Raw genomic sequence first — 43,874 nt, forward strand, 5'->3', positions numbered from 1 at the left:
CCGGTGACCTCGATATCCTCGAGCCGTACCGGTCCGTCAGCGGTTCCGGACTGGGCCACTGGTGCGGACTGGGGTGTGGCGGTCTGGACCGGAGCGATGGTCATGAGCGCGGCGAGAGCGAAGGCAAACATGGGTCATGTCCTGATCGTGGAGACGAAGCCGGGACTCCGGCGCGCCGTTGACGGGGTTGGGGGCTCGGTCGGTGTCTTCTGTTTCGCAGCCGCGCCGGGTCAGGGACGCGTGGTCGGCGGGTCGAGCGGCGCGTCCGTCTGGTCTTCTGTCGTGTCGGCCGGTGCGTTCGCCGTCAGGCGCTGATGTTCACGCAGGATCGAGCTGGCGATTTCCGATCGGCCTGCACGCACACTGGCCCGGGTGCGCTGGGCGTCATAGAGACCGATCAGATAGGCCCGATCCCAGTCGGTCAGGGTCGATGCGGATTCCGGGTCCCCGAACACATTGAGGATCGAGGCATAGCGGCTGGTATCCGCCTCGGGGTCGATCTGGGCGAAGGTGATCATCGCCACATAGTCGGCCAGCTGCTGGGCCGAGACCTGGTCCACCTGATTGACGTCCAGAATGACGACGGTGCGGAACAGGTTGTTGACGATCTGGGTGGACAGGCGTGAAGCCGCACGAAGGTTGATGACCGGTGCGTAGTCCATGCTCGTCTCACAGGGATCCCGGCATTCGCCGGGGAGTCGCGTGGCCCGCTGCCCGGTGTCCGCGTCAACGGGCATGGCAACCTGCCACCAGCGCACGGGCTGATCTGACGCCTGGAACGCCCGCAGCGCCGCCCCGCCCCGGTCCATGCCCGAACCGCCCGCGCGGAACGCCCGTGGTCGTTCCCGGACGAGAGTCTCGGCAAGGTTGTCGGGATCGTCCGAGGCGACGATCATGACGTCAGGCCGGCAGCCCGGCGCACCGGGCCTCAATCCCAGATCTTCCGCCACGGTAGAGACCCGGTCCACCAGATACTGGGCGGTTTCCGCGCGCAGGTTCGCGACGCCGATGCAGACCTCACCCTGCCAGCGCGCCAGTCCGCGGTCCGGGTTGGGGGCCGCGACCTCATTGACGAAGTCCCGGATCAGGGTGTCCAGCGGCCGGCCGGTGACCTCGATGTCCTCGAGCCGCACGGCGGGCGCGTTCGCGGCCGTCTGTTGCGGTGGTTCGGTCCAGCGATCAGTGGGGGGAAGCGATTGCGGGTCCGATGACCCGAGCAGTGCGGCAACAACGAATGCGAGCATTTCGGAGACCCCAGGGTTGTCCGCGACGCTAGCCACCTCTCGAGCGGGCGGTCAATCGATATTTCAGCGGTCGGAGGAGCCGAAAGCGTGAAGCGCGGCCGTCCGCCGATGGCCGTTCATGGCGAGGTTCAATCCGGCCATCATCGGTGGCGACGGCGCGGTGGAGACCCTAAGTTCCTGATCCGGACCCCGCAGGAGACACCATGGCCAAGACCTACGACTACGACCTCTTCGTCATCGGTGCCGGTTCCGGGGGCGTCCGGGCGGCGCGGCTGACGGCGCTGGGCGGCAAGAAGGTGGCCGTCGCCGAGGAGCACCGGGTCGGCGGCACCTGCGTCATTCGCGGCTGCGTGCCCAAGAAATTCATGGTCATGGCCTCCGAGGTCAGCCACGCGCTGGAAATCGCCGAGGGCTATGGCTGGACCGTCGACAAGGCGACCTTCGACTGGCCCAAATTCCTCGAGACCAAGGACGTCGAGATCGCCCGACTGTCGGGCATCTATGTCGCCAACCTCGGCAAGGCCGGCGTCGACCTGATCCACGGTCGCGCCGTATTGAAGGACGCCCACACGGTGGCCATTCTCGGCAAGGGCGAGGGGGGCGAGGATCTGATCGTCACCGCCGAACGCATTCTGGTCGCCACCGGCGGGCGGCCGTGGAAGCCCGCCGACCTGCCGGGCATCGACCATGCCATCACCTCGGAAGAGGCCTTCCACCTGCCCGAGCTGCCCAAACGCATCCTGATCGCCGGCGGCGGCTATATCGCTGTCGAGTTCGCCGGCATCTTCGCCGGGCTCGGGGTCGAGACGACCCTGATCTATCGCGGGCCCAACATCCTGCGCGGCTTCGACAACGACGTCCGCTCGCATCTGGCCGGCGAGCTCGAGAAGCGCGGCATCACGGTCATTCTCGGCTGCCAGCACACGGCGATCGAGAAGACCGCGACCGGCCTGCTCAACAAATTCGAGAACGGCCACGAGATCGAGACCGATGTGGTGATGTTCGCCACCGGTCGGGTGCCGCATGTCACCGATCTGGGGCTGGCGACCGCCGGGGTCGAGCTCAATGAAAAGGGCGCGATCAAGGTCGATGAATTTTCGCAGACCACGGCCGACAACATCTGGGCCGTCGGCGACGTCACCGACCGCATCAATCTGACCCCGGTCGCCATCCGCGAGGCCGTGGCCTTCCACGAGACCGTCTTCCGCGACAATCCGCAGAGCTATGACCACGACAATATCGCCAGCGCCGTGTTCAGCCAGCCCCCGGTCGGCGTGGTCGGCCTGTCCGAACACGACGCGCGCCAGACGCTGGGCGAGATCGACGTCTATGTGTCGCGCTTCCGCCCGATGAAATACGCCTTCACCGGCTCCGACGAACGGGTGCTGATGAAACTGGTGGTCGAGGCGAAGAGCCAGAAGGTCGTCGGCGTTCACATCGTCGGCCCCGAGTCCCCCGAGATGATCCAGCTGGCCGCTATCGCCGTGAAGGCCGGCCTGACCAAGGCCCAGTGGGACGCCACCTGCGCCGTCCACCCGACCATGGCCGAGGAACTGGTGATGATGAAGGACAAACAGACCCCCGGTGCCATGGCCGTGGGGTAGGGGAAGCCCCTCTCCCATGGGGAGAGGGGTTGGGGAGAGGGTGTACGGTGCCACCCCTTTCGCACAGTAAGCCCTCACCCTTTGACGCTTCGCGCCGTCCTTCGGGTCGCGCCCTCACATCCTTCTCCCCTCGTGGGAGAAGGTGGGCGGCGGAGCCGCTCGGATGAGGGGGTTGTCAGGGTCAAATCGATTGCCAGAGCGCGGCGGATGCCGTCCTGACCCCTCTCCCGGGGGAGAGGGGTTGGGGAGAGGGCGTACGGTATCGCCCGGTCGCACCGAAACCCCTCACCCTTTCGCGCATCCATTCGCTTCGCTCGCGGGCGCTCAAGCCCTCTCCCGCCGGGAGAGGGAAGCAATGCGAGAAGAATTCAAATTTCCATCCGGATTCACGTGAAAAACCTGCGCCCCTTCAACCCTCTACCCTTTTCCACCCGCAAAACTCCCGCCCCACCTCCATCCAGCCCCATACTCCCTGCGTCCCGTCGCAAGGAAGGGCCGCCTGGCCTGCGACCTGGTGTGCGGCGGGAGTGGAGAAGCGGGGTCAGGGGTGCGGGGGATACGCATCCGGTCCGGGGACCGGGTCACAGGCCCGGCCCGCCCGTCAGGGGCGCTGCGGTAAGGCGTCAACAGCGCCACCCGACGCAAGCTGCTGAAAACTCGCCACGCGGAGCGTCGGTCTTCGTCGAAACGGTATTTATTCAGTTCAACCGGGCGAAGGCCCGGCGCTCCGCCCGCCCTTCCATCACCGCCACCGGACCGGCGCGGGCGCGCTTTCACGCCTGAATTCGTGCCGGGACCAAGCCCTTGTTGTTCCGGAACCCGGCCGCGCCTATCTTGATCCCATGACCCTGCGCTGGACCCCCGAAAGCTGGAGAAGCAAGCCCGTCGTGCAGATGCCGACGGACTATCCCGACGCCAACGCGCTGGCGGCGGTTGAGGACGAATTGCGCGCCATGCCGCCGCTGGTGTTCGCCGGTGAGGCCCGGCGTCTGCAGGACCGTCTGGCCGAGGTCGAGGCGGGCAAGGCCTTCCTGCTGCAGGGCGGGGACTGTGCCGAAAGCTTCAAGGAATTCTCGACCGACAACATCCGCGACACCTTCCGCCTGATCCTGCAGATGGCCGTGGTCCTGACCTTCGCCGGGCGCAAGCCGGTGGTGAAGGTCGGCCGCATCGCCGGCCAGTTCGCCAAGCCACGCTCGTCGTCGCTGGAGACGATCGGTGACCAGACCCTGCCCAGCTACCGCGGCGACATCATCAACGGCATGGGCTTCACCGAGGCCGAGCGGGTGCCGGATCCGCAACGGTTGATTCGGGCCTACAACCAGTCGGCCTCGACGCTGAACCTGCTGCGGGCCTTCGCCGGCGGTGGCTATGCCGACCTGTACAACATCCATCGCTGGATGCTGGGCTTCGCCGGGGACAATGCCGCCGGGGCCCAGTACCGCGAACTGGCCGACAAGATCACCGAGGCCCTGGCCTTCATGGAGGCGGTCGGCGTCACCCCCCAGAACCACCCGGACCTGAGCCGGGTCGATGTCTTCACCAGCCACGAGGCCCTGCTGCTGAACGTCGAGAGCGCCCTGACGCGGCTGGATGGAGCCTCGGGCGAATGGTTCGACACCTCGGCCCATATGTTGTGGATCGGCGAACGCACCCGCCAGCTGGACGGGGCCCACGTCGAATTCATGCGCGGGATCCGCAACCCGATCGGCCTGAAATGCGGGCCGACGCTGGAGGTCGACGATCTGTTGGCGCTGATCGACGTGCTCAATCCGGACAACACGCCCGGGCGTCTGACCCTGATCGGTCGCTTCGGCGCGGACAGGATCGGCGAGCGACTGCCGGGCCTGATGCGGGCGGTGAAGGCCGAGGGGCGGCGCGTGGTCTGGTCGATCGATCCGATGCACGGCAATACGCTGAAGGCCGGCAACGGCTTCAAGACCCGCCCCTTCGAACGTATCCTCGACGAGGTGCGGACATTTATCGACGTGGCCGAGGCCGAAGGCGTTCACCCCGGCGGCGTCCATCTGGAAATGACCGGCCAGAACGTCACCGAATGTCTGGGCGGGGCCCAGGCGGTGACCGAGGACGACCTGTCCAGCCGCTACCATACCCACTGCGATCCACGACTGAATGCGGATCAGGCGCTGGAGCTGGCCTTCCTCGTGGCCGAGCGGCTGAGGTCCGGGCGTCAGGCCCGCTCGGCGGCGGCCTGATCATGGACGAGGACACCGACACCGGCAGCGTGGTTCCGGGTCGGGTCGCCTATCAGGGCGCGCCCGGGGCCTTCAGTCACGAGGCCTGTCTCGATCTGCGGCCGTGGGACGAAGCTGTGGCCTTCGACACCTTCACCGAAGCGCTCGACGCGGTGCGCTCGGGCGATTGCGGCTGTGCCCTGATCCCGGTCGAGAACTCGATCATCGGGCTGGTGCAGCCGGCGGCGAGGCTGGTGGCCGAGGCCGATATGGAACTGGTGGCCGAGGTCTGGCGGCCGATCCGGCTGGCGTTGATGGCCATGCCCGGGACGCGGTTGTCCGACATCCGCACCGTCGAGAGCCACCCGATCGCCCTGCGCCAGTGCGCCGGGACCCTGACGCAGATGGGGCTGACGCCGGTCGAGGGCTTTGACACGGCCGGGGCCGCCCGCAGCATTGCCGAGGCCGGCGACCCGTCCCGCGCCGCCGCCGCGCCGATCCGGGCGGCCGAGGTCTATGGATTGTCGATTTTGCGCAACGACCTGCAGGATACCGAACATAATCGCACGCGTTTTGTCCTGTTGAGCGCCCAGCCCGGTTGACCGCGCAAGTTTATTGCGTCTCTGGTCGGATCATGGCCCTTTCGCGCGACATCGCCGCGACCTCTCCCGACCGCGTTCGCGCGGCCGACGGCCTCTATTACGGCTTTCGATACGCCGGCTGAGGCGTCGGGCTCACCGCAGTCCTGACCCCCTCACCGGTGACCGTCCCTGAAGGGGCGGCGGTTCTCCTCACAACCTGTCGAATTCCCTGTCCGAAAGCCTCCGATGCCCCAATCCGCCCTGCACAAGATCCGTTCTGAAACCGGCCTGATCGCGCCGCTCGCCACCATCTCGCCCGAACAGATGGCCCTGTCGGCCCTGCGCCACGAGATCGATCACCTCGATGACGAAATCCTGGCCCTGTTCGAGCGACGGCTGGCCCTGGCCTCGCGGGTCGGGGCCGCCAAGGACGCGCCGACCGGACCGCACACCAAATTGCGTCCCGATCGCGAGCAGACGGTCCAGACGCGAATGCTGGCCGCGGCTGCGCCCGCGAACCGCGAGGCGGTGGCCGGTCTGTGGCGTGAAGTCGTGGGCTGGGGTCTGGCCCGTCAGGGACGGTTGCAGGTCCAGGTCTGGTCGCCCAGCGAACCGGCCCGCGCCTTCGACGGGGCCCGGCTGCGTTTCGGCCGCGCGGCGGACCTGCGAATGGTCCGCGATCCGGAAGCGGCCCTGGCCTTCGCGGCCGAGGGGGCCGGTGTAGCCGTGCTGGCCATCAATAACGACAATCCCTGGTGGGTGGGGCTGCGGCGCGAATGGGCCGGGCTGAGCGTGTTTGACGGGTTCGGCGGAGTCACCCCCACGGCGCTGGCCGTCGGCAAGGTCGACCCGGTTGCCCTGCCGGCCGGACGGCGGGTGGTGGTCACGGGTGGCGGCGACGCCGGCGACGGCTGCAGTGCGCGTCGCTGGGGCCTGCATACCCATCACGGCTGGACCCTGGCCCTGACCGATGCCGTCCTGCAGCCCGGTGACGCCCAGGGCTGTGTCGGTGCAATCGGCTGACCGGGAAGCGTCCGCGGCGCGATCGTTTCCCGATCTGGTTAGCGGATTAACCTTGGTGCTTAAGCGTCTTCGTCAACCAGACCTCAAGTCCCGCGTGCGACTTTCGCGCCATGCAACCCAAGACCCTGATCCGCCCTTTGCTGGCCAGTCTCATCGTCGCGAGCCTCAGTGCCTGCGGTGCCGTCGAAAGTGATCCACACCGGTTCGAGAACCTGGCCGAACGGATCGCCGCCATCTCGCTGGACGGCTCCGCGCGCGCCGAACCGGCCCGGATCCGGACGGCGGCGGAGATCGGCCTGCGTCCGGCCCAGCCCGGTGCGCTGCGGGTCGAGATCATGGACCCGCACGAACTGTGGGATGCCCGCGAGGGTAATCTGTCCGCTGCCATCGACCAGGCCGTGCCTCGTCTGGTGCAGGCGGCAGCCCCCGCGGTCGCGACCGCAGTCGTGCATCAGGTCTCGACACGGACGCTGGCGTCGGCCTCCGAGGCCGGACTTCGCCCGGCGCTGAAGGTCGCTCCGGCGACCCGGGCCTCAACCCTGATTCAGCTGGGAGCCTACTCCAGCGACGCCGCGGCGCGCTCGGCCTGGTCCCGGCTCAGCACCGGGGAGGGGGCTGTGGCCCTGGCCGGGCTCAGTCCGGTATTTGAAGGCGTCGAAGTCAACGGCCGGACCCTGATCCGGCTGAAGGTGGCGGCCCCGGCGGGAGCGGCCGCGGCGGTCTGTGCCGCAGCGCGGATCAACGATCCCTGGTGCCGCCGCAACGCCTGACGGCGTCCATCCACAAGACACGCTTAACCTTTCGTTGACGGACGCCGCGGACCCCGCGACTCTGACCGCCGGATCGCCTCATGTTGAGTCGGCGACCACAGTCAGGATCGGGAACGCAATGGCTGACCCCCAGGTCATCGTCGTCGGCAATGAAAAGGGCGGGGCGGGCAAATCCACCCTGGCCATCCATATCGCCACGGCCCTGCTGCACGCCGGACGGCGCGTGGCGATCATCGATCTCGACCTGCGCCAGCGGTCCCTGGCCAAATTCTTCGCCAACCGTGCCGCCTGGATGGCCGCGAATGCCCAGGCCCTGCCGATGCCCAGCGAGCCGGACATGGGCGACGGCAAGCTGCTGGCCCGGGCCGGTGAGGACGAGCAGGTAGCGCGTTTCGATGAGGCCTTTGCCGAGGCCCGACTGACGGCGGACGTCGTCCTGATCGACACACCGGGTGGTGACACCGCCCTGTCGCGTCTGGCCCACGCTCGCGCCGATCTGATCGTGACGCCGATGAATGACAGTTTCGTCGACTTCGACCTGCTGGGTCAGGTCGATCCGGTGACGCTGGAGCTGCAGCGGCCGTCGATCTATTCCGAGAGCGTCTGGGAAGCCCGCAAACAGCGGGCGGTGGAGCGGGGCGGGTCTATTGACTGGCTCGTGGTGACCAACCGTCTGGCCGTGGCCGAGGCCCGGAACCGTCGCCGACTGGACAGCCGTCTGGCCAAATTGGCCAAGCGCGTGGGGTTCCGGATCGGAGTCGGATTGCGCGACCGGGTCATCTATCGCGAACTGTTTCCGTTCGGTCTGACGGTGGCGGACCTGTCCAACGACATCCGGCCGGTGTCCGTGTCCCTGGCCCATGTCGCCGCGCGGCAGGAGCTGCGTAATCTGATGCAGGCGATGGGTCTGGACGACGTCATGATCGCCCTGGACGTCGCCGCGTGACCCCTTGGGGCTGATCTGGCTGGCGCTGGCGGGGATCGCCGTCTGGGCGCTGGTGCGGCTGGGCCGGCAGGCCGAAGGTCCCCGACGCGGCCACTGGCGGGTGACGGCGACCTTGCTGAGCGCGGTTCTGCTGGCCGGCGGCGTGCTGGCGGCGGCCCGCGGAGCCTGGATTGCCGCGCTTGCGCTCGAAGGTGCCGGACTGTGGCTGGTGCTGGGTTCGCGAATCCGCGCGGCGGTCAACCGTCCCCAAGCGATGACCGCGGCCGAGGCCCGGTCGCTGCTGGGCGTTCCGGCCGATGCCACGCCGGAACAGGTGCAGGCGGCCTGGCGACGCCTGATGGCGCGCGCCCATCCTGACCAGGGCGGCAGCGAGGGGCTAGCAGCGCAGCTGAATGCGGCGCGAGACCGCCTCAAACGCGGCTGACGATCTATTCCGGACGAACGACCATACAGGTGACGTGACGCTCGTCGAGGGCCGCGCAGGCGGCCCGGGCGGCATCCTCGGTCAGGCCGATGAAGCGCGAGCGGTACCAGCCCGCGGCGTTCTGGACCGAACGTTCAGCTCCCGAAAACTGGGAGCGGAAGCGGCGGTTGACCTCGGTGAGCCAGTTTCCGGCCACGGTCTCGTCGCGGAAGGCCCCGACCTGTACGGCCCAGTAGCCGGCCGGGGTGCGGGGGGGCACGGTCCGGGCCGGGGGCGGGGCGGCCGGTCGGCGGCGGTCCGTGGTGGCCCCGTTCAGGGCCGCGGTCAGATCCCCGTCGCCGGCAGCTTCCGCCATCATGGTCTGGATGGTCGGTGTCGGACGGGATGCAGGCGGTGGCGCGGCGGTATAGGCGACGGCCGTGGCGGTGACGGGACCATCCTCATCGTCACTGTCGTTGGCGGCATAGGCGACCGTTTCGGAATTATCGACACTGACGCCGAAGCCGCGTTGTTCGAAGAAGGTCTGGGCCATCTGGATCGACTGGCCGCGATCGCGCAGACGTTCCAGCTCGAAGCCAGTGTCCATCAGTTCGGCGACATGGGCATTACGCGATGCGGTGGAGCGACCGCCGAGGACGATGGTGATCAGGCGACGCCCGTCCCGCACCGCCGAGGCCGCCAGATTGTATCCAGAGGCGTTGGTATAGCCGGTCTTCATGCCGTCATAGCCCTGGCCGGTCGCCAGCAGGCCATTGGTGTTGCGGTAGAGTCGGCCTTGATAGGCCCAGTCGTGAAAGCCCAGATAGCGATAGTACTGCGGATAGTCGCGCATCACGGCACGGGCCAGGATGGACAGATCCCGGGCCGTGGTCAGCTGGCGACTGTCCGGCAGACCGTTGGGATTCACATAGCGGGTCCGGGTCATGCCCAGTTCCTCGGCCTTCAGCGTCATCATGGCCGCGAACCGGGCCTCGTTGCCGCCGATATGTTCAGCGATGGCCACGGCCATGTCGTTGGCTGAGCGCACGGCCGTCGCGTGCATGGCGTCGTCCAGGGTGATGGTCTGCCCGGCCGCCAGCCCCAGTTTGGAGGGCGGCTGGGAGGCTGCACGGGGCGAAACGGTGATCACGTCATCCAGCTTGGCCCGTCCTTCGGATAGGGCTTCGAACGCTAGATACAGCGTCATCATCTTGGTGATCGAGGCTGGGTAACGACGACTGTCGGCGTGACGCGCGAACAGGACCTCGCCGGTCGCGGCATCAACCACGATCGCCGCATAGCGGGTGTTTTCAGCAGACTGGGCGACCGGGGCCTGAACGCCCGGTGCTGGCAATATGGACAGAACCACGAGCGCCAGCGCTGCGACCAGTCCACGACGGAGAAATGCGATCTTCGGCAAGCAACCGCCTCTTTGAACAATATGCGCGGCAACGACCCCCGTTCGCGCCGCCTGTGACTAGCTAACATGGAGCGGCAGGGTTTCATGGCGGTTAACAAGCCGTCAACGCAGTTGTGAAGTTCGCGGCGGCCGTTGTGACGGTTATGTTGCGTCGCACAATAAAACTTGACGATTCTTCGCATACGCACCATATTGAGGCTGTCACGAGGGAAAAGTCCCGCGTGAAAGACATTCATGGCGGCCCTGCCGCGATCAGCTTCCGGAGACTTCCTATGGCCGACAGCGCCGAAACCGTAAAGAAAACCGTCGAAACCGCCACCGCAACCGTCAAGGCCCAGGCCGAGAAGGTTCAGGCCAGCGCCAAGCAGGCCCAGGCCGATGGTGCCAAGGCCTTCCGTGAAGGCGTCGACAAGTCGGTCGCCTCGCTGACCGAGCTCAACGCCCAGGGCAAGAAGAACCTGGAAGCCGTCGTCGAGTCGGCCACGGCCGCCCAGCGTGGTGCCGAGGCCCTGTCCTCGCAGTCGCTGGCCTATGGCAAGAAGTCCTGGGAAGACGGTGTCGCCGCCGCCCAGTCGCTGTCGAAGGCGCGCTCGGTTCAGGAACTGGTCGAGCTGCAGACCACCTTCGCCAAGTCGGCGATGGAAACCTATATGGCCGAGCTGACCAAGATGACGGACGTTGTGACCGCCTCGGTCAAGGATAGCTTCAAGCCGATCAACGAGCGCGTCAGCGCCTCGGTCGAAAAATTTCAGGCCGCTCGCTAAACGCCTTTCGATACCACCAGCGATCGAAGGCCCCCGGGGGTGATCCCGGGGGCCTTTTCGTTATTCCACCGCAGCGTGATCGATGCTGAAGGCCCGGGCCACGCGCCAGTGTCCATCTTCCAGCCGCCACAGGATCGAGAACCGCGCCCGTCCTACCAGATGTTCCGGCCCGTCGCCCTGGCGCTCGTAGAAGAGGTGACTGCCTTCCTCAACGGCACCGACCCCGGGAATAGGGTGGACCTGCAGGGTGCCGGGCACGAGTTCCCGACGCGAGCGGACGGCACCCAGGGCCTGTTTGCCGGCGCAATCCTTCGCATAGTCATCGACGAAGGCCGCGCGCGTTGCTGTCAGCCCGCCGCGGTCATGATAGAATTCAATATCTTCGGTGACGAGGTCGGCTAGGGCGGCAGGATCGCAGCGGTCGAACATCACGCTGAAAATGTCGGCGTCACTGGCCTTGATGACCTCCGTCAGCACCGGCTGCTCCGGGATCAGGACGGGCTGGGACTGGCCGAGAGCCAGCGTGGCGAACAGGACGGTAAAGAGCATGGAAACCTCCGCCAGCGATAATGCGGCTCACCCATCGATACCGGGTCGGGGATGCCGGAACCCGTGAAACTTCTGTCATTAACTCCTGTCACGTAAGCTGTGACTGGACGCATCTTCAATTCAGGCCATCATCACCTATCTGATCTCCAGACTCCCGATACGGAATACGAATGCCTTCCAAGCGGCCAGGTGAACGACAGGATGAGGGGCTCGGCTCGGCAACTGTCACCGAGACAAAGCCCAAGCTGCAGAAGCCGTCCCTGTATCGGGTGCTGATCCTGAACGACGACTACACGCCGATGGAATTCGTCGTCTATGTGTTGGAGCGGTTCTTTCAAAAGGACCGCGAGGCCGCGACTCGCATCATGCTGCATGTGCATCAGCATGGTGTCGGGGTGTGCGGCGTCTTTACCTACGAGGTGGCCGAAACCAAGGTCGCCCAGGTGGTCGAGACGGCGCGACGCCACCAGCATCCGCTGCAATGCACGATGGAAAAAGACTGAGAGGAATACCCCATGCCCTCCTTTTCACGTCCTCTCGAAGAAACGCTGCATCGCGCCGTCGGCTATGCCAACGAGCGTCGGCATGAGTACGCCACGCTCGAACACCTGCTGCTGGCCCTGATCGACGATCCCGACGCCACCGGTGTGATGACCGCCTGCAACGTCGAGCTGGTCGCATTGAAGGCGGCGCTGACGCTTTATGTCGACACGGACCTGGCGGCGCTGGCGACCTCGGACGGCGAGGAGGCCAAGCCGACGGCCGGCTTCCAGCGGGTGATCCAGCGGGCGGTGATCCATGTTCAGAGCTCGGGTCGCGAGGAGGTGACCGGAGCCAATGTGCTGGTCGCGATCTTCTCCGAGCGTGAAAGCCACGCTGCCTATTTCCTGCAGGAGCAGGACATGACCCGCTATGACGCGGTGAATTTCATCGCCCATGGCATCGCGAAGAAGGCGGGGGCCTCGGAAGTCCGACCCACCAAGGGCGACAGTCCCGAGGACTCTGAAGACGCGGCTGCAGTCAAGTCGGGCGGCGAGGCGCTGGAAGCCTATTGCATCGACCTCAACGAGAAGTCGCGCCAGGGCAAGGTCGACCCGCTGATCGGGCGCCAAGCCGAGGTGGATCGCTCGATCCAGATCCTGTGTCGCCGAACCAAGAACAATCCGCTGCTGGTTGGCGAGCCCGGGGTCGGCAAGACCGCCATCGCCGAGGGGCTGGCGCGCAAGATCGTCAATCATGAGGTCCCGGACGTGCTGGAAGGCGCGACCATCTATTCGCTCGACATGGGGGCGCTGCTGGCCGGCACCCGCTATCGCGGTGATTTCGAGGAGCGGCTGAAGCAGGTCGTCAAGGAACTCGAGAACCACGAGAATGCCATCCTGTTCATCGACGAGATCCATACGGTGATCGGCGCGGGTGCGACGTCGGGCGGGGCCATGGACGCGTCGAACCTGCTGAAGCCGGCGTTGGCGTCGGGGACGCTGCGGTGCATGGGGTCGACGACCTACAAGGAGTACCGCCAGCATTTCGAGAAGGATCGGGCCCTGGTCCGGCGCTTCCAGAAGATCGACGTCAATGAGCCGACCGTGGCGGACACGATCAAGATCCTGCGCGGCCTGAAGAGCTATTACGAAGCCCACCACAAGCTGCGCTATACTGAGGCTGCGGTGCGCTCGGCGGTCGAATTGTCGGCACGCTACATGACCGACCGAAAACTGCCGGACAAGGCCATCGACGTTATCGACGAGGCCGGGGCCAGCCAGATGCTGTTGCCGGAATCGAAGCGCAGAAAGGTTATCGGTCAGAAGGAGGTCGAGGCCGTCATCGCCAAGATGGCGCGCATTCCGGCCAAGTCGGTCTCCAAGACCGACACCGAGGGCCTGAAGGCGTTGGAGACCGATCTGAACCGCGCCGTATTCGGTCAGGAAGGCGCGATCGAACAGGTCTCGGCGGCGATGAAACTGGCCCGGGCCGGTCTGCGCGATCCGCAGAAGCCGATCGGCTCCTTCCTCTTTGCCGGTCCGACCGGGGTGGGTAAGACCGAAGTAGCCAAGCAGCTGGCCTCAACCCTCGGCATCGAGATGCTGCGTTTCGACATGTCGGAATATATGGAGCGGCATACCGTCAGCCGACTGATCGGCGCGCCCCCGGGCTATGTCGGGCATGATCAGGGCGGCCTGCTGACCGACGCCGTCGATCAGCATCCGCACGCCGTGGTGCTGCTGGATGAGATCGAGAAGGCCCACCCGGATGTCTACAACATCCTGCTGCAGGTGATGGACAATGGCATGCTGACCGACGCGGTCGGCAAGAAGGTCGACTTCAGAAACGTCGTGCTGATCATGACCACCAACGCCGGGGCCGCAGACAATGCCCGGGCCTCGATCGGCTTCGGCCGAGGCAAGGTTGAGGGTGAGGACGAGAAGGCCATCCAGCGTCTGTTCGCACCCGAGTTCCGCAACCGTCTGGACGCCATCGTTTCGTTCAAGCCGCTGGCCCAGGAGACGATCCGGCTGGTGGTGACCAAGTTTGTGCTGGAACTCGAGGCTCAGCTGGCCGACCGCAACATCACCATCGAACTGACCGACGACGCCACCGACTGGCTGGCCAAGAATGGCTTCGACGAACTGTATGGCGCACGACCGCTGGCACGGGTCATCCAGGAGCATATCAAGAAGCCGCTGGCCGACGATATCCTGTTCGGACGGTTGACGCGTGGCGGCCACGTGAAGGTGAAGCTGACAGACGGCAAGATCGTCTTCGACGTCACCGGCCCCTCGGGCGCGCCGGTCAAGGAGCCGGCGGACGAAACCGCGGGCTGATCAACCGGCAGGGAACGGCGAAGGCCCGGGCGGTGACGCCCGGGCCTTTTGTCGAGCGGGGTGTGGTGCCCCGGTGCGAAATCCGGGTCCGCTCTAGCGGCGGCGGCCGGCCCCGGCCCCGGCCAGCAGCAAACCCAGACCTGCGACAATGGCGGTGGTCAGCAGCGGCTTGCGGCGAGCGAAGTCCAGGCCGGTTCTGGCCGGATCACGAAGATCCGTTGGGGCCCGCTCGACCAGACGGTCCAGACGATCAAGGCCCTGTCCGTACAGGTCACGTGTCTTGCCCCTGGCCTGGTTGAAGCGGCCCTTGATCTGCAATTTGGGCTCGTCGAGCAGCTTGCCGAGGCCGGTCTGGACCTTGCCGCCGACTTCGGTGGCGGTGCCTTCGATACGTTGTTCGATCATGAGTATATCCTTGAATGGGGGGAAACCGGTGCGGCTACAGGATCAGCGTTTCACGCCCACGCGGGTTCCGCTTTTCGATCTCGACGGGGCCTTTTGTCGCGGTCGGAAACGCGCGAGGATCAGAGCGAAACGGAGAAACCCATGACCGCCCCAGCCATGACCGAACGGCAGAAAAAATGGTTCGCCACGGTGCAGGCCAATCTCGAGGCGAAGACAGGTCGGCCGCTGGCGGTCTGGGTCGATATCCTCAAGGGTTGCCCGGAGACTCGGCCCCGGGCCCAGGCCGCCTGGCTGAAGGCGACCCACGGGATCGGGGCCAATCATGCGGCCATGATCCTTGATGCCGCTCGCCCGGCGGATACGCTTGGCTGGAGCGATGCCGAGGGTCTGCGGACGGCCCTGTGGGCCGAGCCACGCTCGCTGGCCGCGCTGGAGGCCGTCGAACGGATCGCCGCAGACCTGGATGCGATCATCGTTTCCCAGCGCAAGGGCTATACGGCCTTCTCGCGGGAGGTGCAGTTTGCTGCGATGCGACCGTTGAAGGGCGGCGCGGCCCGGCTGGCGATGAAACTGGACCCCGAGGAGTCCGAACGGCTCTCGGCACCGTCCCGCAACGAAAGCTGGTCCGAGCGACTGACGGCGGTGGTCGAACTGGACGGTCCCGGGGCCGTCAATACCGAGCTGGCGGATCTGTTCGCCCGCGCCGCGGGCAATGGTTGATTCCGACGGGATCAGACTGCCAGGGGGCGGAACACGAAATTGAACACATAGCGGGGGGTTTCGACCGCCCTGGTGTGAAAGGTGTCGAGGTCGATCTCCTGCCATGGCGTCAGGCGACCGTTGAACCAGGCGCTGCCGGCATAGCCATAGCTCTCGACCTCGCGGATGAGGTCGGCGATCGGGCGGCCAGTGTGACGTTCCTCCAGCTCGACGACCAGCACCGGGCGCTCGCGCTTCAGCGTTTCCACCGCGCCGGCCAGGACCGCGCATTCGAACCCTTCGACGTCGACCTTGATGAAGCCGACATCGCGGATGTCCAGATCGTCGAGGCGGCAGGTCTGTACCTTGACGATACCATGCGCGCCATCGGCTCCCATGCGGCTCAGTGAGCCGTGCTGGTTAGAATAACCGCGCTTCGTGAGAGGCACGATGAATTCGGCTTCTCCGGCCGTGTCCGAAAGCGCCACCGTGTGCAGATGGACCTGGTTACCCAGCGCCGCCTTGAGACGACTGAACATCTTGGGATTGGGCTCGAACGCATGGACCTCGCGGGCGACCCGCAGCAACGACCATGACCAGACCCCGGAATTGGCCCCGACATCGATCGCTACCCGGTGCGGGTCGACCAGTTCCGGCAACAGCGCCAGTTCCGGTTCACCGCGTCGCAGGGCCCGTCGAACCCGCCATCGCAGTTGAAGGCTCGCCGGTATGAGGCTGTGCCTCAGTTTTTCCTTCAGCGAGAAGGGTGGGGACCATCCGTCCGTCGTCATTCGGGAACCTGCAGCAGATCAGAGTCGGGAAGGTCGGCGTGTGCGGGTCGGGCCGCAGCCTGACCCCGACCCGGTCGTGCGAAGCCCTACGTCCTATAGGGTGAGAGCGTGTTCGCCAATGCGCTGATCTCGGCCTCAACCGCCGGCCGCTCGCCTTCCAGATAGTGGGCGACGGCCCGGCGCAAACCGGGATCGGCGATGAAGTGAGCCGAATAGACCGGTTCCGGCAGATAGCCACGGGCGATCTTGTGCTCGCCCTGGGCCCCGGCCTCAACGCGCGACAGGCGGCGGGCGATGGCGAATTCGATGGCCTGATAATAGCAGAGCTCGAAATGCAGGAAGGGCACGTCTTCCAGCGCCCCCCACTGGCGGCCGTACAGAGCGTTGCGACCGATCAGATTCAGGGCCCCGGCGATCGGTTCCCCGTCGCGGAAGGCCATGACCAGGGCGATCCGGTCGGCCATGGTCGCCCCGATACGACTGAAGAAGTCGCGGGTCAGATAGGGTTGGCCCCATTTGCGCGAGCCGGTGTCCATATAGAAGTTGAAGAAGGCATCCCAATGGGTCTCGGTCAGATCGGAACCGGTCAGCACGCGGATATCCAGACCCGCCTGTGCCTCGCGCCGTTCGCGGCGGATGGTCTTGCGACGGTTCGACGACAGGGCGGCGAGGAAGTCGTCAAAGGTCGCATAGCCAGCGTTGCGCCAGACGAACTGCATGTCCTGTCGCTGCAACAGGCCCGCGTCGCCCATGGCCCGCCATTCGCCTTCGGTCGGGAAATTGACGTGCAGGGATGAGATGCCCAATCGCTCGACCAGGGTCATGGCCCCTTGCAGCAGGGCCGCCCGTACCGGGGCGACGTCGGCGTCGGGGTGCGGCAGAAATCGGGGGCCGGTGGCCGGGGTGAAGGGCACGGCCCCAAGCAGTTTGGGGTAGTAGCGACCACCGGCTCGCTCATAGGCGTCGGCCCAGCTGTGGTCGAAGACGTATTCGCCCTGGCTGTGGCCCTTCAGATAGAGGGGCATGACCCCCAGAACCACGCCCGTCCCGTCCCGCAAGGCCAGATGGCGCGGGGCCCAGCCCTGATGCGGCGCAGCACTGCCGGAGGCTTCGCAAGCGTGCAGAAAATCGAACGAGACGAAGGGATCACCGGTCGGAGCTGCGCAGGCGTCCCAGGCGGCCGCCCCGATGTCGGCGATCTCTTCGTGAACCGTAAGCGTGAAGCTCACTTCACCTCGACGATGGCGTCCACCTCGACGGCGAAACCGAGCGGCAGGCGATAGACGCCGACGGCTGAGCGAGCGTGGCGGCCCTTGTCAGCGAACACCTCGACCATCAGGTCGCTGCAACCGTTGATGACGGCGGGGATGGCAGTGAAATCGCCGGCGGCCTGAACGAAGCCGCCCAGTTTGACGATACGCACGACGCGCTCGAGATCGCCGTCCAGTGCGGCCGAGATCTGGGCCAGTAGATTGACGCCGCACATCCGGGCCGCAGCCTGGGCCTGTTCCGGAGAAACGTCGTCACCGACCGTGCCCTTGATGCCGCCTGCAGCATCGTTCGATAGCTGGCCCGAGATGTGGACCAGGTTTCCGGACCGGACGTAGGGAACGTAGTTGGCGACCGCCTTGGCGGGTTCCGGCAGGTTGATTCCGAGATCGGCGAGGCGGGCGGCGATGGTCATGGCGGGCTCCGTGTTTGTGCGGCGGGACTTAACCCTTCGAATGACAACTGGAAAGCCACCTTCTTTGGCAATGTGTTGCTATGATGGTATGGTGAGCTCTTGCAATCAGGAGGTGAGAGATGCACCGTTTTTGGATGATCGGCGGATTGGCCGCGATCTTACTTTGCTGGACCTGGAGTGCTCAGGCCGCCCAGACAGTCCCTGAACTGACGCAAGACCACGGGCCCGTGGTCACGACGGCTGTGGAAATTCCGGTGACCGAGGTCGCCGAGACGCCGGAGGAAACGGCCTATCTGGATCAGGTAGTCTGTCAGCGTTTGCCACGCGCCGCCAGCCGACTGCCAAGCCGGGCCAGGGTCTGTGATACGCGACGAGCCTGGCGGACAATGGCAATGGACGCGGAAGCTGAAGTGAGCCGCCTTCAGAATATGTCACGCTATAACAATCACGACCCACTCGCACGGCCGCAGTAAGGCCTCGCCCGGCCGAAGAGTGGCGGCTTCCCTGATCTGCGCATCGAGTGCCTGCGCCGCCCCCGCAACCGGCGGAGGGCTCCAAGACCCCGGTCTACCTGTGCGCAGGTGAGACATGTTGGGCATGTCGAGCATGGCGATGGAATCTGCGCGGTTGTGAGCCCGAAAATCATTGCTAAGGTCTCTGAAATTAACCGGAGACGATGAATGCGTGAAATCCGTTTGGCGCTTGCGATCCTGGCTCTACCCTTGTTCTGGGTTGGCGCAGCCCAGGCCCAGGAACAGCCCCAAGCCCCTGGTGGCGGCGCTGTCGCTACGGTAACGGTCGAGGCTGAGGCGGCTCAGGATGAGGTCGTATGCCGAGCCGAGCCACGGGCGGCCAGTCGGCTGCAAACCCGCGCCCGGGTGTGCAAGACGCGACGTGAATGGCGGGAATTCGATGAACGAGCCGCGGTCGCGGCGGCCAGCACACAAAACCGGGACCGTTACGCACCCCGAAGTGATCCCGCCAGACCGCAGTGATCTGGCCCTGATTGACGGTGTCAGTCAGGGCCGGTCTTGCTGCGCTGTTTCAGGCTGCGTCCGGCCACGACCGCGTCCTTGCCGAACTTCATGCGCAGGGCGTCGATCGTGGTCTCGGTCTTGAGGGTGCGGACCTCGGGGCTTTCGAACAGGGCTGCGGGCGCATCCACGGCATCGGTCACATCGGTCATGCCGATGCCGATCAGCCGGTAGGGGCGTCCCAGTTCGGGGGTCAGCAGGGCGCGGCCTGAGGCAAACAGGGCCCGGGCGGTCTGGACAGGTTCGGGCAGGCTGACGCGGCGGGTCACGATCCGGAAGTCAGTACCGCGCAGTTTCAGCACCAGCACGCGGCTGGCGACGCCGTCGCGGCGGGCCTTTGAGGCCAGTTTCTCGCACAGGGGCCAGAGTTCGGCCTCCAGCTCGGCGACGCTCGTCAGATCGTGGTTGAAGGTGGTCTCGGCGCTCATGCCGCGGCGATCGTGATCAGGGCTGACCGACCGGGCGTCGCGGCCGTGGGCCAGTTCATACAGGCGCAGGCCGGACTCGCCATAGCGTCGCACCAGATCGCGCAGGTCGGCGGCAGCCAGGTCACCAATGGTGTTGAAGCCGTCGCTGCGAAGCCGGGCCGAGAACACCGGGCCGACGCCGGGCAGGATCGAAACGGGACGCGGTGCCAGCAGGGCCTGGGCCTCGCTGCCGATGACGGAAAAACCACGTGGCTTGTCCAGTTCGGACGCGATCTTGGCGAGAAAACGATTGGGGGCCAGGCCGATCGAGACTGACAGGCCGATCTCGTCCTCGATCCATTTCTGCAGACGGATCAGTTGCAGCGCCGGTGGTCCGCCGTTCAACCGTTCAGTGCCCGACAGGTCGATCCAGGCCTCGTCCAGTGACAGGGTCTGGACCAGGGGGGTCAGCTTGCCGATCGCGGCGAAGATCCGCGCGCTCTCCGTCTTGTATTTGCTGAAGTCCGGCTTGATCACCACCGCATCCGGACAGGCCTTCAGCGCCTTGAACATCGGCATGGCCGAGCCGACCCCGTACTGGCGCGCGACATAGCAGGCGGTGGAAACCACGCCGCGCTTACCGCCGCCGATGATCACGGGCCGGTCCCGCAGTTCCGGCCGGTCGCGCTTTTCCACCGAGGCATAGAAGGCGTCACAGTCGAGGTGGGCGACCGAAAGCCTGTCCAGTTGATCGTGAACGATGACGCGTCGGGAATCGCAGACGGGGCAGCGCGTCAGTCGCTGGTCCGCGCTCCACAGGCAGTCACGGCAGATGGCCCGTATCGGCACGGTGACGGATCTCCCGGTGCAGCTTCACCCCAACTTAAGACTGGATAGGTCAGAGTGCACGTGAAGAAGGCGCAAAGCCTCCGCGTTGCCGCGCATTCTGGATGAGGCAAACAGGGCCGGGTGAACATGTCCAAGACAGTCCTCATCGTTGAGGATAACGAGCTGAACATGAAGCTGTTTCATGATCTGCTTGATTCCCAGGGCTACCAGACGCTGCAGACCCGCGAAGGGCTGTCGGCCCTGGCGCTCGCGCGCGAACACCGGCCTGATCTGATCCTGATGGATATCCAGTTGCCCGAGATATCGGGGCTGGAGGTCACGAAATGGCTGAAGGATGACGTGGATCTGGCCCATATTCCGGTGATTGCCGTGACCGCCTTCGCGATGAAGGGGGATGAGGAACGGATCCGCCAGGGCGGCTGCGAGGCCTATATTTCCAAACCGATTTCCGTGATGCATTTCCTTGAGGTCGTGCGCAAACATCTCGGCGTGTCCGAGGTCGCGGAACACACATGACTGCGCGAATTCTTGTTGTAGATGACGTTGACGTCAACGTCCGGCTGCTCGAAGCCAAGCTGACCCTGGAATATTATGACGTCCTGGGCTGCCATGACGGGGTTACCGCCCTGGCAATCGCGGCCGAGGAACAGCCGGACATCATCCTGCTGGACGTCATGATGCCGGGCATGGATGGTTTCGAGACCTGCCGCCGGCTCAAGGCCGATGAATCCACCCGCCACATTCCGGTTGTTCTGGTGACGGCACTGGACGGGCGCGGAGACAAGCTGCGGGGCCTTGAGGCCGGGGCCGACGATTTCATCACCAAGCCGATCGATGACCTCATTCTGATGGCCCGGGTTCGTTCGCTGCTGCGTCTGAAGTCGGTGATGGACGAACTGCGCGAACGTGAGGAAAGCGGCCGTCGGATCGGCGTCGATACCGACAATGGGGGACGGCTGCGCGGTGCCGGGGGGCGCATTCTGGTCGCCGATGACAATGAGCTCCAGGCCACTCGTATCGTTGAACATCTGGCAACTGACCACCGACCGGTGGTCGAGGGCGATCCGGCGGAAGCCCTGATCGCGGCGCGCAGCCCGATCGATCTGATGATCATCAATGTGTCGAGCTCAGGTTTTGATGGGCTGCGGTTGATCGCCCAGGTCCGGTCCAGCGACGTCTCGCGCCGGGTCCCCATTCTGGCGGTGGTCGATCCGGCCGACCGGCCGCGCCTGGTCAAGGCGCTGGAGTTGGGGGCCAATGACATTCTGGCCAAGCCGGTCGATACGGAAGAGCTCGCGGCCCGGGCCCGACTGCAGGTTCGCCGCAAGCGCTACACCGACTATCTGAAACAGAAGCTCGATTACAGCCTCGAGATGGCGGTGACTGATGCCCTGACCGGACTGCATAACCGTCGCTATATGGCCAGCCAGCTGGACGCCATGGTCAAGCGGGCCGGGCAGGGGGGCAGTGAAGTCGCGGTGCTGGTGATGGATATCGATCACTTTAAGGCAGTCAATGACGGGTTCGGTCACGACGCCGGTGATGAGGTGCTGCGCGAATTCGGGGTGCGACTGGCCACAAATGTGCGTGCGATCGACCTGCCGTGCCGGGTCGGTGGCGAGGAATTCGTCGTGATCATGCCGGGAACGAACCTGGAAGACGCTGTGCGGATTGCGGACCGGATTCGTCGGGATGTGGCCGCGACGCCGTTCCCGATCATGAGTGGGGCCGAACACCTGACCATCACCATCTCCATCGGTGTTGCCGTCACCGAGGGTGGGTCAGATTCGCCCGAGGCCCTGCTGAAGCGGGCCGACGAGGGGGTCTATGAGGCCAAGGCGCACGGTCGCAACAAGGTCATTTCCCGCGTCGCCTGACGCATAGCAAAACGCCCGGCCTTGCGACCGGACGCTGCCAACGCCGTTCAGACAGGTCCGGGCGACGCGTCAGTGCGACCGCCCGGCAACCGTCCTACTTGATCTTGCCTTCCTTGAACTCGACGTGCTTGCGCACGACCGGGTCGTATTTCTTGACGAGCATTTTCTCGGTCATGGTCCGTGCGTTCTTCTTGGTGACGTAGAAGAAGCCGGTGTCAGCCGTGGAATTCAGGCGGATCTTGATGGAAGCCGGTTTGGCCATCGGAATTACCTCTGCGACGGCGAAAGCCGCTGAAATTAGGAGCGCGGAACATACTCGGGAAGCCGCCGAAGTCAACGGCCCGTCGCGGATGGTCCGGTCCGCCCGCGACGGAGTTGCCCACCGGATACCCGAGAGCCGGCCTGACCCTGGATGAGGCCCTTGTCAGAAACAGGGTGCAGCCTTCGGCAAGGCGGGTCTAGTCTGCAGGTATGAAACACATCGCCTCCAGCCTTCTGGCCTTCGCTATCCTCGCCCTGTCGGCCTGTACCTCCATACCGGGCCCCGGTTCGCCGCAGGACGCCTTTTTCGCCCGCCTGACCGATCTTTGCGGACAGACGTTCGAGGGGCAGCTGGTGACAACCGACCCGACCGACGCGGGCATGGCCAGTCAGCGGCTGCTGATGCAGGTCAGGGATTGTTCGGCCGATGAAATCCGCATTCCCTTTCAGGTCGGCGAGGACCGGTCGCGGACCTGGGTCGTGACCCGTACGTCGGACGGACTCCGACTGAAGCACGATCATCGCGATCCCCAGGGGCGACCGGACGGGCTGCACTGGTACGGGGGCGACACGGTTAGCCCCGGCACGGTCGAGCGTCAGGAGTTTCCTGTCGACCAGTTCTCGATCGATCTGTTCAACGCCGGCAACGCCGCTGTTTCGACCACCAATGTCTGGGCCATGGAGGTCCACCCCGGCCGGGTGTTTGCCTATGAATTGCGCCGGGAGAACCGGCATTTCAGGGTCGAGTTCGATCTGAGCCGGCCATTGACTGACTAGACAGCTCGCCCGGCGTCACCGGTGCTCGACAACGTGCCGCCCGCGCACCATCCGCACAAAGGGCAGGGGCCGGTTCGGTACCTGCAGGCGTTCGGCGATCTCCCCCAGCACGAATCGGGTGATGGCCGGCAGGTCCAGGGTCCGGGCCTCGGCCATCGGTAGCCAGGCGATCTCGTCCAGCTCGCCGGAGCCGGCGGTCGGCTCTGGGTGAAGCAGGGCCTCGGCCGAGGCCAGGAAGAAGCGAGCGTCGAACCGGCGAGTCCGCCCCGGCGGGGTAATGGCCCTAGCGACATAGGTCAGGGCCGACAGGTCCGGCAGGGCCCCCGCAGCCCGATAGTCGCGCCAGCAGCCGGTGACAGGGGCCGCAGGGGCCGATCGCCCCAGAATTAGACCGGTCTCCTCAAAGGTCTCGCGCACGGCGGCCAGAGCCAGGGCCCGGGCTCGGCGGGCGTCGGTCTCACGGGTCAGCCGTCGCAGGGCCTCGGGCGTCAAACTGCCGCCATCAGCAGCAGTGAAGTCTGCCCGTTCGATACGGCCACCGGGAAAGACCCATTTGGAGGCCATGAAGACATGACCGGGCGCGCGGCGGCCCATCAGAACCTCGGCACCCTTCGTCCTCGTCCGGGTCAGGATCAGTGTGGCGGCGTCCTTCGGCCGTTGGCGACCGCCGACGCGCGGGGCGTCAGCCAGGTCCCGGGCAGCATCAAAGGGTTCAGTCGGTGTAGCGGTCACCCTCGACAATTAGCACGTTCAGGTCACGTGTCGGGGTGTAGTTGGTGTAGCGGACCTCGAATTGGGTCGGGCCGATCCGGCGCACGCCTTGGCCGCAGAAGCTCACAACGTTGTTTGTGGATCCCTTGTCGACCACCAGCCGGAAATCGCGGATCGGGCCGGACCAGTTGGCCCCCGTGACCAGGGTGTAGTCCAGCCATGTCTCCGGCATCTGGGTCTCGTCCGCCTGCTTGTCTGCGATGGCCGAACGTACCGCTTCGTCGACACAGTATTCATCGCGGTAGTGATCCGGTATTTCCTCGTTTCTCCAGTCCCGGGTCGCTGAGGTTCCCCCGGGTACCGGAATGTAGAGGTGCTGGATTTCGATCTCCGCGCCGGGCGCAAAATACTGGGTCCAGTAGTGGGTCGTCTTCAGGGTCCACAGACCGATGCTGGTTCGAACGCCATCGTTATGGATGTTGCTGTCGAGCAGGCCGTCGGCGACCAGTTTGGCGATCTGGGCTTCCGAAAGATCGGCGACGGGTCCCTCCAGGGCGTCCCAATATGGGTTCAGCGGCAAGCCGAGCCGTTGCAGTCGACGGGTGACGTCGACGCCGTTCAGCATCGCCTTCTGCTCGACCTGCGTGTCCACGGAATAGCCGTCGATCCGCGTGATGAACGGCAGCGCCCGCATGGGATCCGGAATCGGTCCGCGAATACTGCCCATCCAGTCCGGCTCGATGTCCGGCATCGGGAAGGCCACGATGGTCTCGATGCCCTCGTCGGTGTGGTTGAGGAAACGATAGGTAACCCGAACCTCGTTCATCGACAGGAACAGGTCCTCGGACAGCATGGTGATGCCGTCGGTGCGTTCGAACACCAGTCCTCCGGCCTTCAGCGAGGCCACAGTGTCATTGGCGGCCGCCGGCGGAGCCAGCAGCAGGGTTGTGATCAGGGCCACGGCGGCGGCGAGACGGTTCATCGGCATCCTCCCGGTCAGAAACCGAGGGTAGCCGAAGCGTAACCGGAACCGAAACCTGTCAATTCGTGAAGTCGCGGGGTCCGCTCAGCGTCGCTTGCCCTTGCGCACGCCCTTCAGACCGCCGGAGGGCGGCTTGGGGCCACCCGGACGCTTGCTGCCGCGCTTGGGCGGGCCGTTGCCGCCGGGCCCCCTGTCGCGTGCGCGCGTTCCGTAGCGCGGTGCCGGGGCGTTGGGATCGCGCGGGGCGGGGTCGCTGAGCATTTCGAACAGCAGGCCGCCGGTGATGGGCGTGGCTTCCTTCAGCTTGACCTCGACCTGCCGCCCCAGGGTCCAGCGCTGGCCGCTGCGCTCGCCGATCAGGGCGTGGGCGCGGTCGTCGTGGTGGAAATACTCATTGCCCAGCGACGACACAGGGCACAGGCCGTCGGCCCCGGTCTCCTCCAGTCGCACGAACAGGCCGAAGCGGGTCACGCCGGTGATGCGGCCGGGGAAGGTGGCCCCGACCCGGTCCTCGAGGAAGGCGGCGATATAGCGGTCCATCGCATCGCGCTCGGCGGCCATCGAGCGACGCTCGGTCGTGGTCACCTGTTCGGCGATGGCCGGCAGTTCCGCCACCTCGCGGTCGGTCAGCCCGTCCTTGCCCAGCCCCAGGGCGCGGATCAGGCCCCGGTGCACGATCAGGTCGGAATAGCGCCGGATCGGTGAGGTGAAATGAGCGTAGCGATCGAGGTTAAGGCCGAAATGGCCGATGTTGTCGGGGCTGTAGATGGCCTGCATCTGGCTGCGCAGCACCACCTCGTTGACGACGTCCGCGTGGGGCGTGTCGCGAGTCTCGTCCAGCAGCTTGTTCAGCCGTTTGGTGGTCGGGGCCTCGCCCTTGTTCCACGGCTTGCCGATGGTCTGCAGGAAGTCGGCCAGGTTGAAGGTCTTCTCCTGACTGGGCGTGTCGTGGATGCGGTAGATCAGCGGCGTGCGCTTCTGCTCCAGCGTCTCCGCGGCGCAGACGTTGGCCTGGATCATCATTTCCTCGATCAGGCGATGCGCCTCCAGCGACTTGCGCGGCTCGATGGCGGCGATGCCGCCGTCCGGGGCCATGATGATGCGTCGTTCCGGGCTCTGGATCGCCAGCGGGCTGCGCTTCAGCCGGCCCTTCAGCATGGTGTGATAGGCGTTCCACAGCGGATAGAGGATGGCGTCCATGATCGGGCCGGTGGCATCGCCCGGCTGGCCGTCGATCGCCTCCTGCGCCTGTTCGTAGGACAATTTGGCGTGCGACCGCATCAGGCCGCGCACGAAGCGGTGGCCCGTCTTGCGGCCATCCTTGTCGAAGATCATCCGCACGGCCAGACAGGCGCGGTTCTCGCCCTCCTTCAGGGAGCACAGGCCGTTGGACAGGGTTTCGGGCAACATCGGCTCGACCCGGTCGGGGAAATAGGTCGAATTGCCCTTGGCCCGGGCCTCGCGATCCAGCGAGGTATTGGGCCGGACATAGGCGGCGACGTCGGCGATGGCGACCCAGACGATCCAGCCATCGGGATTCTTCGCGTCTTCGTCCCTGTGGGCATAGACGGCGTCGTCATGGTCGCGGGCGTCGGCCGGGTCGATGGTGATGAAGGGGATTTCGCGCAGATCCTCGCGTCCCTTCAGAGTCGGCAGGGCCTGATCGAGGGCCTCCTGTTCGACGGCCTCGGAAAAGCCGGTCGGGACGCCGTGGGCGTGAATGGCGATCAGGGAGGCGGCCCGGGGGTCATCCTCACGGCCGACGGTCTCGAGAATTTTGCCGCGCTTGGGCCCGTAGCGCTGTGCGCCCTTCTCGATGGATGCCAGCACCAGGTCGCCGTCCCTCAGGTCGGCGGCCTGCAGCGACGGGATGACCAGCACGTCCTTCGAGCGCCGGTCGACCGGTTCAACCCGGGTCTCCTTATTGGATTTGCGGATAACGCCGAGGACGCGATTGGTGCCGGCGTCCAGCGCCTTGATCAGCCGCGCCTCCCAACCGTCCCCGGCCTTGACGAATTTGACCAGCAGTCGGTCGCCCATGCCCGGGGCGGGGGCAGACCTGGGTCCGCTGTCCGGCACCAACACGGCCCGGGGCGCATCGGCCGCCCCGTCGACGAGCTGCACATACATGTCGCCGTCCACGTCGCGTTCGACCACATCGGCGACGCCCACTGGCGGCAGGTCACCGGCGGGGGAGAAGGTCTTGCGACCTCGCTTGCCCAGCAGACCTTCGGCTTCCAGCTCGCGCATCATTTCGCGCAAACGGCGGCGATCCTCGCCCTTGAGGCCGAAATGGCGGGCGATATCGGTTTTTTCGGCCCCTCCGGCTTCTGTGAGGAAGGCGAGGAGGGTGGTTTTGTCGGGGAGGCCCGATGCGGGCCTGCGGGGTGTTTTTGTCATTGAGTTCCTATGTAGTGTGCTTCGCCCCAAAGGGCTAAATCTTGCGTGGGTTGACCTTGTCGGGTCTGACGATCAGCTTCCGCCGCGAACGCTCACGGAGTCGATGAATGTCACTGTCCGCCAAACCTGTTCTCAGCGCCCCGGTCGGATCCTTGCTGGACCTGATCGGTCTGACGCCGATGGTTGAGGTGAAGAACATCGACACCGGTCCGTGCCGGCTGTTCCTGAAGCTGGAATCCCAGAACCCGGGCGGGTCGATCAAGGATCGCATCGCCCTGTCGATGATCGACGCGGCCGAGAAGGAAGGCTTCCTCAAGCCCGGCGGCACCATCGTCGAGGCGACGGCGGGCAATACCGGCCTGGCCCTGACCCTGGTCGGTCAGGCCAAGGGCTATAAGGTGCTGCTGGTCATTCCGGACAAGATGTCCAAGGAGAAGATCCAGCATCTGCGGGCCATGGGCGCGGATGTACGCCTGACCCGCTCGGACGTGCCGCATGGCCACCCGGAATATTACACCGACATGGCCGAGCGTCTGGCGCAGCAGATTCCGGGTGGCTTCTACGTCAACCAGTTCGCCAATGACGCCAACTCCCTGGCCCATTTCACCACCACCGGCCCCGAGATCTGGGAACAGATGGGCCACGATATGGACGCCTATGTCGCCGGCATCGGCTCGGGCGGGACCATCACCGGGGTCGCCCAGTATCTGAAGAGCGTCGGCTCCAAGGCCGAGATCATCCTCGCCGACCCGACCGGCTCGGTGCTGGCGGGTATCGTCAATGAGGGCATTCCGGGGCCGGAAGGCAGTTATACGGTCGAGGGTATCGGTCAGAATTTCGTGCCTGACACCGCCCATATGGATTTGATCGACAAGGCCTATTCCATTCCGGATGCCGAGGCGATCGCCACCGTGCGCGATCTGCTGTTGAAGGAAGGCATTCTGGCCGGGTCCTCCTCGGGCACACTGGTCGCCGCCGCCCTGCGCTGGTGCCGTGAACAGACCGGACCCAAGCGCTGCGTCACCTTCGTCTGCGACACCGGGGCCAAATATCTGTCCAAGGTCTACAACGACGCTTGGCTGGCCGATCAGGGCCTGGGCGAGCGCGACATCCATGGCGACCTGTCCGATCTGATCCACCGCAAATACGCCAAGGGTGATGTGGTCATGGCCGGCCCTGACGATACGCTGGACACGGTGTTCAAGCGCATGCGTGGTGCCGACGTTTCGCAGCTGCCGGTGATCCAGGACGGTCGTCTGGTCGGCATCGTCGACGAGAGTGATCTGATCCATGTCATGAACACCGACGAGGTCACCCGCAAGGAACGCTTCAGCAAGCCGGTCGGCACGGTGATGACCCGCGATCTCGATACGGTTCAGGTCAATGAGCCGCTGGACGCCCTGATCCCCCTGTTCGACCGCGACCGGGTGGCCATCGTGCTGGACGGCGAAACCTTTGTCGGCCTGATTACCCGTACCGATCTGATCAACCATCTCAGCCTGAACCGGTAAGCCCATGGCCAATATCAAGAACCATCAGGGCTTTTCGACCCGTGCCATTCATGCCGGCCAGCGCCCCGACCCGACCACGGGCGCGGTGATGACGCCGATCTACGCCACCTCGACCTATGCCCAGGAAAGTCCGGGCGTGAACAAGGGCTATGAATACGCCCGCGGCAAGAACCCGACGCGTGAGGCCTTTGAGGCCTGTATCGCCGATCTGGAGGGCGGAATTCAGGGCTTCGGTTTCGCCTCGGGCATGGCCGCGACCTCGACGGCGCTGGAGCTGCTGGACGCCGGGTCGCACATCGTCACCGGCGATGACCTGTACGGCGGCTCATGGCGGCTGTTCGAGCGGGTGCGTCGTCGCTCGATGGGTCTGGACTTCGCCTATGTCGATCTCAGCGACATCGCCGCCGTCGAGGCCGCGATCACGCCGAAGACGAAGATGCTGTGGGTCGAGACCCCGACCAATCCGATGATGAAGATCGCCGACATCGCCGCCCTGTCAAAGGTCGCGAAGGCCCATGGTCTGCTTCTGGTGGTCGACAATACCTTCGCCACCCCCTGGTGCCAGCAGCCGCTGGCTCTCGGGGCCGATGTGGTCATGCATTCGGCGACCAAATATCTGAACGGTCACTCGGACATCATCGGTGGCGTGCTGGTGGCCGGGAACACCGAGGTCGCGGCCGAGATCAAATTCCTGCAGAATTCGGTCGGCGGGGTCATGGGCCCGTTCGACGCCTTCCTCGCCAATCGTGGCCTGAAGACGCTCGGTCTGCGCATGAAGGCTCATTGCGACAACGCCCTGACCATCGCCCGCTGGCTGGAAGAGCGGAAGGGCGTGGCCCGGGTCATCTACCCCGGCCTCATCAGCCATCCGCAGCATGAATTGGCCGGCCGCCAGATGCGCGGCTTCGGCGGCATGGTCTCGGTGGTCATCGACGGAGATCTGGCGCGCACGCGTCGGGTGCTGGAGCGGGTCGCCGTCTTCACCCTGGCCGAGTCGCTGGGCGGGGTCGAAAGCCTGGTCAACCACCCGGCCATCATGACCCACGCCTCGGTGCCCAAGGCGCTGCGTGACGCCGGCGGTGTGACGGAAAACCTGATCCGCCTGTCGGTGGGGGTCGAGGACGTTGAGGACCTGATCGCAGATCTGGATCAGGCCCTGTCCTGAAACGTCAGCTCGCGGTCGCTTCGGCGGCTGCGGCAACCTTCTTCTTGGCCGGGGCGCGTTTCTTGGGCGCGGCCTTGACGACGGGCTCGGCACCGTCGGCGACGACGACCTTCTTCTTGGCCGGGGCGCGCTTCTTGGCCGGCGGCTTGGCGGCGATGCGGGCCGCGAACTCGGCCTCGATCAGCGGCAGGATCTCGTTGGCGGAAGCGATCTGTCCCGCCGTACCACGACCCAGCAGACGTTCCGCATTGGCGCGGAGGGTCTTCAGGTCGGCGTCGGGCATCGCCGGTATCATCTCGGACAGAGGGGTCATCGGCGTACTCCATTGAAAAACAGCTTCAGGGCCGGCGCAAACAGCACCGGCCCGTCAGCCCAGATAGCGGCCGAAGCCGCCGAAACCGGATTTACTCGGCAGCCTTCAGCTGGGTGGCCGATTCCTTGCCGGTCTTGCGATCGCGCTCGACTTCGAAGGAAATCTTCTGGCCTTCATCAAGGCTGTTCAGCTCGGAAACCTCGACAGCGGTGACGTGGACGAAAACGTCCTTGCCGCCGTCATCGGGCTGGATGAAGCCGTAGCCTTTAGTGGAATTGTACCATTTTACAGTGCCGGTAGCCATTTTCAGGACCTCCATTAGCGTTGGCCGCAGGAAAAAGCTCCTGTGCGGCCTGTCGGGTCTGAATGGGATCGGCTTTTTGACCTCGGTGCGCGATGCAAAGGGCAGCAGCGTTACGCAGAGAGATCGACGATCTTCATGTGGGCGTAGTCCGCATCAATAGCAAGGACGACGCGAATTCTGTTGGACGGCGCTTCCTGAACTGGAAGGCATCGTCCGGATGCAAAAACGGCGGCTGCGTCAGGGACGTAGCCGCCGTTCAGTGCGTTATCTAGCCGACAGTCTTGAGTTGACCGGCCGATTCCTTGCCCGTGCGACGGTCGCTTTCGATCTCGTAGGAGATCTGCTGACCTTCGTTCAGGCCGTTCAGACCAGCGGCCTCGACGGCCGAGATGTGGACGAACACGTCCTTGCCACCGTCATCGGGTTGGACAAAGCCATAGCCCTTGGTGGAGTTGAACCATTTTACAGTGCCGGTAGCCATTTTCAGGACCTCCGTTAGAATTGGCCGCAGGAAATAGCTCCTGATCGGCCTGTCGGGTCTGAATGGATCGGCTTTAGACCTCGGTGCGGATGCAAAGGGGTGCAAGAGCGTGACGCAGTGAGATCGACGTTTAGCCTTGTGACGTGCCTTTCGGACGAAAGCAAGGCTTCTGGATTTCAGTCCAGATCGTCGTCGTCGTCGTCATCGGACCCAGCAACGGCGGTGATTTCTTCTTCCGAGGCCACGTAATTCTGCTGGCACAGCTTGCGCAGGGCCCCGGTCAGGGAAGAACCGTACAGGTTTTCCTGAACCCGCTCATGGCCTTCGGACTGCAGCTTCTGCTTGATGTCACCGACGGTGCGGCAGTCTCCACCTTCAGCGAGCTGATAGGCGCGTTCGATGGTCGTCGGGCGAAAGTTCATTTTCGCAAGATGGACGCTGGTGCCCGAATTGGCCAGAGCGATCAGAAGGAGAAGGTCATTTCTCCGACCACCGCCGACGCATACTGTTCGCCCGGCAGGTTGGCGTCCGTATCATAGTAGCGGAGATCGAAGTCGACATTGTGGGTCACGGCATAGGTCATCCCGGCGTTCCAGCCGGTGTAGTCGACACTGTTGTCCTGCTCGCGGCGGCCAATGGCGGCCGTGCCCGACAATTTGTCGGTGAAGTCCCAGCCGAGGCGACCCTCGATCCAGGTCCAGGCCAGCGACGACCCCGTGTTGTCCGGTGAATACTGGATCAGCAGCCGGGCCTTGGCCGGCCCGATCGAGCGGGAAACCTTGCCGGTGAACTCCCAGGAATCGGCGTCATAGCCGGCAGCCGCATCGACCTGCCATTTGTATTTGGCGTTCAGGTCCACGTCGAAGCCGGCGATCTCGGGGCGGATGCCGGCGTTGACGGCGGCTTCCAGGTTCGAACCGCTCGAGCTGCGGATCGTCTCGAAGGACGGGCCGGCATAGACGAAGCCATCAGCGCTTTCCCATTGGGCCAGGCCGAAGACATAGGCGTCACCGTCCGATTTGGAGGCGTCCTTGGACCGGTTGTCGGTCCCGGCCCCGATGACGAATGCCCATGATCCCATGGCCCCCGTGTCCTGGGCATGGGCCGCCGCAGGCAGGACAAGGGTGACGGCGGTCGCGATCAGCAGGGGGCGAATCATTTCCGGACCTCGTTGTGAAGGAGGAGGCCTCTAGCCGTATTTCCCGAGAAATTCATCACGCGCGGTCGACATTTCTTCGCGCATCCGGCGCACCAGATCCGCCACCGGCAGGACGTCATGCACCGAGGCCGAGCCCTGACCCGCCGACCACACCGTCTTCCAGGCCTTGGCCTCGTCGGCCATGTCGAGCTTGTGCTCGGGCAGGGATTTCGGATCGATGCCGTTGGCGACCAGCGACGGGGTCAGGAAATTGGCCGGGATGCCGGACACGGCCGGGGTGTAGGTGATGTCCGTGGCCCCGGCGTCGACGATCATCTGTTTGTATTCGCCCTGGGCCATCGACTCCGTGGTCGAGATGAAGCGGGTGCCCATATAGGCGAAATCCGCCCCCATCATCAGGGCGGCGGCGACGTCCGACCCGGTCGACAGGCAGCCGGACAGGATGATGGTGCCGTCGAAGAAGGACCGGACCTCATTGACCAGGGCGAAGGGATTGACCACCCCGGCATGGCCACCGGCCCCGTTGGCCACCAGGATCAGGCCATCGACGCCCGCCTGGGCCGCCTTGCGGGCGTGACGGACATTGGCGATGTCATGGAAGACCACGCCGCCGTAGCCGTGCACCGCATCGACCACGTCGCGCACCGCGCCCAGCGAGGTGATGATCAGCGGCACCTTCTCCTCGACCGAGACCATCATGTCGGTCATCAGACGCGGATTGGTCGGGTGGACGATGTGATTGACCCCGAAGGCGGCGGCGTCGGGCGTCAGGCGACCCTTGATCTCCTGCACCCAGTCCCGATAGCCGTCGGTGCTGCGCTGGTTGAGTGACGGAAAGGTGCCGATGACCCCGGCGTTGCACGCCTCGACCACCAGATCGGGCCCCGACACCAGAAACATCGGCGCGGCGATGACCGGCAGCTTCAGACCTTTTTGCAGCGACGCCGGAATGGTCATGGTGTTTCCCCGTTTTGATTGACCACGGATAGCGGGCTGTCGTGGGGGAAGGCAAATCCGGCGGCGGTCGAGGGTCGAAAAAACCGAGTCCAAAGAGTCCACGGATTTCAAAGCCGGGATCGGGCATGGACTCGAAAAAACAGAGTCCAAAGAGTCCAATCCGGCATGGGCGAGCGGCTGGCCGGGTCGTCGTTACACCCTTGCACGGCGCTACGTCAGATACGGTCGTGGTGACGGGCGTGGGTGTTGGCGCTACAGCGAACTCATGACCACAGACACCTCAGGCCTCTCCCAGCTCGGCCAGCACACCGAACAGCCCGTCAGCCCGGAAACGGCCCGGCTGGAGCGCGTGCCCAATCCCCATGCCGGCACCCTGTATCTGGCCCGCTTCACCGTGCCGGAGTTCACCAGCCTGTGCCCGGTCACCGGCCAGCCGGACTTCGCCCATATCGTCATCGACTATGCGCCGGGAGACTGGCTGGTCGAGTCCAAGAGCCTGAAGCTTTATCTGACCGCCTTCCGCAATCACGGGGCCTTCCACGAGGACTGCACCGTGGCCATCGGCAAGCGGATCGCCGATCTGCTGGACCCGAAATGGTTGCGTATCGGCGGCTACTGGTACCCGCGCGGCGGCATCCCGATCGACGTCTTCTGGCAGACCGGCGTCGCGCCGGAGGGGCTGTGGCTGCCGGACCAGGGCGTGCCGACGTATCGCGGGCGGGGCTGACCATCTGGTGACCGAGCCTCGCCGCCTTCCACTCGAACACTGGGGCCGCCATTGGCTGGGTCGCCTGCAGGACTGGGCGGACCAGGCGGCGTGGTCCCGTCGCGCCTTCGAATTCCTGATGTTCGGGATCAAACAGGGCTGGGCCTGTCTGTTCGGCGGGGCGATGCTGGCCCTGCTGGTCGGCACCCATCTGTGGTGGCCGCAGACCGCGCCGGTGGCGCGCTACGACTTTCTCGTGGTCGCCGCCGTGGCCATTCAGGCGGCGATGCTGTGGCTGAAGCTGGAGAGCTGGGAGGAGGCGCGGGTCATCCTCGTCTTCCACATCGTCGGCACGATCATGGAGCTGTTCAAGACCACCCAGGGCTCATGGATCTATCCCGAGGACAGCCTGTTGCGCATCGGCATGGTGCCGCTATTCTCGGGCTTCATGTATGCGGCGGTCGGCAGTTATATCGCCCGCATCTGGCGCATCTTCGATATCCGCTTCACCCACTATCCGCCGCTGTGGACCACGTGGAGTCTGGCGGCGGCCATCTATGTCAATTTCTTCGCCCATCACTGGCTGCCCGACATCCGGCTAGGCCTGTTTGCAATGACGGCGCTACTGTTCGGTCGCGGCTGGTTCTATTTCACCCCCGATCGCACCCGGCGGTCGATGCCGTTTCTGCTCGGTTTCTTTCTGGTCGCCCTCTTCATCTGGTTCGCCGAGAACCTGGGTACCTATGCCCGGGCCTGGGTCTATCCGGGGCAGGATGACGGCTGGACCCCGGTGTCCCTGGCCAAGCTGGGTAGCTGGTTCCTGCTGATGATGATCAGCGTGGTGCTGGTGTCGCTGGTGCACAGACCACAGGCGGAGGAGTCACGATGAGCGACGGCTGGGAGGAATCGGCGGCGGCCTGGATCGCCGACATGGGCGACGCCGGTGACTTTGGCCGTCGGTTTGTGATGGACGCGCCGATGATGGCGCGGGTTCGCCTGCGTCCCTGGCGTCGGGCGCTCGACGTCGGCTGCGGCGAGGGACGCTTCTGTCGCATGATGAAAACCGAGGGCGTCGAGGCGGTCGGGATCGACCCGGCGCGGAGCCTGATCGACCAGGCGCGGGCGCTCGACCCCCAGGGCGATTACCGCGTCGAGGCGGCGGAAGCCTTGAGCTTCGGAGACGGCGCGTTCGACCTGATCGTCAGCTATCTGTCGCTGATCGACATTCCGGATGCGCGCGCGGCGATCAGCGAGATGGCGCGGGTGCTGGCTCCGGGCGGGACATTGCTGATCGCCAATCTGAACGGGTTCAACACGGCGGGCGACGCGCTCGACCTGGGCTGGACGACGCTGGCGGACGGACGCCGCGCGCATGCGATGGACCACTATCTGGAGGAACGGTCGGCCTGGATATCCTGGCGTGGGATCCGCATCCGGAACTGGCACCGACCGCTGTCGACCTACATGGGGCTGCTGCTGGAACAGGGGCTGGTGCTCACCCATTTCGCCGAGCCGGCCGCGCGTGGCGGCGACCCCGCCAGAACCGCGCACTACAACCGGGCACCGTGGTTCCTGATGATGGAGTGGCGAAAACCCGACAGCGGCAACCAGCCCGGTTCGTGACGTTCGGTGTCGCCGGGCGGCGGGTTTATGCCTGTCCCTTGTTCGGAACAGCAGTGAATGCGGCTAGGGCAGACGCGTGATTTTAGTGGCCATGTCAGGACGCGGGCGTTCCAGCGGGGGCTCGGTCAGGCTGCCGATATGGATGAAGCCGGCGATACGCTCACCCGCACCGACGCCGAACAGGACGACGGCCTCGGGGTCATAGCTGTACCAGTCGGTGATCCAGCTGGTGGCGAAGCCCAGGGCATTGGCCGTGTGCTCCAGATTCATGCACACGGCCCCGGCCGACAATTCCTGTTCCCAGACCGGGACCTTGTGGTCCTGAACCGGCGTGGAAATCACCAGAATCGTCAGCGGCGGACTGGTCAGTTTGGCGAGGGTGGCACGCGCCGGGTCGGGCTGGGGCTGGCGCGCGGCCAGAAGCTCCAGCCGGGTCGCCAGCCCGGCGCGGCTCTGCGGGCCCAGCACCACGAAGCGCCACGGAAACAGCTTGCCGTGATCGGGGGTGCGAGCGCCCAGCGTCAACAGGGTCTCGATCTCGTCCGGGGTCGGGCCGGGAACCGTCAGCTGTTGCGCCGCGGCCGAGCGGCGGACGGCCAGACGTTCCAGCTGGGTGTCCGATCGTGTCGGGACGGGCAGGGGATCGCCGAGTGCGGTCGCGGGCAGGGTCAAACGGGTCATGGGGTCGGTCAGGCGTCCTTGAGCCAGGCGAGAATGCGCCGGCTGATCTCGTCCGGACGCTCGCGATGCAGGAAATGGCCACAGTCGGGCACGACGTCAAATCGATAGGGGCCGGTGAAATGGGACGCCTGGTCGGCCATCGGCCCGGCCCGCACATCATCGGCTCCGCACAGGGCCAGGGTCGGCACCGTAATGGGGTCCTCGAGTCGGCTGCGCAGTGCGTTCAGGGCCGGGTCCTGCAGGGCCGGATTCAACGCTGCCCGGTAGTAGTTGATGGTCGCCGCGACGGCCCCGGGCTGTGACAGGGTCTGTTTGACCCGGGCAATATGATCCCGATCGGCATGTCCGGGCGACCACTGCGCCCACAAATAGTCGATGAAGGCATAGTCGTCGGCCGGCACCGCCTGTTCCGGGAGGCCCGGCAGCTGGAAGAACCACCAGTGAAAGGCGCGGTGAATCTGGACCGGAGAGGCCATGCTTCGAGCGGTGACCGTCGGGTGGGGGATGGCCATCAGGACCGCCCGCCGCACCAGCTCTGGAAATGCCGCCATCGCCCCGTAGGACAGGGCCGCGCCCCAGTCCTGGGCGACCAGATCGCAAGGCTGACCGGCGTTCAGCGCCTCGATCAGCCCCTTGAGGTCGAGGGCCAGGGTGGCGCGATCATAATAGCCATCCATCGGGACCTCGGTTGGCGGATACCCTCTGAGAAACGGCGCGACCACCCGGTAGCCGGCCGCGGCGAGGGCCGGCATCTGCCGGTCCCAGGTCCAGGCGTTGTCGGGATAACCGTGCAACAGCAGCACCAGCGGACCTTCGCCGGCCTCCAGATAGGCAAAGTCGAGTCCGTTGGCCCGGATCTGTCCCTGTTTCATCACAACCTTCTCCGTCGGATCTGTATCGCCGCCCCGGACGGGCTTCACAACGGCAGATCGGGTTTGCCGAAGCCGGTTGTGGCTCCATAGTCCTGATCATGACCGACTCCCGTCTGCCGTTTGATCAGGATCGCCCCCTGCCGGGCTGGGATGACGGTCGTGATCGCCCGCCGCCGTGGCGCGACGCCGGGGCGACCACGATCTTCGACAATCCGTGGCTGCGGCTGACGCGCCATGATGCCACCGCGCCGACCGGGATGAAGGCCGACTATGTCGTCATGCGGCCGCACAACCTGTCGGTCGGGGTTCTGCCCCTGCACGATGACGGTACGGTGACCCTGGTCGGCCAGCAGCGCTTCGCCCTGATGAACTATTCCTGGGAGATGCCTGAAGGTGGCGCACCCTATGCCGAGGACCCGCTGTCCGGGGTGCAGCGTGAACTGGCCGAGGAGGCCGGACTGGCCGCCGGCCACTGGCGCGAGGTCCTGCGGCTGGAGATGAGCAATTCTGTCACCGACGAGCGCGCCATTGCCTGGATCGCCTGGGATCTGACGCCGGTGCCGGTCGATCCGGACCCCACCGAAATCATCCGCTCGGTGCGCGTGCCCTTCACCGAATTGCTGGTCGAGATCGGGCGGGGATCGATCCGCGACGCCTTCACGGTGGCGACAGTCCTGCGCGCCTACCATATGGCCCGTGAAGGCGATCTGCCGGACCGGCTGGCGCAGATCATGCTCGGGCGGTTATGATCGCGTCGCAAGGAAGTCTGATGCCCGCACTCGAAGTCGTCGCCAAACAGCCCGAGATCTGGACCCAGCTGCGCGCGGCGGCCGAGGCGGCGGCGCGCGATGAGCCCCAGCTCAGCTCCCAGCTCAATGCCGTGATCCTGTCCCACACCGATCTGGCCGGGGCGCTCAGTTACCAGATCGCGCGCAAATTGGGTGACGAGGAATTGCGGGCCATGACCGTGCGCGAGGTCTGCCTCGCTGCCTATGCCGCCGATCCTGCCATGGTCGCCGCCGCCGAGGCCGACCTCCAGGCCGTGGCCGAGCGCGACCCGGCCATTCATTCGCTGTTGCAGCCGTTTCTCTACTTCAAGGGATTTCAGGCCTTGCAGGCCTGGCGTGTGGCGCACTGGCTGTGGACCGAGGGACGCGAGACCCTGGCCTTCCATTTCCAGAGCCGGATCTCGGAACTGTTCCAGGTCGATATCCATCCGGCGGCGCAGCTGGGGTCCGGACTGTTTCTCGATCACGGTACCGGAATTGTGATCGGCGAGACGGCGGTGGTCGGCGACGAGGTGTCGATGCTGCACGCGGTCACGCTCGGCGGCACCGGGGCCGAGCGCGGTGATCGTCATCCCAAGATCGGCAAGGGCGTGCTGCTCGGAGCCGGGGCCAAGGTGCTGGGCAATATCACCGTCGGCGATTTCGCCAAGGTGGCGTCGGGGTCCGTGGTGCTGAAGCCGGTCCCGGCCGGATGCACGGTGGCCGGTGTGCCCGCCCGGCTGGTCAACTGCCCGACGGACGCGACACCGGCGCGGTCGATGGACCATACGCTGGCCGACATCGTCTATGACTTCGTGATCTGAGCCTTTCCCTGTCGGGCCCCAGTCTCTAGGGTCTGCTGCATCTGCAAAATTCGAACAGACTGCCGAGGCCCGCCGTGAACGCATCCGACATCCAGCGCATCGAGTCCCACCTGAAGCGCACCTTCAACACCGGTGGCATCAAGCTGAAGGCCCGGCCCAAGCCGAACGATTCCGCCGAGGTCTATGTCGGTGACGAGTTCATCGGCATCGTCTTCGAGGACGAGGACGGCGACGGTTCCTTCATGTTTGAAATGGCCATCCTGGCCGAAGACCTGCCCGAGGACTGAACCCGACGTTCGCCGCGACGTCGGTGTAGGCACAAATGAAAAACGCCGGAGGGGACAGCCCCTCCGGCGTTTTTGTTTCAGGCCGATTGTGATCAGTTCTTGCCGAAGATCACATCCAGCAGACCGCTCAGGAAGCCTTTCTTCTGCGGCTTCGCAGCGGCCGGCCGCGGGGCGACCGCGGGGGCCGGTGTCGGTGCCGGACGCGCCGCCACGGGCCGTGCGACTACAGGCCTGGCGACAGCGGGACGGGCTGCCGGTCGGGCTGCGGGCCTGGCCGCAGGCTTCTTCGCTGCGGGCTTCTTCGCTGCGGGCTTCGGCTTGGCTGCCGCTTTCGGTTTGGCTGTCGTCGCCCGTGCGGGCTTGGCCGCGGGTTTGGCGACAGCCTTTGCCGCCGGCTTGGCCTTGGCCTTAACTGCGGGCTTGGCTTTGGCCTTGGCTTTCGCCGGCGCAGCGGCCTTGGCCGCAGGCTTCGCAGCCGCGGCAGATGATTTCGGTGTAGCGCTCGACTTTGCTGCCGCTTTCGGCTTGGAAGCTGCTGCGGACGCTTTAGGCGACTTAGACGGTGACTTGACCATGAACTCCCCGACCCCTCGGTTTGAGCCGACGCGCGAATGCGTGAAGGCGTGTTTCTCGATTCGTCATGATAACGGCGTTTGAGAAATGTCCGAGTCCGCAGTGCAAATTATTGGGCATGGTTTTCGCGAGGCGGCTGAAGTCGCCGCGCAGGCCATCGACTCAGATCCGATACTGGAAGGCGTAACCTATTCGATTCTCGAGGAGGATGAGGATCGGGGCGTCTGGCGTATCGATGCCTTCCCGACCACTGATGAAGAGGTCGAGAGATTGAAATCGTGTCTCGCAAAACACTCCGGACTGAAAGTTGTGGTCCAGACCCTGGCCGATGCGGACTGGCTGGCCATGTCGCTGTCCGGTTTGCCACCGGTCGAGGCGGGTCGCTTTTTCGTCTACGGCGCGCACGATCAGGGGCGGGTGCCGCCCAATCGCATCAATCTTAAAATCGATGCCGGAGCCGCCTTCGGCACCGGACATCACGGTACCACGGTCGGCTGTCTCGAGGCCTTTGACGATCTGTTGAAACGCGAGAAATTCGAGCGGGTGCTCGACGTCGGCTGCGGCACCGGGGTGCTGGCTATCGCCGCCGCCCGCACCGGCAGCCGCATCGCCGTCGGCACTGACATCGATGGCCCCTCGGTGCGCATCGCCAATGAGAATGCCCAGCTCAACGGGGCGCATGCCCGCTTCGTCCACGCCTCCGGTCTCAACGATCGGCGGGTGCGTGAACACGGCCCCTATGATCTGGTGTTCGCCAACATTCTGGCCCCGCCGCTGGTGGCTCTGTCGCAGGACATCAAGGAAGCGCTGAAGCTGGATGGTGTCGCCATCCTCTCGGGTCTGTTGCGGACCCAGGAACGCCGCGTCACCGCCGCCTATCTGTCGCGCGGTTTTGTCGTCGAAAAGCGTATTCACCACGACGCCTGGAGCGCCCTGGTCTTGCGTCGAACGGGTTGAAAACGGAACCGGTGTGACGCCCGGCGGTTATGGCAGTCCAGCCAAGGAATTGCTCATGACCCAGATTGATCCCGACACCGAGTCCACGCCCGTCCCACCGCCCGGACCGGTCTATAGCGAAACAGTCGAGACCGTGGTGGTTCGCGACTCCAACACCGGCTGGTGGATCGCCGGCGTGCTTGGTGGTCTGGTTCTTATCGCCGCCATGTGGATCCTGTTCGCCGGGCGCGAGCCCGATGATGCCAACGCCCGGATGCTGGAAGCCCAGGCCGCTTCCGACGCGGCTCTGGTCCAGGGTCAGATGACGGCAGCCCAGGCCAGTGTCGACATCGCCCGCGCCGACGCGGCCCGCGCCCAGGCCGAGGCGATCCGCTCGTCCAGCGACGCCCGCGCCGCCGAAGCCCGGTCGACGACCCCGCCGGCGACCGTGGTTATCACCTCCCCGCCGCCCTCGACCGGGGGTCAGGCCGTAGTCACGCCGACCGCCCCGCAAAACTGATCCGGCCCCTCCCTCCCCAAGACGGGGGGGGAGGTGCTATGGGGCGTCATGCGCCAGACATTCGACGAAACCACCGATCCGTCCTTCGGGGCCAAACACCTGCCGCTCGTGCGAGCGAAGATGGCCGAACAGGGCCTCGACGGCCTGCTGGTCCCGCACGAGGACGAGCATCAGAACGAGTATCTGCCGCCCGCCAATGACCGGTTGGCCTGGGTCAGCGGATTCACCGGTTCGGCCGGGGCCGGGGTGATCATGAAGGACAGCGCCGCGGTCTTCGCCGACGGCCGCTATACGGTTCAGGTCAAGGCGCAGGTCGATGCCGGCCAGTTCGAGATTCTGTCACTGGAGGATGGCGTCGCCGCATATTTGGCGCGGGCGCCGAAGGGCGCGACAATCGGCTATGATCCGCGGCTGCACAGCCCCGATGCCCTGGCCGGTCTGAAGCGGGCGGCCGAGAAGGCCGGCGCGACCCTGAAACCCGTCGAACCCAATCCGATCGACGTGGCCTGGGCCGATCGTCCGGCCCAGCCGCAGGCCCCGGTGGTCCCGCACGAGGATGTCTATTCCGGTGAGAGCAGCGCCTCGAAGCGGGCCCGCATCGGCGCGGCCCTGACAGAGGCGGGTGCCCAGGCCACCGTCCTGACCGCCCCGACCTCGATCGCCTGGCTGTTCAATGTGCGCGGCGGCGATGTCATTCGCTCGCCCCTGCCGCTGGGTCAGGCCATCGTTCAGGCCGATGGCAGCGCCCGCCTTTTCCTTGATCCGCGCAAGGTCACCAACGAACTGCCGGGCTGGCTGGGAGACCAGGTTTCGGTCGAGGGCGAGGAGGCCCTGCCCGCTGCCCTCGATGCCCTGTCGGGTCGCAAGGTGATGATCGATCCGGCCCAGTCCTCGGCCTGGTATTTCGACCGGCTGAAGGCCGCGGGCGCGACCGTTGTACGGGGCATGGATCCCTGTGCCGTGCCGCGCGCGACCAAGAACCCGGTCGAGGTCGAGGGCGCGCGTCAGGCCCATATCCGCGACGGCGCGGCCCTGACCCGTTTCCTGCACTGGGTCGATACGGTGGCGCAGCGCGACCTGCCCAGCGAGCGCGAGATCGTCGAGGCGCTGGAAGGTTTCCGCGAGGCCACGGGCCAGCTGAAGGACCTGTCGTTCGACACCATCGCCGGGGCCGGTCCGAACGGGGCCCTGCCGCACTACAAGCCGGTGACCCGCACCATCCGCAAGATCGAGAAGGGCTCGCTGCTTCTGGTCGACGGCGGCGGCCAGTATCTGGACGGCACCACCGACGTGACCCGGACCATGGCCATCGGCGACCCGACGCAGGAACAACGCGATCGCTACACCCGGGTACTGAAGGGCCATATCGCCCTGGCCGTCGTGCGTTTCCCCGCCGGGACCACCGGCCATCAACTGGACGCCCTGGCGCGCCTGCCGATGTGGATGGCGGGCCTCGATTACGACCACGGCACCGGCCACGGCGTCGGCAGCTATCTGGGCGTTCATGAAGGCCCGCAGCGCATCTCCAAGGCTCCGAACAGTCAGCCGCTGCTGACCGGCATGATCCTGTCCAACGAGCCCGGCTACTACAAGGAAGGCCACTGGGGCATCCGCATCGAAACCCTGCAGGTGGTCACCCCGCCCGAACCCATTCCTGGCGGCGAGCGGCCGATGCACGGCTTCCGCCAGCTGACCCTGGCTCCGCTGGACCGCAAGCTGATCGATGTCAGCCTGCTGACCCCGGATGAGCGCGCCTATGTCGACGCCTATCACGCCGAGATCATGGGTACCGTCGGCCCCTTGCTGGACGGCGAGGCCCTGGACTGGCTGAAAGTGCAGGCGGCCCCGCTCTAGGGCACTTGCGCCGACGTGAGCCGGCTACGATCTGTGGACTCAGGCCCCACAGGAGTTCGCTCATGAAAACCCGCACCCTCGGTCCCAGTGGCCCCGAAGTTTCCGCTATCGGTCTCGGTTGCATGGGCATGGCCGCCTTCTACGGCCGCGGCTCGGACGAGGCCCAGGCGACAGCGGTGATTCATCGCGCGCTCGATCTCGGTGTCACCCTGTTCGACACGGCCGAGATGTACGGCCCCCACATCAATGAACTCCAGCTCGGCAAGGCGCTGGAGGGCCGACGCGACCGCGCTTTCGTGGCGACCAAATTCGGCATCGGCTATAACGCCGAACGCACCGCGCTGGCGGTCGACGGCAGCCCCGCCAATGTGCGCCGCGCCATCGAGGGCAGCCTGATGCGGCTGAACATGGATCACGTCGATCTCTACTATCTGCACCGGGTCGATCCCGACACGCCGATCGAGGAGACCGTCGGGGCGATGGGCGAGCTGGTCACCGAGGGCAAGGTCCGCTTCCTCGGCCTGTCCGAGGCGGCCCCCGCGACGCTGCGCAAGGCCCACGCCGCTCATCCGATCACCGCCCTGCAGACCGAATATTCACTTTGGAGCCGCGAGCCTGAGGACGAGATTCTGGCCACCTGCGCCGAGCTGGGAATCGGCTTCGTGCCCTACAGCCCGCTGGGTCGGGGCTTTCTCAGTGGCGCGATCCGCTCGATCGACGATCTGGAAGAGGGCGATTTCCGCCGCACCAATCCGCGTTTCATGGGCGAGAATTTCCAGAAGAACCTCGATCTGGTCGAGGCGGTAAAAACCCTTGCCGAAGCGCGCGGGGCCACCGCGGCCCAGCTGGCCCTGGCCTGGGTGCTGTCGCGTGGCGAGCATCTGGTGCCGATCCCCGGCACCCGCCGTATCGCCACCCTGGAAGAAAACGTCGCCGCTGCCGACATGGTGCTGACGGCGGAGGAACTGGCCGCGATCGAAACTATCTTCCCGCGCGACGCCGCCGTTGGCGAACGCTATGCCGCGGCCGGTCGCGCGGCGCTCAATCGATGATCTGTCTCCTCCCTGTTCGCGACGCGAATGGGGAGGTGGCGCGGCGCGGCTTCGCGTCGTGACGGAGGGGCGGGGGGTCCCGCCCCCCCCC

General features: G+C 65.5%; 48 protein-coding genes (1 of these 48 running past the window's edge). 27 read left to right on the forward strand and 21 right to left on the reverse strand.

The window, feature by feature from the left end; genetic code table 11:
* Both AAC050_RS01080 and AAC050_RS01085 read right to left on the reverse strand, forming a co-directional pair.
* Positions 1 to 131, reverse strand: the 5' portion of a protein-coding gene (locus tag AAC050_RS01080; RefSeq protein ID WP_339913190.1) for a hypothetical protein. It extends 841 nt beyond the left edge of the window; 131 of the gene's 972 nt are visible here — the first part of the coding sequence; the start codon lies at positions 129 to 131; its stop codon lies off the left edge, out of view.
* 99 nt (positions 132 to 230) lie between these two features.
* On the reverse strand, positions 231 to 1,244 hold the full coding sequence (locus tag AAC050_RS01085) for a hypothetical protein (RefSeq protein WP_339913191.1): 1,014 nt from the start codon (positions 1,242 to 1,244) through the stop codon (positions 231 to 233).
* Between the two features lie 203 nt (positions 1,245 to 1,447).
* On the opposite strand from AAC050_RS01085, the gene gor reads away from it, so the two are divergent.
* The 7 genes from gor to AAC050_RS01120 all read left to right on the forward strand — a co-directional run bounded on the left by gor (position 1,448) and on the right by AAC050_RS01120 (position 8,787).
* Positions 1,448 to 2,848 carry a glutathione-disulfide reductase gene (gene gor / locus AAC050_RS01090; protein ID WP_339913192.1) on the forward strand — a complete coding sequence of 467 codons (1,401 nt, stop codon included), beginning with the start codon at positions 1,448 to 1,450 and terminating at the stop codon, positions 2,846 to 2,848.
* An 842-nt stretch (positions 2,849 to 3,690) separates the two neighbouring features.
* Complete coding sequence (locus AAC050_RS01095; RefSeq protein ID WP_339913193.1) at positions 3,691 to 5,064, forward strand: 3-deoxy-7-phosphoheptulonate synthase class II; 1,374 nt, start codon at positions 3,691 to 3,693, stop codon at positions 5,062 to 5,064.
* Positions 5,065 to 5,066: 2 nt separating this feature from the next.
* A complete protein-coding gene (locus AAC050_RS01100) occupies positions 5,067 to 5,645 on the forward strand; it encodes a prephenate dehydratase domain-containing protein (protein WP_339913194.1) in 579 nt (192 codons plus the stop codon).
* A 225-nt stretch (positions 5,646 to 5,870) separates the two neighbouring features.
* Positions 5,871 to 6,647, forward strand: coding sequence for a chorismate mutase (locus AAC050_RS01105; RefSeq protein WP_339913195.1), 777 nt, complete (start codon positions 5,871 to 5,873; stop codon positions 6,645 to 6,647).
* A gap of 110 nt (positions 6,648 to 6,757) precedes the next feature.
* Positions 6,758 to 7,417 (forward strand): SPOR domain-containing protein, encoded by a 660-nt coding sequence (locus AAC050_RS01110; protein ID WP_339913196.1) that lies wholly within the window; start codon positions 6,758 to 6,760, stop codon positions 7,415 to 7,417.
* 118 nt (positions 7,418 to 7,535) lie between these two features.
* The gene (locus tag AAC050_RS01115; protein ID WP_339913197.1) at positions 7,536 to 8,363 is read left to right on the forward strand and encodes a division plane positioning ATPase MipZ; all 828 of its coding nucleotides are present in this window, start codon (positions 7,536 to 7,538) and stop codon (positions 8,361 to 8,363) included.
* Positions 8,364 to 8,367: 4 nt separating this feature from the next.
* Positions 8,368 to 8,787: a molecular chaperone DnaJ gene (locus AAC050_RS01120; RefSeq protein ID WP_339913198.1), complete on the forward strand. Its 420-nt coding sequence runs from the start codon at positions 8,368 to 8,370 to the stop codon at positions 8,785 to 8,787.
* 4 nt (positions 8,788 to 8,791) lie between these two features.
* Here the strand turns inward: AAC050_RS01120 and AAC050_RS01125 are convergent, their stop codons facing one another.
* Entirely contained in the window at positions 8,792 to 10,186 is a 1,395-nt protein-coding gene (locus AAC050_RS01125) for a D-alanyl-D-alanine carboxypeptidase family protein (protein WP_339913199.1), read from the reverse strand.
* Positions 10,187 to 10,458: 272 nt separating this feature from the next.
* On the opposite strand from AAC050_RS01125, the gene phaP reads away from it, so the two are divergent.
* Positions 10,459 to 10,950 (forward strand): TIGR01841 family phasin, encoded by a 492-nt coding sequence (gene phaP / locus AAC050_RS01130; RefSeq protein WP_339913200.1) that lies wholly within the window; start codon positions 10,459 to 10,461, stop codon positions 10,948 to 10,950.
* 60 nt (positions 10,951 to 11,010) lie between these two features.
* Here phaP and AAC050_RS01135 read toward each other — a convergent pair whose 3' ends face one another.
* The gene (locus tag AAC050_RS01135; protein ID WP_339913201.1) at positions 11,011 to 11,499 is read right to left on the reverse strand and encodes a nuclear transport factor 2 family protein; all 489 of its coding nucleotides are present in this window, start codon (positions 11,497 to 11,499) and stop codon (positions 11,011 to 11,013) included.
* Positions 11,500 to 11,669: 170 nt separating this feature from the next.
* Between AAC050_RS01135 and clpS the strand changes: the two genes are divergently transcribed.
* Positions 11,670 to 12,002, forward strand: coding sequence for an ATP-dependent Clp protease adapter ClpS (gene clpS, locus AAC050_RS01140; protein ID WP_339913202.1), 333 nt, complete (start codon positions 11,670 to 11,672; stop codon positions 12,000 to 12,002).
* Positions 12,003 to 12,014: 12 nt separating this feature from the next.
* Positions 12,015 to 14,321 carry an ATP-dependent Clp protease ATP-binding subunit ClpA gene (gene clpA / locus AAC050_RS01145; RefSeq protein WP_339913203.1) on the forward strand — a complete coding sequence of 769 codons (2,307 nt, stop codon included), beginning with the start codon at positions 12,015 to 12,017 and terminating at the stop codon, positions 14,319 to 14,321.
* A gap of 93 nt (positions 14,322 to 14,414) precedes the next feature.
* Here clpA and AAC050_RS01150 read toward each other — a convergent pair whose 3' ends face one another.
* Complete coding sequence (locus tag AAC050_RS01150; RefSeq protein ID WP_339913204.1) at positions 14,415 to 14,726, reverse strand: CsbD family protein; 312 nt, start codon at positions 14,724 to 14,726, stop codon at positions 14,415 to 14,417.
* A 141-nt stretch (positions 14,727 to 14,867) separates the two neighbouring features.
* Here AAC050_RS01150 and AAC050_RS01155 point away from each other — a divergent pair, with 141 nt between their 5' ends.
* Complete coding sequence (locus tag AAC050_RS01155; RefSeq protein ID WP_339913205.1) at positions 14,868 to 15,446, forward strand: DUF4287 domain-containing protein; 579 nt, start codon at positions 14,868 to 14,870, stop codon at positions 15,444 to 15,446.
* A gap of 11 nt (positions 15,447 to 15,457) precedes the next feature.
* On the opposite strand, the gene AAC050_RS01160 is transcribed toward AAC050_RS01155, so the two are convergent.
* From AAC050_RS01160 to AAC050_RS01175, 4 genes are all read right to left on the reverse strand, one after another.
* On the reverse strand, positions 15,458 to 16,216 hold the full coding sequence (locus AAC050_RS01160; RefSeq protein WP_339913206.1) for an FkbM family methyltransferase: 759 nt from the start codon (positions 16,214 to 16,216) through the stop codon (positions 15,458 to 15,460).
* Positions 16,217 to 16,302: 86 nt separating this feature from the next.
* Positions 16,303 to 17,445: a GNAT family N-acetyltransferase gene (locus AAC050_RS01165; protein WP_339913207.1), complete on the reverse strand. Its 1,143-nt coding sequence runs from the start codon at positions 17,443 to 17,445 to the stop codon at positions 16,303 to 16,305.
* On the reverse strand, positions 17,442 to 17,900 hold the full coding sequence (locus AAC050_RS01170; protein ID WP_339913208.1) for a RidA family protein: 459 nt from the start codon (positions 17,898 to 17,900) through the stop codon (positions 17,442 to 17,444). The genes AAC050_RS01165 and AAC050_RS01170 overlap by 4 nt, the downstream gene beginning before the upstream one ends.
* Before the next feature lie 1,015 nt (positions 17,901 to 18,915).
* A complete protein-coding gene (locus AAC050_RS01175) occupies positions 18,916 to 20,190 on the reverse strand; it encodes a DNA polymerase IV (protein ID WP_339913209.1) in 1,275 nt (424 codons plus the stop codon).
* 126 nt (positions 20,191 to 20,316) lie between these two features.
* Between AAC050_RS01175 and AAC050_RS01180 the strand changes: the two genes are divergently transcribed.
* Both AAC050_RS01180 and AAC050_RS01185 read left to right on the forward strand, forming a co-directional pair.
* Entirely contained in the window at positions 20,317 to 20,706 is a 390-nt protein-coding gene (locus AAC050_RS01180) for a response regulator (RefSeq protein ID WP_339913210.1), read from the forward strand.
* Positions 20,703 to 22,067 (forward strand): PleD family two-component system response regulator, encoded by a 1,365-nt coding sequence (locus AAC050_RS01185; RefSeq protein ID WP_339913211.1) that lies wholly within the window; start codon positions 20,703 to 20,705, stop codon positions 22,065 to 22,067. Before AAC050_RS01180 ends, AAC050_RS01185 begins: the two co-directional genes overlap by 4 nt.
* A gap of 94 nt (positions 22,068 to 22,161) precedes the next feature.
* On the opposite strand, the gene rpmG is transcribed toward AAC050_RS01185, so the two are convergent.
* On the reverse strand, positions 22,162 to 22,329 hold the full coding sequence (rpmG, locus tag AAC050_RS01190) for a 50S ribosomal protein L33 (RefSeq protein ID WP_339913212.1): 168 nt from the start codon (positions 22,327 to 22,329) through the stop codon (positions 22,162 to 22,164).
* Between the two features lie 209 nt (positions 22,330 to 22,538).
* Between rpmG and AAC050_RS01195 the strand changes: the two genes are divergently transcribed.
* The gene (locus AAC050_RS01195) at positions 22,539 to 23,105 is read left to right on the forward strand and encodes a hypothetical protein (RefSeq protein WP_339913213.1); all 567 of its coding nucleotides are present in this window, start codon (positions 22,539 to 22,541) and stop codon (positions 23,103 to 23,105) included.
* 15 nt (positions 23,106 to 23,120) lie between these two features.
* Here AAC050_RS01195 and AAC050_RS01200 read toward each other — a convergent pair whose 3' ends face one another.
* The 3 genes from AAC050_RS01200 to rnr form a co-directional block, all read right to left on the reverse strand.
* Positions 23,121 to 23,837, reverse strand: coding sequence for an NUDIX domain-containing protein (locus AAC050_RS01200; RefSeq protein ID WP_339913214.1), 717 nt, complete (start codon positions 23,835 to 23,837; stop codon positions 23,121 to 23,123).
* Positions 23,818 to 24,798, reverse strand: coding sequence for a DUF4424 family protein (locus AAC050_RS01205; RefSeq protein ID WP_339913215.1), 981 nt, complete (start codon positions 24,796 to 24,798; stop codon positions 23,818 to 23,820). The genes AAC050_RS01200 and AAC050_RS01205 overlap by 20 nt, the downstream gene beginning before the upstream one ends.
* An 84-nt stretch (positions 24,799 to 24,882) precedes the next feature.
* Positions 24,883 to 27,198, reverse strand: a complete 2,316-nt coding sequence (rnr, locus tag AAC050_RS01210) for a ribonuclease R (protein ID WP_339913216.1) — start codon at positions 27,196 to 27,198, stop codon at positions 24,883 to 24,885.
* Between the two features lie 107 nt (positions 27,199 to 27,305).
* Here rnr and AAC050_RS01215 point away from each other — a divergent pair, with 107 nt between their 5' ends.
* The gene (locus AAC050_RS01215; RefSeq protein WP_339913217.1) at positions 27,306 to 28,709 is read left to right on the forward strand and encodes a cystathionine beta-synthase; all 1,404 of its coding nucleotides are present in this window, start codon (positions 27,306 to 27,308) and stop codon (positions 28,707 to 28,709) included.
* 4 nt (positions 28,710 to 28,713) lie between these two features.
* A complete protein-coding gene (locus AAC050_RS01220; RefSeq protein WP_339913218.1) occupies positions 28,714 to 29,874 on the forward strand; it encodes a cystathionine gamma-synthase in 1,161 nt (386 codons plus the stop codon).
* A gap of 4 nt (positions 29,875 to 29,878) precedes the next feature.
* Here the strand turns inward: AAC050_RS01220 and AAC050_RS01225 are convergent, their stop codons facing one another.
* The 6 genes from AAC050_RS01225 to AAC050_RS01250 form a co-directional block, all read right to left on the reverse strand.
* Positions 29,879 to 30,187, reverse strand: coding sequence for a hypothetical protein (locus tag AAC050_RS01225; protein ID WP_339913219.1), 309 nt, complete (start codon positions 30,185 to 30,187; stop codon positions 29,879 to 29,881).
* Between the two features lie 91 nt (positions 30,188 to 30,278).
* Entirely contained in the window at positions 30,279 to 30,491 is a 213-nt protein-coding gene (locus AAC050_RS01230) for a cold-shock protein (protein WP_300444097.1), read from the reverse strand.
* A 268-nt stretch (positions 30,492 to 30,759) separates the two neighbouring features.
* Positions 30,760 to 30,972 (reverse strand): cold-shock protein, encoded by a 213-nt coding sequence (locus AAC050_RS01235; RefSeq protein ID WP_300444100.1) that lies wholly within the window; start codon positions 30,970 to 30,972, stop codon positions 30,760 to 30,762.
* A gap of 176 nt (positions 30,973 to 31,148) precedes the next feature.
* Entirely contained in the window at positions 31,149 to 31,394 is a 246-nt protein-coding gene (locus tag AAC050_RS01240; protein WP_339913220.1) for a hypothetical protein, read from the reverse strand.
* Between the two features lie 41 nt (positions 31,395 to 31,435).
* Complete coding sequence (locus AAC050_RS01245; protein ID WP_339913221.1) at positions 31,436 to 32,131, reverse strand: TorF family putative porin; 696 nt, start codon at positions 32,129 to 32,131, stop codon at positions 31,436 to 31,438.
* 30 nt (positions 32,132 to 32,161) lie between these two features.
* Positions 32,162 to 33,088 carry a nitronate monooxygenase family protein gene (locus AAC050_RS01250; protein ID WP_339913222.1) on the reverse strand — a complete coding sequence of 309 codons (927 nt, stop codon included), beginning with the start codon at positions 33,086 to 33,088 and terminating at the stop codon, positions 32,162 to 32,164.
* 265 nt (positions 33,089 to 33,353) lie between these two features.
* Here AAC050_RS01250 and queF point away from each other — a divergent pair, with 265 nt between their 5' ends.
* Genes queF through AAC050_RS01265 form a run of 3 tightly spaced genes read left to right on the forward strand, consistent with a single transcriptional unit; the run spans position 33,354 to position 35,417 of the window.
* Entirely contained in the window at positions 33,354 to 33,815 is a 462-nt protein-coding gene (gene queF, locus AAC050_RS01255) for a preQ(1) synthase (protein ID WP_339913223.1), read from the forward strand.
* A 55-nt stretch (positions 33,816 to 33,870) separates the two neighbouring features.
* The gene (locus tag AAC050_RS01260) at positions 33,871 to 34,683 is read left to right on the forward strand and encodes a DUF817 domain-containing protein (RefSeq protein WP_339913239.1); all 813 of its coding nucleotides are present in this window, start codon (positions 33,871 to 33,873) and stop codon (positions 34,681 to 34,683) included.
* Positions 34,680 to 35,417 (forward strand): class I SAM-dependent methyltransferase, encoded by a 738-nt coding sequence (locus AAC050_RS01265; RefSeq protein WP_339913224.1) that lies wholly within the window; start codon positions 34,680 to 34,682, stop codon positions 35,415 to 35,417. Before AAC050_RS01260 ends, AAC050_RS01265 begins: the two co-directional genes overlap by 4 nt.
* A gap of 63 nt (positions 35,418 to 35,480) precedes the next feature.
* Here AAC050_RS01265 and AAC050_RS01270 read toward each other — a convergent pair whose 3' ends face one another.
* Complete coding sequence (locus AAC050_RS01270) at positions 35,481 to 36,098, reverse strand: nitroreductase (protein ID WP_339913225.1); 618 nt, start codon at positions 36,096 to 36,098, stop codon at positions 35,481 to 35,483.
* Positions 36,099 to 36,106: 8 nt separating this feature from the next.
* A complete protein-coding gene (locus AAC050_RS01275; RefSeq protein WP_339913226.1) occupies positions 36,107 to 36,970 on the reverse strand; it encodes an alpha/beta hydrolase in 864 nt (287 codons plus the stop codon).
* Positions 36,971 to 37,068: 98 nt separating this feature from the next.
* Between AAC050_RS01275 and AAC050_RS01280 the strand changes: the two genes are divergently transcribed.
* The 8 genes from AAC050_RS01280 (at position 37,069) to AAC050_RS01315 (ending at position 43,783) form a co-directional block, all read left to right on the forward strand.
* Positions 37,069 to 37,719 carry an NUDIX hydrolase gene (locus AAC050_RS01280; protein ID WP_339913227.1) on the forward strand — a complete coding sequence of 217 codons (651 nt, stop codon included), beginning with the start codon at positions 37,069 to 37,071 and terminating at the stop codon, positions 37,717 to 37,719.
* 20 nt (positions 37,720 to 37,739) lie between these two features.
* On the forward strand, positions 37,740 to 38,561 hold the full coding sequence (cysE, locus tag AAC050_RS01285; protein WP_339913228.1) for a serine O-acetyltransferase: 822 nt from the start codon (positions 37,740 to 37,742) through the stop codon (positions 38,559 to 38,561).
* Between the two features lie 74 nt (positions 38,562 to 38,635).
* Positions 38,636 to 38,848, forward strand: coding sequence for a DUF3126 family protein (locus AAC050_RS01290; protein ID WP_339913229.1), 213 nt, complete (start codon positions 38,636 to 38,638; stop codon positions 38,846 to 38,848).
* A gap of 318 nt (positions 38,849 to 39,166) precedes the next feature.
* A complete protein-coding gene (locus AAC050_RS01295) occupies positions 39,167 to 39,505 on the forward strand; it encodes a hypothetical protein (protein WP_339913230.1) in 339 nt (112 codons plus the stop codon).
* 3 nt (positions 39,506 to 39,508) lie between these two features.
* Positions 39,509 to 40,378: a 50S ribosomal protein L11 methyltransferase gene (locus AAC050_RS01300; protein WP_339913231.1), complete on the forward strand. Its 870-nt coding sequence runs from the start codon at positions 39,509 to 39,511 to the stop codon at positions 40,376 to 40,378.
* A gap of 55 nt (positions 40,379 to 40,433) precedes the next feature.
* Positions 40,434 to 40,877 (forward strand): hypothetical protein, encoded by a 444-nt coding sequence (locus AAC050_RS01305; RefSeq protein ID WP_339913232.1) that lies wholly within the window; start codon positions 40,434 to 40,436, stop codon positions 40,875 to 40,877.
* 48 nt (positions 40,878 to 40,925) lie between these two features.
* The gene (locus tag AAC050_RS01310) at positions 40,926 to 42,731 is read left to right on the forward strand and encodes an aminopeptidase P family protein (RefSeq protein WP_339913233.1); all 1,806 of its coding nucleotides are present in this window, start codon (positions 40,926 to 40,928) and stop codon (positions 42,729 to 42,731) included.
* Positions 42,732 to 42,793: 62 nt separating this feature from the next.
* A complete protein-coding gene (locus AAC050_RS01315; protein WP_339913234.1) occupies positions 42,794 to 43,783 on the forward strand; it encodes an aldo/keto reductase in 990 nt (329 codons plus the stop codon).
* The last annotated feature ends 91 nt before the right edge of the window (positions 43,784 to 43,874 follow it).

Origin of the sequence: uncultured Brevundimonas sp. (assembly GCF_963974615.1) — a bacterium.
Classification (GTDB): Bacteria; Pseudomonadota; Alphaproteobacteria; order Caulobacterales; family Caulobacteraceae; genus Brevundimonas.

Excerpts from the sequence above, each read along its gene's own strand:
- AAC050_RS01085 (WP_339913191.1), bottom strand. The coding sequence starts at position 1,244 with ATGCTCGCATTCGTTGTTGCCGCACTGCTCGGGTCATCGGACCCGCAA.
- gor (WP_339913192.1), top strand. The coding sequence starts at position 1,448 with ATGGCCAAGACCTACGACTACGACCTCTTCGTCATCGGTGCCGGTTCC.
- AAC050_RS01095 (WP_339913193.1), top strand. The coding sequence starts at position 3,691 with ATGACCCTGCGCTGGACCCCCGAAAGCTGGAGAAGCAAGCCCGTCGTG.
- AAC050_RS01100 (WP_339913194.1), top strand. The coding sequence starts at position 5,067 with ATGGACGAGGACACCGACACCGGCAGCGTGGTTCCGGGTCGGGTCGCC.
- AAC050_RS01105 (WP_339913195.1), top strand. The coding sequence starts at position 5,871 with ATGCCCCAATCCGCCCTGCACAAGATCCGTTCTGAAACCGGCCTGATC.
- AAC050_RS01110 (WP_339913196.1), top strand. The coding sequence starts at position 6,758 with ATGCAACCCAAGACCCTGATCCGCCCTTTGCTGGCCAGTCTCATCGTC.
- AAC050_RS01115 (WP_339913197.1), top strand. The coding sequence starts at position 7,536 with ATGGCTGACCCCCAGGTCATCGTCGTCGGCAATGAAAAGGGCGGGGCG.
- phaP (WP_339913200.1), top strand. The coding sequence starts at position 10,459 with ATGGCCGACAGCGCCGAAACCGTAAAGAAAACCGTCGAAACCGCCACC.
- AAC050_RS01135 (WP_339913201.1), bottom strand. The coding sequence starts at position 11,499 with ATGCTCTTTACCGTCCTGTTCGCCACGCTGGCTCTCGGCCAGTCCCAG.
- clpS (WP_339913202.1), top strand. The coding sequence starts at position 11,670 with ATGCCTTCCAAGCGGCCAGGTGAACGACAGGATGAGGGGCTCGGCTCG.
- clpA (WP_339913203.1), top strand. The coding sequence starts at position 12,015 with ATGCCCTCCTTTTCACGTCCTCTCGAAGAAACGCTGCATCGCGCCGTC.
- AAC050_RS01150 (WP_339913204.1), bottom strand. The coding sequence starts at position 14,726 with ATGATCGAACAACGTATCGAAGGCACCGCCACCGAAGTCGGCGGCAAG.
- AAC050_RS01155 (WP_339913205.1), top strand. The coding sequence starts at position 14,868 with ATGACCGCCCCAGCCATGACCGAACGGCAGAAAAAATGGTTCGCCACG.
- AAC050_RS01160 (WP_339913206.1), bottom strand. The coding sequence starts at position 16,216 with ATGACGACGGACGGATGGTCCCCACCCTTCTCGCTGAAGGAAAAACTG.
- AAC050_RS01170 (WP_339913208.1), bottom strand. The coding sequence starts at position 17,900 with ATGACCATCGCCGCCCGCCTCGCCGATCTCGGAATCAACCTGCCGGAA.
- AAC050_RS01180 (WP_339913210.1), top strand. The coding sequence starts at position 20,317 with ATGTCCAAGACAGTCCTCATCGTTGAGGATAACGAGCTGAACATGAAG.
- AAC050_RS01185 (WP_339913211.1), top strand. The coding sequence starts at position 20,703 with ATGACTGCGCGAATTCTTGTTGTAGATGACGTTGACGTCAACGTCCGG.
- rpmG (WP_339913212.1), bottom strand. The coding sequence starts at position 22,329 with ATGGCCAAACCGGCTTCCATCAAGATCCGCCTGAATTCCACGGCTGAC.
- AAC050_RS01195 (WP_339913213.1), top strand. The coding sequence starts at position 22,539 with ATGAAACACATCGCCTCCAGCCTTCTGGCCTTCGCTATCCTCGCCCTG.
- AAC050_RS01205 (WP_339913215.1), bottom strand. The coding sequence starts at position 24,798 with ATGAACCGTCTCGCCGCCGCCGTGGCCCTGATCACAACCCTGCTGCTG.
- rnr (WP_339913216.1), bottom strand. The coding sequence starts at position 27,198 with ATGACAAAAACACCCCGCAGGCCCGCATCGGGCCTCCCCGACAAAACC.
- AAC050_RS01215 (WP_339913217.1), top strand. The coding sequence starts at position 27,306 with ATGTCACTGTCCGCCAAACCTGTTCTCAGCGCCCCGGTCGGATCCTTG.
- AAC050_RS01220 (WP_339913218.1), top strand. The coding sequence starts at position 28,714 with ATGGCCAATATCAAGAACCATCAGGGCTTTTCGACCCGTGCCATTCAT.
- AAC050_RS01225 (WP_339913219.1), bottom strand. The coding sequence starts at position 30,187 with ATGACCCCTCTGTCCGAGATGATACCGGCGATGCCCGACGCCGACCTG.
- AAC050_RS01230 (WP_300444097.1), bottom strand. The coding sequence starts at position 30,491 with ATGGCTACCGGCACTGTAAAATGGTACAATTCCACTAAAGGCTACGGC.
- AAC050_RS01235 (WP_300444100.1), bottom strand. The coding sequence starts at position 30,972 with ATGGCTACCGGCACTGTAAAATGGTTCAACTCCACCAAGGGCTATGGC.
- AAC050_RS01240 (WP_339913220.1), bottom strand. The coding sequence starts at position 31,394 with ATGAACTTTCGCCCGACGACCATCGAACGCGCCTATCAGCTCGCTGAA.
- AAC050_RS01245 (WP_339913221.1), bottom strand. The coding sequence starts at position 32,131 with ATGATTCGCCCCCTGCTGATCGCGACCGCCGTCACCCTTGTCCTGCCT.
- AAC050_RS01250 (WP_339913222.1), bottom strand. The coding sequence starts at position 33,088 with ATGACCATTCCGGCGTCGCTGCAAAAAGGTCTGAAGCTGCCGGTCATC.
- queF (WP_339913223.1), top strand. The coding sequence starts at position 33,354 with ATGACCACAGACACCTCAGGCCTCTCCCAGCTCGGCCAGCACACCGAA.
- AAC050_RS01265 (WP_339913224.1), top strand. The coding sequence starts at position 34,680 with ATGAGCGACGGCTGGGAGGAATCGGCGGCGGCCTGGATCGCCGACATG.
- AAC050_RS01270 (WP_339913225.1), bottom strand. The coding sequence starts at position 36,098 with ATGACCCGTTTGACCCTGCCCGCGACCGCACTCGGCGATCCCCTGCCC.
- AAC050_RS01275 (WP_339913226.1), bottom strand. The coding sequence starts at position 36,970 with ATGAAACAGGGACAGATCCGGGCCAACGGACTCGACTTTGCCTATCTG.
- AAC050_RS01280 (WP_339913227.1), top strand. The coding sequence starts at position 37,069 with ATGACCGACTCCCGTCTGCCGTTTGATCAGGATCGCCCCCTGCCGGGC.
- cysE (WP_339913228.1), top strand. The coding sequence starts at position 37,740 with ATGCCCGCACTCGAAGTCGTCGCCAAACAGCCCGAGATCTGGACCCAG.
- AAC050_RS01300 (WP_339913231.1), top strand. The coding sequence starts at position 39,509 with ATGTCCGAGTCCGCAGTGCAAATTATTGGGCATGGTTTTCGCGAGGCG.
- AAC050_RS01305 (WP_339913232.1), top strand. The coding sequence starts at position 40,434 with ATGACCCAGATTGATCCCGACACCGAGTCCACGCCCGTCCCACCGCCC.
- AAC050_RS01310 (WP_339913233.1), top strand. The coding sequence starts at position 40,926 with ATGCGCCAGACATTCGACGAAACCACCGATCCGTCCTTCGGGGCCAAA.
- AAC050_RS01315 (WP_339913234.1), top strand. The coding sequence starts at position 42,794 with ATGAAAACCCGCACCCTCGGTCCCAGTGGCCCCGAAGTTTCCGCTATC.